At 71.4% G+C, this 55,094-nt stretch carries 55 protein-coding genes (2 of these 55 running past the window's edge); 25 read left to right on the top strand and 30 right to left on the bottom strand.

Annotated features, from left to right (window positions below; all coding sequences use genetic code 11):
* A protein-coding gene (locus ACFYXA_RS19325) for an acetyl/propionyl/methylcrotonyl-CoA carboxylase subunit alpha (RefSeq protein WP_389034240.1) crosses the window boundary here: on the bottom strand, positions 1–1,227 show its 5' portion. Its footprint begins 546 nt before the window's first position; only the first 1,227 of its 1,773 coding nucleotides appear in the window; the start codon lies at positions 1,225–1,227; its stop codon lies beyond the left edge, outside the window.
* Positions 1,228–1,595: 368 nt separating this feature from the next.
* Here ACFYXA_RS19325 and ACFYXA_RS19320 point away from each other — a divergent pair, with 368 nt between their 5' ends.
* Positions 1,596–2,201: a hypothetical protein gene (locus tag ACFYXA_RS19320; protein ID WP_389034237.1), complete on the top strand. Its 606-nt coding sequence runs from the start codon at positions 1,596–1,598 to the stop codon at positions 2,199–2,201.
* Here the strand turns inward: ACFYXA_RS19320 and ACFYXA_RS19315 are convergent.
* The 4 genes from ACFYXA_RS19315 to ACFYXA_RS19300 form a co-directional block, all read right to left on the bottom strand.
* Positions 2,173–2,790 (bottom strand): nucleoside triphosphate pyrophosphatase, encoded by a 618-nt coding sequence (locus ACFYXA_RS19315; protein WP_351097688.1) that lies wholly within the window; start codon positions 2,788–2,790, stop codon positions 2,173–2,175. The genes ACFYXA_RS19320 and ACFYXA_RS19315 overlap by 29 nt on opposite strands.
* 40 nt (positions 2,791–2,830) lie before the next feature.
* Positions 2,831–2,959 (bottom strand): morphogenic membrane protein MmpB, encoded by a 129-nt coding sequence (gene mmpB / locus ACFYXA_RS19310; protein ID WP_278044759.1) that lies wholly within the window; start codon positions 2,957–2,959, stop codon positions 2,831–2,833.
* Positions 2,960–3,068: 109 nt separating this feature from the next.
* Entirely contained in the window at positions 3,069–3,278 is a 210-nt protein-coding gene (locus tag ACFYXA_RS19305) for an acyl-CoA carboxylase epsilon subunit (RefSeq protein WP_352246832.1), read from the bottom strand.
* Positions 3,279–3,287: 9 nt separating this feature from the next.
* The gene (locus tag ACFYXA_RS19300; RefSeq protein ID WP_352246831.1) at positions 3,288–4,907 is read right to left on the bottom strand and encodes an acyl-CoA carboxylase subunit beta; all 1,620 of its coding nucleotides are present in this window, start codon (positions 4,905–4,907) and stop codon (positions 3,288–3,290) included.
* A 110-nt stretch (positions 4,908–5,017) separates the two neighbouring features.
* On the opposite strand from ACFYXA_RS19300, the gene ACFYXA_RS19295 reads away from it, so the two are divergent.
* Together ACFYXA_RS19295 and ACFYXA_RS19290 are read left to right on the top strand one after the other, a co-directional pair.
* Positions 5,018–5,878 carry a biotin--[acetyl-CoA-carboxylase] ligase gene (locus ACFYXA_RS19295; protein WP_389034231.1) on the top strand — a complete coding sequence of 287 codons (861 nt, stop codon included), beginning with the start codon at positions 5,018–5,020 and terminating at the stop codon, positions 5,876–5,878.
* A 387-nt stretch (positions 5,879–6,265) separates the two neighbouring features.
* Positions 6,266–7,432 (top strand): adenylate/guanylate cyclase domain-containing protein, encoded by a 1,167-nt coding sequence (locus ACFYXA_RS19290; protein ID WP_351097696.1) that lies wholly within the window; start codon positions 6,266–6,268, stop codon positions 7,430–7,432.
* A 6-nt stretch (positions 7,433–7,438) separates the two neighbouring features.
* Here the strand turns inward: ACFYXA_RS19290 and ACFYXA_RS19285 are convergent, their stop codons facing one another.
* Positions 7,439–8,164, bottom strand: a complete 726-nt coding sequence (locus ACFYXA_RS19285; protein WP_389034227.1) for a hypothetical protein — start codon at positions 8,162–8,164, stop codon at positions 7,439–7,441.
* 232 nt (positions 8,165–8,396) lie between these two features.
* On the opposite strand from ACFYXA_RS19285, the gene ACFYXA_RS19280 reads away from it, so the two are divergent.
* From ACFYXA_RS19280 to hutH, 3 genes are all read left to right on the top strand, one after another.
* A complete protein-coding gene (locus ACFYXA_RS19280) occupies positions 8,397–9,197 on the top strand; it encodes an enoyl-CoA hydratase/isomerase family protein (protein WP_130441426.1) in 801 nt (266 codons plus the stop codon).
* 144 nt (positions 9,198–9,341) lie between these two features.
* Complete coding sequence (locus tag ACFYXA_RS19275; protein WP_130441428.1) at positions 9,342–10,484, top strand: GGDEF domain-containing protein; 1,143 nt, start codon at positions 9,342–9,344, stop codon at positions 10,482–10,484.
* 124 nt (positions 10,485–10,608) lie between these two features.
* Positions 10,609–12,147 (top strand): histidine ammonia-lyase, encoded by a 1,539-nt coding sequence (gene hutH, locus ACFYXA_RS19270; RefSeq protein ID WP_351097892.1) that lies wholly within the window; start codon positions 10,609–10,611, stop codon positions 12,145–12,147.
* 68 nt (positions 12,148–12,215) lie between these two features.
* On the opposite strand, the gene ACFYXA_RS19265 is transcribed toward hutH, so the two are convergent.
* Together ACFYXA_RS19265 and ACFYXA_RS19260 are read right to left on the bottom strand one after the other, a co-directional pair.
* Positions 12,216–13,010 (bottom strand): hypothetical protein, encoded by a 795-nt coding sequence (locus ACFYXA_RS19265; protein ID WP_389034223.1) that lies wholly within the window; start codon positions 13,008–13,010, stop codon positions 12,216–12,218.
* Between the two features lie 53 nt (positions 13,011–13,063).
* Positions 13,064–13,450, bottom strand: coding sequence for an LPXTG cell wall anchor domain-containing protein (locus ACFYXA_RS19260; RefSeq protein WP_352246826.1), 387 nt, complete (start codon positions 13,448–13,450; stop codon positions 13,064–13,066).
* Positions 13,451–13,560: 110 nt separating this feature from the next.
* On the opposite strand from ACFYXA_RS19260, the gene ACFYXA_RS19255 reads away from it, so the two are divergent.
* The 3 genes from ACFYXA_RS19255 to ACFYXA_RS19245 all read left to right on the top strand — a co-directional run bounded on the left by ACFYXA_RS19255 (position 13,561) and on the right by ACFYXA_RS19245 (position 16,404).
* Positions 13,561–13,932, top strand: a complete 372-nt coding sequence (locus tag ACFYXA_RS19255; protein WP_352246825.1) for a hypothetical protein — start codon at positions 13,561–13,563, stop codon at positions 13,930–13,932.
* Between the two features lie 253 nt (positions 13,933–14,185).
* The gene (locus ACFYXA_RS19250) at positions 14,186–15,448 is read left to right on the top strand and encodes an Ig-like domain-containing protein (RefSeq protein WP_207228802.1); all 1,263 of its coding nucleotides are present in this window, start codon (positions 14,186–14,188) and stop codon (positions 15,446–15,448) included.
* Positions 15,449–15,618: 170 nt separating this feature from the next.
* The gene (locus ACFYXA_RS19245; protein WP_352246824.1) at positions 15,619–16,404 is read left to right on the top strand and encodes an antibiotic biosynthesis monooxygenase; all 786 of its coding nucleotides are present in this window, start codon (positions 15,619–15,621) and stop codon (positions 16,402–16,404) included.
* Positions 16,405–16,458: 54 nt separating this feature from the next.
* Here ACFYXA_RS19245 and ACFYXA_RS19240 read toward each other — a convergent pair whose 3' ends face one another.
* Positions 16,459–17,367 (bottom strand): helix-turn-helix domain-containing protein, encoded by a 909-nt coding sequence (locus ACFYXA_RS19240; RefSeq protein WP_389034216.1) that lies wholly within the window; start codon positions 17,365–17,367, stop codon positions 16,459–16,461.
* Between the two features lie 178 nt (positions 17,368–17,545).
* Between ACFYXA_RS19240 and ACFYXA_RS19235 the strand changes: the two genes are divergently transcribed.
* Positions 17,546–18,589: an NAD(P)-dependent alcohol dehydrogenase gene (locus ACFYXA_RS19235; RefSeq protein WP_389034213.1), complete on the top strand. Its 1,044-nt coding sequence runs from the start codon at positions 17,546–17,548 to the stop codon at positions 18,587–18,589.
* A 146-nt stretch (positions 18,590–18,735) separates the two neighbouring features.
* Positions 18,736–19,248, top strand: a complete 513-nt coding sequence (gene msrA, locus ACFYXA_RS19230; protein WP_130441441.1) for a peptide-methionine (S)-S-oxide reductase MsrA — start codon at positions 18,736–18,738, stop codon at positions 19,246–19,248.
* A gap of 67 nt (positions 19,249–19,315) precedes the next feature.
* Here msrA and ACFYXA_RS19225 read toward each other — a convergent pair whose 3' ends face one another.
* Positions 19,316–20,434: a hypothetical protein gene (locus tag ACFYXA_RS19225; protein ID WP_352246821.1), complete on the bottom strand. Its 1,119-nt coding sequence runs from the start codon at positions 20,432–20,434 to the stop codon at positions 19,316–19,318.
* Between the two features lie 86 nt (positions 20,435–20,520).
* Between ACFYXA_RS19225 and ACFYXA_RS19220 the strand changes: the two genes are divergently transcribed.
* Entirely contained in the window at positions 20,521–21,675 is a 1,155-nt protein-coding gene (locus ACFYXA_RS19220; RefSeq protein WP_352246819.1) for a cystathionine gamma-synthase, read from the top strand.
* Between the two features lie 14 nt (positions 21,676–21,689).
* On the opposite strand, the gene ACFYXA_RS19215 is transcribed toward ACFYXA_RS19220, so the two are convergent.
* From ACFYXA_RS19215 to ACFYXA_RS19205, 3 genes are all read right to left on the bottom strand, one after another.
* Positions 21,690–21,938 carry a hypothetical protein gene (locus ACFYXA_RS19215; RefSeq protein ID WP_351097719.1) on the bottom strand — a complete coding sequence of 83 codons (249 nt, stop codon included), beginning with the start codon at positions 21,936–21,938 and terminating at the stop codon, positions 21,690–21,692.
* A 46-nt stretch (positions 21,939–21,984) separates the two neighbouring features.
* Positions 21,985–22,485: a sigma factor-like helix-turn-helix DNA-binding protein gene (locus ACFYXA_RS19210; RefSeq protein WP_389034206.1), complete on the bottom strand. Its 501-nt coding sequence runs from the start codon at positions 22,483–22,485 to the stop codon at positions 21,985–21,987.
* A gap of 145 nt (positions 22,486–22,630) precedes the next feature.
* Entirely contained in the window at positions 22,631–23,131 is a 501-nt protein-coding gene (locus tag ACFYXA_RS19205) for a MarR family transcriptional regulator (protein WP_352246837.1), read from the bottom strand.
* A 170-nt stretch (positions 23,132–23,301) separates the two neighbouring features.
* Between ACFYXA_RS19205 and ilvA the strand changes: the two genes are divergently transcribed.
* The 3 genes from ilvA (at position 23,302) to ACFYXA_RS19190 (ending at position 26,538) form a co-directional block, all read left to right on the top strand.
* Positions 23,302–24,531 (top strand): threonine ammonia-lyase, encoded by a 1,230-nt coding sequence (gene ilvA / locus ACFYXA_RS19200; RefSeq protein WP_389034204.1) that lies wholly within the window; start codon positions 23,302–23,304, stop codon positions 24,529–24,531.
* Positions 24,532–24,697: 166 nt separating this feature from the next.
* Positions 24,698–25,684: an ATP-binding cassette domain-containing protein gene (locus ACFYXA_RS19195; protein WP_352246816.1), complete on the top strand. Its 987-nt coding sequence runs from the start codon at positions 24,698–24,700 to the stop codon at positions 25,682–25,684.
* Entirely contained in the window at positions 25,681–26,538 is an 858-nt protein-coding gene (locus ACFYXA_RS19190; protein ID WP_389034199.1) for an ABC transporter permease, read from the top strand. The genes ACFYXA_RS19195 and ACFYXA_RS19190 overlap by 4 nt, the downstream gene beginning before the upstream one ends.
* A 57-nt stretch (positions 26,539–26,595) precedes the next feature.
* On the opposite strand, the gene greA is transcribed toward ACFYXA_RS19190, so the two are convergent.
* Positions 26,596–27,096, bottom strand: a complete 501-nt coding sequence (gene greA, locus ACFYXA_RS19185) for a transcription elongation factor GreA (protein ID WP_352246814.1) — start codon at positions 27,094–27,096, stop codon at positions 26,596–26,598.
* A gap of 214 nt (positions 27,097–27,310) precedes the next feature.
* Positions 27,311–27,709, bottom strand: coding sequence for a DUF4307 domain-containing protein (locus ACFYXA_RS19180; RefSeq protein WP_130441457.1), 399 nt, complete (start codon positions 27,707–27,709; stop codon positions 27,311–27,313).
* Positions 27,710–27,878: 169 nt separating this feature from the next.
* Between ACFYXA_RS19180 and mca the strand changes: the two genes are divergently transcribed.
* From mca to ACFYXA_RS19165, 3 genes are all read left to right on the top strand, one after another.
* Positions 27,879–28,739, top strand: coding sequence for a mycothiol conjugate amidase Mca (gene mca / locus ACFYXA_RS19175; RefSeq protein WP_351339032.1), 861 nt, complete (start codon positions 27,879–27,881; stop codon positions 28,737–28,739).
* Complete coding sequence (locus ACFYXA_RS19170) at positions 28,732–28,989, top strand: hypothetical protein (RefSeq protein ID WP_352246813.1); 258 nt, start codon at positions 28,732–28,734, stop codon at positions 28,987–28,989. The genes mca and ACFYXA_RS19170 overlap by 8 nt, the downstream gene beginning before the upstream one ends.
* 151 nt (positions 28,990–29,140) lie before the next feature.
* A complete protein-coding gene (locus ACFYXA_RS19165; RefSeq protein WP_389034194.1) occupies positions 29,141–31,174 on the top strand; it encodes a thioredoxin domain-containing protein in 2,034 nt (677 codons plus the stop codon).
* 25 nt (positions 31,175–31,199) lie between these two features.
* On the opposite strand, the gene ACFYXA_RS19160 is transcribed toward ACFYXA_RS19165, so the two are convergent.
* The 4 genes from ACFYXA_RS19160 to ACFYXA_RS19145 form a co-directional block, all read right to left on the bottom strand.
* Entirely contained in the window at positions 31,200–31,931 is a 732-nt protein-coding gene (locus ACFYXA_RS19160) for a Mut7-C RNAse domain-containing protein (RefSeq protein WP_389034191.1), read from the bottom strand.
* An 80-nt stretch (positions 31,932–32,011) separates the two neighbouring features.
* Positions 32,012–32,650 carry a TetR/AcrR family transcriptional regulator gene (locus ACFYXA_RS19155; RefSeq protein ID WP_389034188.1) on the bottom strand — a complete coding sequence of 213 codons (639 nt, stop codon included), beginning with the start codon at positions 32,648–32,650 and terminating at the stop codon, positions 32,012–32,014.
* The gene (locus ACFYXA_RS19150) at positions 32,647–34,227 is read right to left on the bottom strand and encodes a DHA2 family efflux MFS transporter permease subunit (RefSeq protein WP_389034185.1); all 1,581 of its coding nucleotides are present in this window, start codon (positions 34,225–34,227) and stop codon (positions 32,647–32,649) included. The genes ACFYXA_RS19155 and ACFYXA_RS19150 overlap by 4 nt, the downstream gene beginning before the upstream one ends.
* A 134-nt stretch (positions 34,228–34,361) precedes the next feature.
* A complete protein-coding gene (locus tag ACFYXA_RS19145) occupies positions 34,362–35,075 on the bottom strand; it encodes a hemolysin III family protein (RefSeq protein WP_352246799.1) in 714 nt (237 codons plus the stop codon).
* 304 nt (positions 35,076–35,379) lie between these two features.
* Between ACFYXA_RS19145 and ACFYXA_RS19140 the strand changes: the two genes are divergently transcribed.
* Positions 35,380–37,203: a phosphoenolpyruvate carboxykinase (GTP) gene (locus ACFYXA_RS19140; RefSeq protein WP_389034182.1), complete on the top strand. Its 1,824-nt coding sequence runs from the start codon at positions 35,380–35,382 to the stop codon at positions 37,201–37,203.
* A 164-nt stretch (positions 37,204–37,367) separates the two neighbouring features.
* Here the strand turns inward: ACFYXA_RS19140 and ACFYXA_RS19135 are convergent, their stop codons facing one another.
* Complete coding sequence (locus ACFYXA_RS19135) at positions 37,368–37,793, bottom strand: GtrA family protein (RefSeq protein WP_389034179.1); 426 nt, start codon at positions 37,791–37,793, stop codon at positions 37,368–37,370.
* Positions 37,794–37,894: 101 nt separating this feature from the next.
* Between ACFYXA_RS19135 and ACFYXA_RS19130 the strand changes: the two genes are divergently transcribed.
* Positions 37,895–38,881 (top strand): glycosyltransferase family 2 protein, encoded by a 987-nt coding sequence (locus ACFYXA_RS19130; protein ID WP_389034176.1) that lies wholly within the window; start codon positions 37,895–37,897, stop codon positions 38,879–38,881.
* On the opposite strand, the gene ACFYXA_RS19125 is transcribed toward ACFYXA_RS19130, so the two are convergent.
* The 6 genes from ACFYXA_RS19125 to ACFYXA_RS19100 form a co-directional block, all read right to left on the bottom strand.
* Positions 38,806–40,104: a glycosyltransferase 87 family protein gene (locus tag ACFYXA_RS19125; RefSeq protein WP_389034173.1), complete on the bottom strand. Its 1,299-nt coding sequence runs from the start codon at positions 40,102–40,104 to the stop codon at positions 38,806–38,808. The two genes, ACFYXA_RS19130 and ACFYXA_RS19125, sit on opposite strands and share 76 nt — an antisense overlap.
* Before the next feature lie 600 nt (positions 40,105–40,704).
* A complete protein-coding gene (locus ACFYXA_RS19120; protein ID WP_389034170.1) occupies positions 40,705–41,145 on the bottom strand; it encodes a hypothetical protein in 441 nt (146 codons plus the stop codon).
* Between the two features lie 336 nt (positions 41,146–41,481).
* Positions 41,482–42,756: a glycosyltransferase gene (locus tag ACFYXA_RS19115; protein ID WP_352246793.1), complete on the bottom strand. Its 1,275-nt coding sequence runs from the start codon at positions 42,754–42,756 to the stop codon at positions 41,482–41,484.
* Complete coding sequence (locus ACFYXA_RS19110) at positions 42,753–43,352, bottom strand: tetratricopeptide repeat protein (protein WP_389035070.1); 600 nt, start codon at positions 43,350–43,352, stop codon at positions 42,753–42,755. The genes ACFYXA_RS19115 and ACFYXA_RS19110 overlap by 4 nt, the downstream gene beginning before the upstream one ends.
* Positions 43,353–43,610: 258 nt before the next feature.
* The gene (locus ACFYXA_RS19105; protein ID WP_389034166.1) at positions 43,611–44,033 is read right to left on the bottom strand and encodes a hypothetical protein; all 423 of its coding nucleotides are present in this window, start codon (positions 44,031–44,033) and stop codon (positions 43,611–43,613) included.
* A gap of 149 nt (positions 44,034–44,182) precedes the next feature.
* Complete coding sequence (locus ACFYXA_RS19100) at positions 44,183–45,394, bottom strand: pyridoxal phosphate-dependent aminotransferase (protein WP_130441481.1); 1,212 nt, start codon at positions 45,392–45,394, stop codon at positions 44,183–44,185.
* Positions 45,395–45,564: 170 nt separating this feature from the next.
* On the opposite strand from ACFYXA_RS19100, the gene ACFYXA_RS19095 reads away from it, so the two are divergent.
* Positions 45,565–46,146 carry a hypothetical protein gene (locus tag ACFYXA_RS19095; RefSeq protein ID WP_389034162.1) on the top strand — a complete coding sequence of 194 codons (582 nt, stop codon included), beginning with the start codon at positions 45,565–45,567 and terminating at the stop codon, positions 46,144–46,146.
* Positions 46,147–46,362: 216 nt separating this feature from the next.
* Positions 46,363–47,271: a serine protease gene (locus ACFYXA_RS19090; RefSeq protein ID WP_352246789.1), complete on the top strand. Its 909-nt coding sequence runs from the start codon at positions 46,363–46,365 to the stop codon at positions 47,269–47,271.
* 159 nt (positions 47,272–47,430) lie between these two features.
* Here the strand turns inward: ACFYXA_RS19090 and ACFYXA_RS19085 are convergent, their stop codons facing one another.
* Positions 47,431–48,696 (bottom strand): amino acid deaminase, encoded by a 1,266-nt coding sequence (locus ACFYXA_RS19085; RefSeq protein WP_389034158.1) that lies wholly within the window; start codon positions 48,694–48,696, stop codon positions 47,431–47,433.
* Between the two features lie 215 nt (positions 48,697–48,911).
* Between ACFYXA_RS19085 and ACFYXA_RS19080 the strand changes: the two genes are divergently transcribed.
* Positions 48,912–49,541, top strand: coding sequence for a hypothetical protein (locus ACFYXA_RS19080; protein ID WP_389034155.1), 630 nt, complete (start codon positions 48,912–48,914; stop codon positions 49,539–49,541).
* Between the two features lie 45 nt (positions 49,542–49,586).
* Here the strand turns inward: ACFYXA_RS19080 and ACFYXA_RS19075 are convergent, their stop codons facing one another.
* The gene (locus tag ACFYXA_RS19075; RefSeq protein ID WP_352246786.1) at positions 49,587–50,984 is read right to left on the bottom strand and encodes a M14 family metallopeptidase; all 1,398 of its coding nucleotides are present in this window, start codon (positions 50,982–50,984) and stop codon (positions 49,587–49,589) included.
* A 213-nt stretch (positions 50,985–51,197) separates the two neighbouring features.
* On the opposite strand from ACFYXA_RS19075, the gene ACFYXA_RS19070 reads away from it, so the two are divergent.
* Entirely contained in the window at positions 51,198–52,526 is a 1,329-nt protein-coding gene (locus ACFYXA_RS19070; RefSeq protein WP_389034150.1) for an Nramp family divalent metal transporter, read from the top strand.
* Between the two features lie 32 nt (positions 52,527–52,558).
* On the opposite strand, the gene ACFYXA_RS19065 is transcribed toward ACFYXA_RS19070, so the two are convergent.
* A complete protein-coding gene (locus tag ACFYXA_RS19065; RefSeq protein WP_389034147.1) occupies positions 52,559–53,437 on the bottom strand; it encodes a helix-turn-helix transcriptional regulator in 879 nt (292 codons plus the stop codon).
* 102 nt (positions 53,438–53,539) lie between these two features.
* Here ACFYXA_RS19065 and ACFYXA_RS19060 point away from each other — a divergent pair, with 102 nt between their 5' ends.
* Positions 53,540–54,235 carry an SDR family NAD(P)-dependent oxidoreductase gene (locus ACFYXA_RS19060; RefSeq protein ID WP_389034144.1) on the top strand — a complete coding sequence of 232 codons (696 nt, stop codon included), beginning with the start codon at positions 53,540–53,542 and terminating at the stop codon, positions 54,233–54,235.
* A gap of 82 nt (positions 54,236–54,317) precedes the next feature.
* Here the strand turns inward: ACFYXA_RS19060 and ACFYXA_RS19055 are convergent, their stop codons facing one another.
* A protein-coding gene (locus ACFYXA_RS19055; protein ID WP_389034141.1) for a hypothetical protein crosses the window boundary here: on the bottom strand, positions 54,318–55,094 show its 3' portion. The gene runs 483 nt beyond the window's last position; 777 of the gene's 1,260 nt are visible here — the last part of the coding sequence; its start codon lies off the right edge, out of view; the stop codon is at positions 54,318–54,320.

Genomic DNA, 55,094 nt, shown 5'->3' with positions numbered 1-55,094 from the left:
GACGCGGAACTCCTCCAGCGCGCGCGAGGCCCGCTCCAGCGCCTCCTTGCGGGTGCGGCCGGTCACGATCAGCTTCGCCAGCAGCGAGTCCCACGCCGGGCCGATCACACTGCCCGACTCCACGCCCGCGTCCAGACGCACCCCCGGACCCGACGGCGCGTCGAAGAGGGTGACCGTGCCCGGAGCCGGCAGGAAGCCCCGGCCCGGGTCCTCACCGTTGATCCGGAACTCGAAGGAGTGACCGCGCAGCACCGGGTCGCCGTAGCCGAGCTCCTCGCCGTCGGCGATCCGGAACATCTCCCGCACCAGGTCGATGCCGGCGACCTCCTCGGTGACCGGGTGCTCCACCTGCAGACGGGTGTTGACCTCCAGGAAGGAGATCGTGCCGTCCAGGCCGACGAGGAACTCCACCGTGCCGGCGCCGACGTAGCCGGCCTCCTTCAAGATGGCCTTCGAGGAGGAGTACAGCTCGGCGAGCTGCGCCTCGGACAGGAACGGCGCGGGCGCCTCCTCGACCAGCTTCTGGTGGCGGCGCTGCAGCGAGCAGTCCCGGGTGGAGACCACGACCACGTTGCCGTGCCGGTCGGCCAGGCACTGCGTCTCCACATGCCGCGGCTTGTCCAGGTAGCGCTCCACGAAGCACTCGCCCCGGCCGAACGCGGCGACCGCCTCACGCACCGCCGACTCATACAGCTCCGGCACTTCCTCCAGCGTCCGGGCGACCTTCAGACCGCGGCCGCCGCCGCCGAAGGCGGCCTTGATCGCGATCGGCAGGCCGTGCTCCTCGGCGAACGCCACGACCTCGTCCGCGCCCGAGACCGGATCCGGCGTGCCGGCCACCAGCGGCGCCCCGGCCCGCTGGGCGATATGACGGGCGGCCACCTTGTCACCCAGGTCACGGATGGCCTGCGGCGGCGGGCCGATCCAGATCAGACCCGCGTCCAGCACCGCCTGGGCGAAGTCGGCGTTCTCCGAGAGGAAGCCGTACCCCGGATGGACGGCGTCCGCACCCGACTCCCGCGCGGCGTTCAACACCTTGCCGATGTCCAGATAGCTGCTCGCCGGTGTGTCACCGCCCAGGGCGAACGCCTCATCCGCGGCGCGGACATGCAGAGCGTCCCGGTCCGGGTCCGCGTAGACGGCCACGCTCGCGATACCGGCATCCCGGCACGCCCGGGCCACGCGGACTGCGATTTCGCCACGGTTGGCGATGAGCACCTTGCGCACGATTGAGGCTCCCTCCTTGAAACAAGCCGAGTTTAGGGACAGCCGACACGCCTCTTCGACCCGTCCCCAGAGGTGAGCTTGCCCACACGGAGCGTGATGCGAGGCTCACTCGACCGCGAAATCCCTTGTAGTACCGCCGTACGCAGCACTCCTCCCGGAAACCCTAGCCCTCCATTGTGGCCAAGGTCTCTGTGAGCACGTGCTGCGGCCCACTCCGTTTCTTTGTGGAGTCCCTACGAATGGCCCAACGATTCTTTGCCGCCCGCGGAACCCTTGTCCCGCGGTTTACCCGTTAGTAGCGTTCGCGATGTCTCGAACGCACGTACTTGGAGTAACGAGGGCCCCGCGCGGGGCCGGGTCGAAAGTGGGTGGGGTCGGTGGTGCGCAGGCCGGTGGCTGCGGTGGTGACGCTGGTGCTGTTCGCCGAGGCGCTCGGCGTGGCGGCCCTGAACTGGTTCCTCGGCATCGTCGTCGACCGTCAGCACATGTCCCTCGCGGGGCTGGACCCTGACGTGATGTCGACCTCGTCGAAGATCGGCGGGATCGTCTTCGGCCTGTACTTCGTGCTGTGCGGGGTGGTCGCCCTGCTGGTGCTGGTCCGCGACCGCCCGCCGGCCGGCCTCGGCCGCGTCCTGCTGATCAGCGCCGCCGTGGTGCACGGCCTGCTGGGCGCCTTCAGCTGGGGCCTGGTGGGCCGGTCGGCGTTCGCCTTCATGATGGTCGTGCTCGCGCTGATCGTCCTGCTCCTGATGGGCTACGACCGCGAGGAGGGCCCGTCCGCCGCCGAACCGGCGCCCACCGCACCCTCGGACGCCGGCCCGCCGGGGGACGGCCCGACGGACGTCCCTCCGTCCGGGCACGGTCCGTCGAACGTCGGTTCGCCGGATGGCGGACCCAAGGGCGCCGGTCACCCGGGTACCGGCCCCTCCGGCGGCGGGCCCGCGGTCACCGCGCTGGTGACCACAGCTCCGTGATGCCCACGCCCAGCTCGGCCAGCAGTCGCCGGACGAGGGGCAGGCTGATGCCGATCACATTGCCGTGGTCGCCGTCGATGCCGTTGATGAAGGGCGCCGAGCGGCCGTCGAGCGTGAAGGCGCCGGCGACGTGGAGCGGCTCGCCCGAGGCGACGTAGGCGGCGATCTCCTCGTCCGTCGGCTCGCCGAAGTGGACCACCGTGGAGGCCACGGCCGAGGTGTACCGCCCGGCGGTGGTGTCGTAGACGCAGTGACCGGTCTGGAGCGTGCCCGCGCGGCCGCGCATCGCCTTCCAGCGGGCGGTGGCCTCCTCGGCGTCCGCGGGCTTGCCCAGCGCCTGGCCGTCCAGGTCGAGGACCGAGTCGCAGCCGATCACCAGCGCGCCCTTGACCTCGGGCTTCGCCGCCACCACGGAGGCCTTCGCCTCGGCCAGGGCGAGCGCCAGCTCGGCCGGGGTGGGGGCGGTGACGGCGTCCTCGTCCACCCCGCTCACGATCACCTCGGGAGCGAGTCCCGCCTGCCGCAACAGGCCCAGCCGGGCGGGGGACTGGGAGGCGAGGACGAGGCGGCGGCGCGGCTGATCGGTCATGCGGTCAAGCGTATCGGCCGGCGCCGGGCCCTCGGCCGCCTCACCCGAGGGCCAGCACCAGCAGCGCCACCAGCATGGCCACCGCGAGAAAGAGACCGAGCCGCCTCAGCGTCTCCTGCATGGCGCGGAGTTCGTCGGGCGGCTCGTTCTTCGGATCGGACCACAGCATTCCACTAGCGTGGGGCCTGGCCAGTGAGGGTGCCTGAGTACGGGTACTCAAATCGGCGCCCCGGGCACCCTCCCGTGCGCGGTTCCCCGCGCCCCTAAAAAATCTGCTTTCAGCGCGGCCAGTACGTGCGGGCCCAGGAAGCCTGGCCCGGTTGTGGGACGCGTCGGGTCGCTATCCGGGACGGGTCGGACCATGCGTCCCTGGGGGTGAGGTCCGCGCCGGACGGCTCGGCCGCTGCCGCCGCGGCGCGGGCGCGGACCACCGCCAGGGCGGCGGCCAGCTCCTCCGGGGTCGGATTGCCTCGAACGACCTTGATCACAGCGGCTCCTTAGAGGGGGATGTTGCCGTGCTTCTTCGGAGGCAGGGATTCCCGCTTGGTACGCAGTTGACGCAGCCCGCGCACGACGTGCCGGCGGGTGTCCGACGGCATGATCACCGCGTCGATGTAACCGCGTTCGGCCGCGACGTAGGGGTTGAGGAGGGCGTCCTCGTACTCCTGGATCAGCCGGGCCCGCGTCGCGTCGCCGTCCCCGGCGGCCTCCGCCTCCGCGATGGTGCGGCGGTGCAGGATGTTGACGGCGCCCTGCGCGCCCATCACGGCGATCTGGGCGGTCGGCCAGGCCAGGTTGAGGTCGGCGCCGAGGTGCTTGGAGCCCATGACGTCGTACGCCCCGCCGAAGGCCTTGCGGGTGATGACGGTGATCAGCGGGACGGTCGCCTCCGCGTACGCGTAGATCAGCTTGGCGCCGCGGCGGATGATGCCGTCGTGCTCCTGGTCGACGCCCGGCAGGAAGCCGGGGACGTCCACGAAGGTGAGCACCGGGATGTTGAACGCGTCGCAGGTGCGCACGAAACGCGCGGCCTTCTCGCTCGCCTTGATGTCGAGGCAACCCGCGAACTGCATCGGCTGGTTGGCGACGATGCCGACCGGATGGCCCTCCACCCGCCCGAAACCGGTGAGGATGTTCGGCGCGAACAGCGGCTGCGTCTCGAAGAACTCGGCGTCGTCCAGGACGTGTTCGATCACCGTGTGCATGTCGTACGGCTGGTTCGCGCTGTCCGGGACCAGCGAATCCAGCTCCAGGTCCTCGTCGTTGACGGAGAGGTCCGCCTCCTCCGGGAACGCCGGGGCCTCGCTGAGGTTGTTCGACGGCAGGTACGACAGCAGCTGCTTGACGTACTCGACGGCGTCCTTCTCGTCGCCCGCCATGTGATGGGCCACGCCCGACGTGGAGTTGTGGGTGCGGGCGCCGCCCAGCTCCTCGAAGCCGACGTCCTCGCCGGTGACCGTCTTGATGACGTCCGGCCCGGTGATGAACATGTGCGAGGTCTGGTCGACCATCACCGTGAAGTCGGTGATCGCCGGCGAGTACACCGCGCCGCCCGCGCACGGCCCGACGACCAGGCTGATCTGCGGGATGACGCCGCTCGCGTGGGTGTTGCGGCGGAAGATCTCGCCGTACGCGCCGAGCGAGGCCACGCCCTCCTGGATGCGGGCGCCGCCGGAGTCGTTGATGCCGATGACCGGGCAGCCGGTCTTCAGCGCGAAGTCCATGACCTTGACGATCTTCTGGCCGTAGACCTCGCCCAGGGCGCCGCCGAAGACGGTGAAGTCCTGGGAGAACACGGCCACCGGGCGGCCGTCGACGGTGCCGTAACCGGTGACGACGCCGTCCCCGTAGGGGCGGTTCTGGTCCAGCCCGAAGTTGGTGGAGCGGTGCCGGGCGAACTCGTCCAGCTCGATGAACGAACCCTCGTCCAGGAGGAGTTCGATGCGCTCACGGGCCGTCAGCTTGCCCTTGGCGTGCTGCTTCTCGACGGCGCGCTCGGAGCCGGCGTGCGTCGCTTCCTGGACGCGGCGCTGCAGGTCGGCGAGCTTGCCCGCGGTCGTGTGGATGTCGATCCCCGGGTTCCCGTGGATCTCTTGGCGCTCTTCCGGCTCGGACATCGGGATGCGGCTCCCTGCCTGCTCAAAAGGGGGGACGGTTACTCATCCGTAGAGTAGTGCTGGGTCAACCGATCGGCAGTGCGGCGTTTCACACACCTAGGGTGGCTTGCATGACGCCGCGAGATGCAGCAGACGCCAGCCGCTGGTCCGACCTCGACCGCCCGCCGCTCAACGCCGCCGCGCTGCGGCGCGGGCTCGTCCGGGAGGGGGGCCTGTGGACCGCGGTGGACGTGGTGCCGCGCACCGGTTCCACCAACTCCGACCTCGTCGCGCTCGCGGCCGCCGGGAAGGCGGACGAGGGGAGCGTGCTCGTCGCCGAGGAGCAGACCGCCGGCCGCGGCCGCCTGGACCGCCAGTGGTCCGCGCCGCCCCGCTCGGGCCTGTTCTTCTCCGTCCTGCTGCGCCCGGCGCGGATCCCGGTCGGCCGCTGGGGCTGGCTGCCCCTGCTGACGGGCGTCGCGGTCGCCACCGGACTGTCCCGCGCGGCCGGCGTGGACACGGCACTCAAGTGGCCGAACGACCTGCTGGTGACCGTCGGCGGCGAGGAACGCAAGGCCGGCGGCATCCTCGCCGAGCGCGCGGGCGAGGACGGCGTCGTCGTCGGCGTGGGGATCAACGTCACGCTCCGGGCCGGCGAACTGCCCGTGCCGCAGGCGGGCTCCCTGGTCCTCGCCGACGCGGTGAGCACCGACCGCGACACCCTGCTGCGGTCCGTGCTGCGCACCCTGGAGGACTGGTACACCCGCTGGCGCGCGGCCGACGGCGACCCGGCCCTCAGCGGCCTCCAGGAGGCGTACGCGGCGGGCTGCGCCACGCTGGGCCGCACGGTCCGCGCGGAACTCCCCGGCGACCGAGAGCTCACCGGCAAGGCGACGGCGATCGACGGCGACGGCAGACTGGTGATCACCACGAACACAGGCACCCGCGAACCGGTGGGAGCAGGAGACATCGTCCACCTGAGGCCGGCCTGAGACCAGCCCACCACGCGCGGCACCGGGGCTGACCGGCCCCACCCAAGGGCGCGGGCCTGTGACACGTGCGGCTCCGCCGCGCGGGCGCGACCGGCCGCAGGGTGACTGCACTGCACCCACCCAAGGGGCGCGACCGGCCGCAAGGTGACTGCACCCACCCAAAGGGGCGCGGGGAACTGCGCGACCAGCCCCGAACGACCCGCACCCGGCAACCAAGAGACACCCCCCACCCCGGTGGCCGAACAAGGACCACACCAACCCCGTACACAAGGGAAAGGCACCTCAACTCAAGGACCGGCGCAACCCAACGGAGTGAGCTAGCGCACAGCTGCCGTAGAGTTGAGGCCGGTCGATACCTGACCGCGGTAGATCGGAAGGGCAGCACGCGTGACCGTCGACGACACGGGCTCCGGCGAGGGCGAGGGCGTGGACGGCCGGGTTGACCCTCCTCCACTCTCGGCCTCGTCCGAGCGGGGGGACCCCCTGGCCCCCGAGCCGGGCGACGACCCGCTCGCCCTGCGCCTGGAGCAGCTCATCCTGGGCGCGGAGCGCCGCTACACCCCGTTCCAGGCGGCCCGCAGCGCCGGTGTCTCCATGGAGCTGGCGTCCCGCTTCTGGCGGGCGATGGGCTTCGCCGACATAGGGCAGGCCAAGGCCCTCACCGAGGCCGACGTCCTGGCCCTGCGCCGCCTCGCCGGTCTCGTGGAGGCGGGCCTGCTGAGCGAGGCCATGGCGGTGCAGGTCGCGCGGTCCACGGGCCAGACCACCGCCCGTCTGGCGGAGTGGCAGATCGATTCCTTCCTGGAGGGGCTCACCGAGCCGCCCGAGCCGGGGATGACCCGCACCGAGGTCACGTATCCGATCGTCGAGCTGCTCCTGCCCGAGCTGGAGGAGTTCCTCGTCTACGTCTGGCGCCGCCAGCTCGCCGCCTCGGCGGGCCGGGTCGTGCAGGCCGCCGACGACGAGGAGATGGTCGACCGGCGGCTCGCCGTCGGCTTCGCCGACCTCGTCGGGTTCACGCGGCTGACGCGGCGCATGGAGGAGGAGGAGCTCGGCGAGCTCGTCGAGGCCTTCGAGACGACCGCCGCCGACCTGGTGGCCGCTCGCGGCGGCCGGCTCATCAAGACCCTCGGCGACGAGGTCCTGTACGCCGCCGACGACGCGGGCACCGCCGCCGACATCGCGTTGCTGCTGGTGGAGACCATGAGCAACGACGAGACGATGCCCGAGCTGCGGGTCGGCATGGCGTTCGGAACGGTGACCACCCGGATGGGCGATGTGTTCGGGACGACCGTCAACCTTGCCTCGCGGCTGACGTCGATAGCGCCCCGGGACGCCGTCCTCGTCGACAGCGCCTTCGCCGAGGAGCTGATCCGCACCGGGGACGCGCCCGCGTCCGAGGCGCAGGCGGCCGAGGAGGCGGCGGCCGCCGAGAAGGAGGGCGAGGAGCCGCCCGTCTACCGGTTCGCCCTCCAGCCGATGTGGCAGCGGCCGGTGCGAGGGCTCGGCGTGGTCGAGCCCTGGCTGCTCACCCGGCGCGCCGTCGGGGAGTGACCCCGGCTACCGGTCCAGGAGCGGGTCCACGCAGAGGCCGATGACCGGTACGCACAGCCCGGGGCGGTCCGGCCGCTGCGGCTCGGGGGCCGCCGTGCCGGGCGCGGGTGCGGGCGTGGGCGGCTCCGGGTCGGCCGTCGACCGGGGCGGTTCCGGACGTTCCGCGGGCTCCCGCGCCTCTGGCGCTCCGGGTGTCTCCGGCGTCTCCGGGGCGGTGTCCGCTGCGGCCCCGGTCGGTCCGGTGCGCCTCGGGGCCGTCGTCGGAAGCGAGGACGCGTAGGGGGCGCCCCGGGTGAGGGCCGGGGCGGCTGAGCCGGTGGCGGCGGGGCTCGTGCCGGGGGCCGGGGGCGCGGACGGTGCGCCGCCCATGGGCGCGGGCGCCGTCGGGTGCGCCTCGGGGACGGAGGGGGTCGCCGTGGGCGGCGCGTCCGTCGACTCCGCGGTGGGCTCCAGGCGCGGTTCGGCCTCAGCCGTGCCGATGCCGGGCACGGGCGAGTCGGGCGTCAGCCGTACGAGGCTCAGCGCGCCGGCGGCGAGAGCGAGACCGCCGGCGACGAGCAGGACCTTGCGGGGCCGGGGGCGGCGGTGCCGGCCGCGGGCCCGCGGGGGCCAGATGCGGACGTGCTCCACCGGCTCCGCCGTCCTCTCCCCGGTTCCGGTGCCGGTCGCCGTCCGTCGTTCGTACGGTCTTCCGTACGTTCCGGTGTGCGTCTTCACCGGTGTCGTCGCCATCGCGTTGCCTCCCCCGTCTGTGCGCCCCCGATGCGCTGTGGCGCACGCACGTTATGCGCTCCCATGGGCGGTGTGGGGAGAGTCGGGCGGGATGTCACCCGAACGGGTAACCGGCCGTCGACGGGAGCGGGTGACGGGCGGCGCCGGGCGCGGCCGGCCCTTTCCCCGGCGGGGCGCGGCTGCGATGATCGGGCGAGCTGGAGTTGTTAACCCGCGTTAACCGGAGGGTGTCATGAGCGAGGAACGGTTCGGGGAGTTCGTGCTGGTGCGGCGGCACGAGGACGGGCATGTCGCGGAGCTGGCCCTCGACCGGCCGAAGGCCATGAACGCCGTGTCGAGCGAGATGGCCCGCTCCATCGGCGCGGCCTGCGCGGCGCTGGGCGGGGACCGGGACGTACGGGTGGTCGTGGTGACCTCGACGCACGAGCGGGCCTTCTGCGTCGGGGCCGACCTGAAGGAGCGGAACTCGCTGACCGACGCGGAGCTGGTACGGCAGCGGCCGGTGGCGCGGGGCGCGTACACCGGGGTGCTCGAGCTGCCCGTGCCGACGGTGGCGGCGGTGCACGGGTTCGCGCTGGGGGGCGGGTTCGAGCTGGCGCTGGCGTGCGACGTGATCGTGGCCGACCGTACGGCCGTGGTGGGGCTGCCGGAGGTGTCGGTCGGGGTGATCCCGGGAGGCGGGGGGACGCAGTTGCTGCCCCGGCGGGTGGGGGCGGCCCGCGCGGCCGAGCTGATCTTCACCGCGCGGCGGGTGGAGGCGGCCGAGGCGAGTGAGCTCGGGCTGGTGGACGTCCTGGTGGAGGCGGGGCGGGACCGCGAGGAGGCGCTGGCGCTGGCGGCCCGGATCGGGGCGAACTCGCCGGTGGGGCTGCGGGCGGCCAAGCGGGCACTGCGGCTGGGGCAGGGGCTGGACCTGCGGGCGGGGCTGGAGGTGGAGGACGCGGCGTGGCGCGCGGTGGCGTTCTCCGGTGACCGCGCGGAGGGGGTGGCGGCGTTCAACGAGAAGCGCACGCCGCGCTGGCCGGGGGAGTAGGCCTGTCCGGCGCCGACAAGCCACAGGGAAGCGAAGGTGGCTTGTCGGTGCCGAGCCCCGCGTCGGCGGCATGATCCGCCGGGCAGGCCCCGGCCACCGGGGCTGGGTGCGGCGTTTGGTAGGGAATGTCCCTAGCCTGGGGTGATGGGTGATGACGGACGGCTCGCGGCTGTGGTGGCGCTCGCTCAGGGGATGGCCGCCGCACGGTCGCCCAGGCAGTCGTGGCGGGCGGCGGCGCTCGGCGCGTGCCGGGCGCTGTCCGGCGGGTTCGCCGCCCTGTCGGTGTGGGAGCGGGACCTCGGACGGCTGCGCGTCCTCGTGAACGTGGGGGAGCTGGCCCCGGACGAGGAGGAGTTCCCGGAGGGCGAGGCCTACCCGGTGCACCAGTTCCCGGAGATCACCGAGTTCCTGCACGAGCGCTGGGTGTCCGGCGGCGAGCCCAACGCCTGGGTGGAGACGGCCGAGGGCGCCGCCGCCGGCCGGCCCGGGTACTGCCACCAGCGGGTCGCCGCCCTGCGCCGCCGGGGCCGGGGCTCCTGCGTCGTCGCGCCGATCGTGCTGCACGGCCTCGCCTGGGGCGAGCTGTACGTGGCCCGGCCGGCCGGAGCCCCCGCCTTCGAGCGCGCGGACGCCGACTTCGCCACCGTCCTGGCCGCCGTGGTCGCCGCCGGGATCGCGCAGACCGAGCGGCTGGAGGAGGCCCGCCGGCTCGCCTTCACCGACGCCCTCACCGGCCTGGCCAACCGCCGCGCGGTCGACGTACGGCTGGAGGAGGCCGTCGAGCGGCACCGGGCCGGCGGGGACGTCGTCAGCCTCGCGGTCTGCGACCTCAACGGGCTCAAGCGGGTCAACGACACCCTCGGGCACGCCGCCGGCGACCGCCTGCTGGAGCGGTTCGGCTCGGTGCTGTCGCTGTGCGGGGCGATGCTGCCCGGGGCGATCGCCGCGCGGCTCGGCGGGGACGAGTTCTGCCTGCTGGCGGTCGGTCCGTCCGCCGACGACGTGGTGAAGGTCGCGGGCGAGCTGTGCCGGCGGGCCGCCGAACTGGAGCTGGGGGAGGGCGTGGCCTGCGGCGTCGCCTCCACCGGCGACCCGATCGGCCCCGTGCGCTCCGCCCGCCGCCTGTTCCGGCTCGCGGACGCCGCCCAGTACCGGGCGAAGGCCGTCCGGGCCTCCCGTCCGGTCGTCGCGGGCCGGGAGGGGCCCGACGATCCCGTCGTACGCCTCGCCGACGAGCCGCCGCGCGGCCCGGCCGCCGAACGCCGCAGCTTCCGCGGGCGGCCGTGAGGCGGCCGTGAGGCGGCGGTGACGCGCCCGGTCGCCGCGGCCGGGCGCTGCGACCGGCGGCGAGGAGCGCGGCGACCGCCTGGTGACATCCTCGTCTTCACTGCGTACGCTCCTGAATATGGATATGCATACTGTGGTGGTGGGGACGTCCGGCGTCACCGCGTCCGACGTGCTCGCCGTGGCGCGGGGCGGCGCGCGGGTCGAGCTGTCCGAGGAGGCGGTCGCCGCCCTCGCCGCGGCGCGCGGGATCGTGGACGCCCTGGCGGCCAAGCCCGAGCCCGTCTACGGCGTCTCCACCGGATTCGGCGCCCTCGCCACCCGGCACATCAGCCAGGAGCTGCGCGCACAGCTCCAGCGCAACATCGTCCGCTCGCACGCCGCCGGCATGGGGCCGCGCGTGGAGCGCGAGGTGGTGCGGGCCCTGATGTTCCTGCGGCTCAAGACCGTCTGCTCCGGGCACACCGGCGTACGGCCCGAGGTCGCGCAGGCCATGGCCGACCTGCTGAACGCCGGCATCACCCCCGTCGTCCACGAGTACGGCTCCCTCGGCTGCTCCGGCGACCTCGCCCCGCTCTCGCACTGCGCCCTGACGCTCATGGGCGAGGGGGACGCCGAGGACGCGGACGGCGTCGTCCGCCCCGCCGGCGAACTCCTCGCCGCGCACGGCATCGCCCCCGTCGAGCTGCGCGAGAAGGAGGGGCTCGCCCTCCTCAACGGCACCGACGGCATGCTCGGCATGCTGATCATGGCTCTGGACGACCTGGACACCCTCTACAAGTCCGCCGACGTCACCGCCGCGCTCAGCCTGGAGGCCCTGCTCGGCACCGACAAGGTCCTCGCGCCCGAGCTGCACGCCATCCGCCCGCACCCGGGCCAGGGCGCCAGCGCCGCCAACATGCTGGCCGTGCTGAAGGGTTCGGAGCTCACCGGGCACCACCAGGACGACGCGCCCCGCGTCCAGGACGCCTACTCGGTGCGCTGCGCGCCCCAGGTCGCCGGCGCCGGACGCGACACCATGGCGCACGCCCGCCTGGTCGCCGAGCGGGAACTCGCCTCGGCCGTCGACAACCCCGTCGTGCTCCCGGACGGGCGCGTGGAGTCCAACGGCAACTTCCACGGCGCGCCCGTGGCCTACGTCCTCGACTTCCTCGCCATCGCCGCCGCCGACCTCGCCTCCATCGCCGAGCGCCGCACCGACCGGCTGCTGGACAAGAACCGCAGCCACGGCTTGCCGCCGTTCCTCGCCGACGACGCCGGCGTCGACTCCGGGCTGATGATCGCCCAGTACACGCAGGCCGCGCTGGTCAGCGAGATGAAGCGGCTCGCCGTACCGGCGTCCGCCGACTCCATCCCGTCCTCCGCGATGCAGGAGGACCATGTCTCCATGGGCTGGTCGGCCGCCCGCAAGCTGCGCACGGCCGTCGACAACCTCGCGCGCGTCATCGCCGTCGAGCTCTACGCCGCCACCCGCGCCGTCGAACTGCGCGAGGGACTCACCCCCGCCCCGGCCACGCGGGCGGTCGTCGAGGCGGTGCGCGCGGCGGGTGTCCAGGGCCCGGGCCCGGACCGGTTCCTCGCCCCCGACCTCGCGGCGGCGGACGCCTTCGTACGCGGCGGACGGCTCGTCGCGGCGGTGGAGACGGTCACGGGGCCGCTGCGGTAGCCGGCGCGGAAACGGCTCGGGGCCCTGCCGGGTGCGTCCGCCGGCAGGGCCCCGATGCGTGAGGGGAACTACTTGAGCTTGGCGATCTGCGCCTGGATCACCGGGGCCGGGACCTTGGACTCCCCGCCCTTCGACATCGCGCTGAAGTTGATCGCGTAGAACGTGGCGACGACGCCGCCCTTGCGCGCCACCTCCACGTTGAACTTGGCCGTGCCCTCGCCGTCCATGTCGGCCACGGCGGTGAACGCCGTGGACTCGTCGGCGGCGGCGGACGCCTTCCCGGCGGTGACCTTGGTGATCTTCTGCTTCTCGCCGTCGGCGGTGATGCCGAACCCGCCGGAGCAGGCGGCGATGCCGTCGGTGACCGCCTTGAACGCCTTCTGCGCGCCGTCGCCGTCGTAGGAGGAGAGACCCACGAAGGTCGTGGCGATGTTGAACGCGTCCTCGAGGCTGCTGACAGCGTCCTTCGAGGCGGAGGGGCTCGCCGCCTTGTCCTCGGCCACCGTGTTGCTCGCACCGGCGTCCGTCTCACCCGGCGGCAGCGCGGCCATGGCATAGGCGAGCGGCGCGCACTCCGCCTTGTCGACCTTCACGACGCTCTTGGACTTCGGCAGGGTGGCGTCCCCCGAGTCCACCTTGTAGCCCTTGATCTCACCCTGCGTCAGCAGGAGCTTCTCCAGCTCGGCCTTGCCCAGGGCCTTCGCGGCCGGCGCCGACGACGCGGGAGTGCTCGCGGCGGTCCCCGCGGCGCCCTTCGCGTCGTCCTTCTTCGAACCGTCGTCAGAACAGCCCGTGATGAGGGCGAGCGACAGCGCGCCCGCGACGGTCACGGCGCACAGCCGCGCCCCCGATGATCTCTTCATGGGCGGACTATGAACGTTGGGTCATGTAAGCGTCAAGTTGAACCAAAAGCGACTCAGAAGCCGAGCCGCTCCCGCCGCACCGAGTACGCCACGAAAGCCGCCCCCAGGGCGAGCAGGGCGGTCCCACCGATCACGTAGGGCGTGGTGTCGAAGCTGCCGGTGTCGGCGAGGCGGGCGCCGTCGGCGGTCGTGGCGACGTCCGAGGTCGCGTCGGATGCGGCGGCGTTGCCGGCGGCCGTGTCGGACGCGTTGGAGGCGTGGGACGCGGCCGACGTGCGGGACGTCGCCGAGACGGCCCGTGCCTGCGTGGTGACGTGTGTCGTCACTGCCGTTCTCGCCTGGTCGTCCGGCGTCGCGTTGGCGTTCGGGACGAACCACAGGGCGCCCAACAGGGTCCCCGCGGCGGTGGCGGTCAGCAACGGACGGCGAGCGGATGACACGGAATATCGATCCCCTTGTGGCGCTGGCGAATTGGCCGTGTGGGCCGATGCTAGTGAAAGGCGCGGGTCGCGGGAAAGTTGCGGGAGGGCGGAGCCGTACGCTCCGGTGCATGAACACTGAAGAGACGTCACGATATGTCCGGCTTCGTGTGGAACTCGTGCTGGAAATCGGCGATGCGGACGCGGTGACCGAGGCCGCACTGCGACGGGTCGCCGAGGATCCCGAGATGCCGCAGAGCGAGCGCGCGCACGCCGAGAGCACCGTGCGGGAGGACACCGCCGAGGCCCTCGCCTACCTCGTCGACCCCTTCGACCTGGTCGGCGACGTCCCCGGAGTGGAACTCCAACAGGCCTCCTGGTCCAGCGAACCCGTCGCCCACGACCCGGACGCGCCCGACTGGGACCTCGACGACGAGTTCGACGACGGCGCCGACGGCAAGGACGACGGCGGCGATGGCGGCGGCATTTCGCGCATCGGCTGAGCGTCTTGGGAAACTCGTGGCCCCGGGCGGCAACCGCCGCCCGGGGTTTCCTCGTCTCAAGGGACGCGCTGACCGACACCCGCACCACGAATGCCGGCGGACCTTCCGCCGCGAGGCGGCCCGCACCACCGAGTGGACGTGGTGTGGCCCACACATTCCGCGGAAGTGGAACGGGAAGAACCGGTCGTAGCGTTGAAGCCCTTGACGAGGACTCTCGACGGGGACTCACGGGGTTTAACGGGAATCGGCAACGATGGAGAAGCGTGTGATGACGAACAGTAGGCGGCGCAGGGGTCTGGCGACCGCGTCCGCACTGCTCGGCGGTGTTCTGGTGCTCTCTGCGTGTTCGAGCGGCGACAGCAGCGCCTCGGACGACAAGGGCAGTTCCTCGCAGGCGAAAGCCGACGAGGCGGCGGCCGAGAAGGCATCCGAGGCCCAGATCAAGATCACGCCTGCGGACGGCTCCAACAACGCCTCCATCAACAAGTCGGCGACCGTCACGGTGAGCAAGGGCACGCTCACCACGGTGACGATGACCGCCGCCGACGGCACCGCCGTGAAGGGCGAACTGTCCGCCGACAAGACCAGCTGGAAGCCGAGCGGGCAGCTGGAGCGTTCGACCACCTACAAGCTCGCGGCGACCGCGAAGGACTCCGACGGCCGCGAGGCCCACGAGAACGCGTCCTTCACCACGGTCTCCCCGGCCAACAGCTTCATAGCCAACTTCACGCCGGAGGACGGCTCCACCGTCGGCGTGGGCATGCCGGTGTCGATCAACTTCAACAAGGAGATCACCGACAAGGCCGCCGTCCAGAAGGGCATCACGGTCAACTCCACCGGCGGCCAGGAGATCGCCTGCCACTGGTTCAGCACCACCCGCATGGACTGCCGGCCGGACGAGTACTGGAAGGAGAACTCCACCGTCACGCTGAAGCTCGCGCTCGACGGCGTCCAGGGCGCCAAGGGCGTCTACGGCGTCCAGCAGAAGACGGTCACCTTCAAGATCGGCCGCAACCAGGTCACCTACGTCGACGCGAAGACCAAGCAGATGAAGGTCACGCGCAACGGCAAGACCGTGCGCACCATCCCGATCTCCGCCGGCTCGCCCGAGAACAAGACGTACGAGGGCCAGATGGTGATCTCCGAGAAGTTCAAGGAGACCCGGATGAACGGCGCGTCGGTCGGCTTCACCGACGACGACGGCAAGGGCGAGTACGACATCAAGGACGTGCCGCACGCCATGCGCCTGACCACCTCGGGCACCTTCGTGCACGGCAACTACTGGGGCGCGAAGTCCATCTTCGGCTCGGTGAACACGAGCCACGGCTGCGTCGGCCTCTCCGACGCCAAGGGCGCCAACGACAGCAGCACGCCCGGCGCTTGGTTCTACAACAACTCCATGGTCGGCGACGTCGTGGTCGTCCAGAACACCGGCGACAAGACGGTCTCCCCGGACAACGGCCTCAACGGCTGGAACATGGACTGGGCCCAGTGGAAGGCGGGTTCGGCCGCCTGAGCCGCCCGCGCCGATCCACGCCTCCCCGATGCCGTCCCCTTCCCGGGGGCGGCATCGGCGTCTGCGCGGCCGCCTCCCCCCGGCGCTCCGCCCGCCGCGTTCGTTGAGCGCTGAGCGAACGCCCCGCCGGAAGACGAGCCTCCAGCGGCCGTTCGTGCTTGCGTGGGCCCATGACGGCAGCAGAGACAGCCAGCAAGGTCATCGAGTACATCCGGTACCGCATTCCCGAGGAACACTCCGCCGACTTCCTCGCCGCCTACCACCGCGCCGCCCCCCTCCTCGCGGCCTCCCCCCACTGCCTCGACTACGAACTCACGCGCTGCGAGGAGGACTTCGCCCACTTCGTGCTGCGCATCACCTGGACGTCCACGGCGGACCACCTCGAAGGCTTCCGCACCTCGGACCTGTTCCCCGCCTTCCTCGCCGAGATCCGCCCGTACGTCGGGCACATCGAGGAGATGCGGCACTACAAGCCCACCTCGGTGCGCGGCCGGGGCTCCGCCGAACCCACCCTGTACGCGTGGGCGGGCGGCACGGAGGCCTTCACCCGCCTGACGGAGGCCTTCTACGCCAAGGTGCTCGACGACGACCTCCTCGCCCCCGTCTTCGCGGGCCTGGCCCCCGAGCACGCCGAGCACGTCGCCCTCTGGCTGGCGGAGGTCTTCGGCGGCCCGCAGACCTACTCCGCGACGCAGGGCGGCCACAGTCACATGGTCGCCAAGCACTTCGGCCGGGACATCACCGAGCCCCAGCGGCGCCGCTGGGTGAACCTGATCCAGGACGCGGCGGACGAGGCGGGTCTCCCCACGGACGCGGAGTTCCGCTCGGCGTTCCTGGCGTACGTCGAGTGGGGCACGCGCCTGGCCGTGTACTTCTCGGGGCCGGACGCCAAACCGCCGGCCGAGCAGCCGGTGCCGAAGTGGGGCTGGGGCGCGGCCCCGCCGTACCAGGGCTGACGCGCCTGAGCCCGAGGCCCCGCCGGCGCGGGGCGCCTCGCTCCGGACGGCCCCTCAGGCCCCGGTCCCGGCCCGCGGCGCAGCCGCGTCGGCGCCCCAGCTGGCCAGCAGCCGAAGCGCGTCCGCCGAGGGCGAGCCCGGCTCCGCGTGATACGTCACCAGCGACTGCTCCCCGTCCCCCATCAGCCTGAACCCCTCGAAGTTCAGGGACAGTTCGCCCACCAGCGGATGCCGGAACCGCTTCACGCCGAAGTTCTTGTCCTTGACGTCGTGGGTCGCCCACAGCCGCCGGAAGTCCTCGCTCTTCACCGACAACTCGCCCACCAGCGCGGACAGTCGAGGATCGTCCGGGTGGCACCCGGCGTCCATGCGCAAGGCGCACACGATGTCGATCGCCTTCTGCTCCCAGTCGACGAACAGCTCCCGGTAGGCGGGCCGCAGGAACACCAGCCGGGCCCAGTTCCGCTCCACGGCCGGGAGTTCGCCCCAGTCGCCGAAGACGGCCGCCGCCATCCGGTTCCACGCGAGGATCTGCGTGTGCCGCCCCACCACGTACGCGGGCACCCCGTCCATCCGGTCCAGCAACTGCCACAGCGACGCCCGCACCTGCTGGCTGCGCGCCGCCGGCTTCTTCTTGTGCTGCTTGGGCTTGGCGAGATGCGTGAGGTGGGCGTGCTCGGCGTCGGACAGCCGCAGCGCGCGGGCGATGGAGCCCAGCACCTCCGCGGACACGTTCCGCCCGTTGCCCTGCTCCAGCCGCGTGTAGTACGCCACCGACATCCCGGCCAGCTGCGCCAGCTCCTCGCGCCGCAGCCCCGGCACCCGGCGGCGCCCGAAGTCGGGCAGCCCGACGTCCTCGGGCTTCAGCCGGGCGCGCCGGGTGCGCAGGAACTCGCTGAGCTCGGCCCGCCGGTCCAGCCGCCCGCCGGGCTCCTGTGCGGCGGCTTCGCTCTGTTCGTCCATACGCCCAGTATTCACGGTCGTACGCCCCCGATCCTGACCCCGCCAGTGGTACGCACAGCGAACATAGGCACAGCTGAGGCCTGGGTGAGCCGCGCCCCCTCGGGCAGGCTGGACGCCGTGCCCGGCCGAACGACAGGCCGGACGCCGTATCCCGAACCACTGCTAGGAGATCCCCGGCATGACCACCGTCGCCGCCTACGCGGCCCCCTCCGCCAAGGCTCCGCTGGAGCGCACGACGATCGAGCGCCGCGCGGTCGGCGAGTTCGACGTCCTGATCGACATCAAGTTCGCCGGCATCTGCCACTCCGACATCCACCAGGCGCGGGAAGGCTGGGGCGAGGCCATCTTCCCGATGGTCCCCGGCCACGAGATAGCCGGCGTGGTCTCCGAGGTCGGCCCCGGCGTGACGAAGTTCGCCGTCGGCGACCGGGTCGGCGTGGGCTGCATGGTCGACTCCTGCCGCGAGTGCGAGAACTGCAAGGCCGGCCTGGAGCAGTACTGCACCGGCGGCGGCATGGTCGGCACGTACAACGCCGTCGGCAAGGACGGCGAGCCCACCTACGGCGGCTACTCGCAGAAGATCGTCGTCGACGAGAACTACGTCGTCCGCGTCCCCGACGGCCTCGCGCTCGACGTGGCCGCCCCGCTGCTCTGCGCCGGCATCACCACGTACTCGCCGCTCAAGCACTGGAACGCCGGCCCCGGCAAGAAGGTCGCCGTGCTCGGCATGGGCGGCCTCGGCCACATGGGCGTCAAGATCGCGCACGCGCTCGGCGCCGAGGTGACGGTGCTCTCCCAGTCGCTGCGCAAGAAGGACGACGGCCTGCGGCTCGGCGCCGACCACTACTACGCCACCAGCGACCCGGAGACCTTCAAGAAGCTGGCCGGCACCTTCGACGTCATCCTCTCCACCGTCTCCGCCCCGCTGAACCTGGACGCCTACCTGTCCCTGCTGCGGACCGACGGCGCCTTCGTGAACGTCGGCGCCCCCGAGGAGCCCGTCGCGCTGAATCTGTTCTCGGTGATCGGCGGTCGCAAGACCCTCGCCGGCTCGGGCATCGGCGGCATCCAGGAGACCCAGGAGATGCTCGACTTCTGCGCCGCGCACGGCTTCGGCGCGGAGATCGAGCTGATCAGCGCCTCCGAGATCAACGACGCCTACGAGCGCGTCCTCGCCAGCGACGTCCGCTACCGCTTCGTCATCGACACGGCCACCATCTGATCCGGCCCCGCCCGCGGACCGCATCGAGCCCCGGCCCCGCGCCGGGGCTCGGCGCGTGCGCCCGGACCACGGAATCGCCGGGAGGCCGCGTGTGTTGTCCACGGTGAGCCCGGAGAACCGGGCCGAACGACGTGGGAGGAGCCGTGATGGCTGTGCAGACGCAGAGGGCCGTGCTTGCGGGCGGATGCTTCTGGGGCATGGAGGAACTGATCCGCCGGCTCCCGGGGGTGACGGCCACGCGGGTCGGCTACACCGGAGGCGACGTGCCGAACGCGACGTACCGCAACCACGGCACGCACGCGGAGGCCATCGAGATCCTCTTCGACCCCGAGAAGACCGACTACCGCGCGCTCCTGGAGTTCTTCTTCCAGATCCACGACCCGAGCACGAAGAACCGCCAGGGCAACGACATCGGCCTCAGCTACCGCTCGGCGATCTACTACGTCGACGACGAGCAGAAGCGGATCGCCGAGGACACCATCGCGGACGTCGACGCCTCCGGACTGTGGCCCGGCAAGGTCGTCACCGAGGTGGAGCCGGTCGGCCCGTTCTGGGAGGCCGAACCCGAGCACCAGGACTACCTCCAGCGCTACCCCGACGGGTACACCTGCCACTTCCCGCGCCCGGGATGGCGGCTCCCCGCCCGCACGGAGGGCTGACCCCCGGGGCCGGACCGCCGGGTCCGGCCGCGAGGCGCGACCGTGAGGCCGCCCGGCCGGCGCCCGCTCAGTGCGGCAGCGACGCCGGGCTGCCGCCGTTCGCCTCGTAGCCCGCCACCGCCAGGGCCCGGTACACGGCGAACTCCGCCGCCGGGTCCGCGGACAGCGTCCACGGCAGCGCGCCCACATGGCCGTCGACGTGTATCAGCTGGTTCATGGCCTCCGACCAGCGCTCGGAACGCACCAGGAAGAACACCAGCAGATGGCGCACATGCGCCGCCATCGGGTCGTCGGGGCGGGCCGACTGCACGGCGAACAGCGCGCCGTGGACCGCCTTGCGCACCACCTCGCTCTGGTAGAAGCCGCTCACCAGGTTCACCTCGGGCAGGTGCTCGAACACCGCGAACAAGGGCATCGCGGCGAGCAGCGAACCTCCGGGCGCCCGGGCCGCGGCCGCCTCCGCGAAGGACGTCGCCTCCTCGCGCGAACCGTGCCACTTCTCGCACCAGTAGTGCAGGGCGGCGAGATGCGCCCCCATGTGCGCGGGCGCGCGGTCCAGGATCTTCAGCCAGAGCCGCTCGAACTCCGGCTGCGAGTAGTCCAGCCCCCGCGCCACCGACAGCTCGACGATGTACGGGATCGGGTCTCCGGGGGCCAGCAACGCCGCCTGGCCGCAGGCGTCCTGAGCCTCCTCCATGATGATCCGGAAGTCGTCCGTGCCCGGCGTCGACGTCCGCCACGCCTGCTGCACCAGGAACTCGGCGTGCACCGCCGCGCCGCCCGCGTCCTTGGGCTCCTCGGTCCGCCACACCCGCAGCCACTGCCCGCCCGGGGTCTCCGAGACGCCGCCCGGCCGCTGCTGCAGCTCCAGCGCCGCGGCGCCCGCGAAGGCCTGCACGCGCTGCCAGCGCAGCTCGCCCTCCGTCTCGGTCCCCGCCAGCAACTGCTGCGCCGCCCGGTAGTCCTGCGTGCGCTGCACCACGGCCAGGACGTCCAGCAGGTCCTGGTCGGGGCCGGGCATGCGGATGTCGAGCTCCTCCTCGCGGACGAAGCCGTAGTTCGCCGGGTCCGCGGCGTCCGGGTGGCCCGCCGGGACCAGCTCTATCCCGCCCCGCCGGCGCCGAAGGAACGGGAGCAGGACGAAGCCGAGCACGACCAGCGCCATCAGGACCCAGAGAATCTCCATGTCTCAAGGGTTCCAGAAGCCTCCGACAATTGGCCAACCCGGTCGGGGCGAGCACCCGCCGCCTCGGCGCATTACTCTCGGGACCCATGAGCGACAGGCACATCAGTCAGCACTTCGAGACCCTCGCGATCCACGCGGGCAACACCGCCGATCCCCTGACCGGCGCGGTCGTCCCGCCGATCTACCAGGTCTCGACCTACAAGCAGGACGGCGTCGGCGGTCTGCGCGGCGGCTACGAGTACAGCCGCAGCGCCAACCCGACCAGGACCGCCCTGGAAGAGAACCTCGCCGCCCTGGAGGGCGGCGTCCGGGGTCTCGCGTTCGCTTCCGGACTGGCGGCCGAGGACTGCCTGTTGCGTACGCTGCTGCGGCCCGGCGACCACGTGGTCATCCCCAACGACGCCTACGGCGGCACGTTCCGGCTGTTCGCGAAGGTCGTCTCCGGGTGGGGCGTGGAGTGGTCGGTGGCCGACACCAGCGACCCGGCCGCCGTGCGCGCCGCGATCACCCCGAAGACGAAGGCCGTGTGGGTGGAGACACCCTCCAACCCGCTGCTCGGCATCACCGACATCGCCGCCCTCGCGCAGGTCGCGCGGGACGCGGGCGCGCGGCTCGTCGTCGACAACACCTTCGCCACCCCCTACCTCCAGCAGCCGCTGGCGCTCGGCGCGGACGTCGTCGTCCACTCGCTGACCAAGTACATGGGCGGGCACTCCGACGTCGTGGGCGGCGCGCTGATCGTGAGCGACCGGGAGCTCGGCGAGCAACTGGCGTTCCACCAGAACGCGATGGGCGCGGTCGCCGGGCCCTTCGACTCCTGGCTGGTGCTGCGCGGCACGAAGACGCTGTCGGTGCGCATGGACCGGCACAGCGAGAACGCCACCAAGATCGCCGACATGCTGACCCGGCACGCGCGCGTGACGCGCGTCCTCTACCCGGGGCTGCCGGACCACCCCGGCCACGAGGTCGCCGCCAAGCAGATGCGGGCCTTCGGCGGCATGGTGTCGTTCCGGGTCGAGGGCGGCGAGGAGGCGGCCGTCGAGGTCTGCAACCGCGCCAAGGTGTTCACGCTCGGCGAGTCCCTCGGCGGCGTGGAGTCCCTGATCGAGCACCCCGGGCGCATGACGCACGCGTCCGCGGCCGGCTCGGCCCTGGAGGTCCCGGCCGACCTCGTGCGCCTGTCCGTGGGCATCGAGAACGTCGACGACCTCCTGGACGACCTCCAGCAGGCCCTCGGCTAAGGGCTGCCGCAGCCTTACCAGTTCGTCAAGGGTGGGGTCGTCTCCGACGGCGGCTCCACCCAGGGCTGGACCGTGACCGCCCAGACGGTGAACGCCAGGGCCACGGCCAGCAGCGTCAGCCACAGCAGCCGCCGGGCGAGCGCGCGGCGGCGCAGCAGGCGGTCGCCGCGGCGTACGGCGTCCTCGTGGAGCCCCGGAGGCACGCGCGTCACCGTCCGCTCCATGATCCGCCGTACGGCGGCCTCCCGTTCCGGCCGGTTCACCCGAGCCTCCCCGGGGCCGGCCCGGCGGCGTCCGCGTCCGGCGTCCTCACAGCGTCGCCGTCCTGGCTGCCGCCCCGGCTGCCGCCGGGTTGGCGGCGGGCGGGCGCGGAGGGTGCAGCAGGGTCGCCGTCGCCCGGTCGCACAAGGCGTGGACGCGCTCCTGCGGGAGGCCGAGGAGAGCCGCGACCTGTTCCTCCCCGACGCCCTCGTACAGCCGCAGCACCAGGATCAGCCGTTCCTGGGGCGTGAGCAGGGCCAGCGCTCCGGTGGGGCGCGGGCCGCCGTGGCGGTGCCAGGCGCTGCGGGCGAAGCGGGTGGCCAGGTACTGGCGGGCCCGGTCGTACGGGTCGTCCCCGCGCAGCCGGTCCCAGCACGCGTACGTGTGCGCGAGGGCCAGCGTCAGCAGGCGCCGCGCGCGCGGGTTGTCGTCCGGCGCCTCCGCCGTGAGCAGGGTGGCGGTGTGCAGCAGCCGTCCGCCCGCGCCGGCGACGAACGCCTGGAACTGCCTGGCCCGGCGGGCCGCCCGCGCTTCGTCACGTGCTCTCACCGCGCCTCCCGCCCGTCGGCGACCCCGTGGGAACGGGCCCCGGCGGTGTGCGTACGGGGACCCGGTCTCATATAGGGCCCGGGGCGGGGTTTCGGTCAAGAGCCACGCACGCGCGGGATCCCCTCCAGGGGACCTCGGGGGAGGCTCAGGAGGCGGGCGCCGGCTCCGCGCCGGGGAGCCCCTGAGCGGCCATCCGCGCGGAGAGCGCGCCGTTGAAGCGCGTCAGGAGCGTGCAGAAGGACTCGCGCTCCTCCGGCTCCCAGTCCTGGGTCAGTTCCGCCATCAACCTGCGTCTGGAGGAGCGCACTTCCTCCAGACGCGACATCCCGCGCGGGGACAGCTGCAGCACCACGGCCCGGCCGTCCTCCGGGTGCGAGGTCCGCTTGACCAGCCCGGTGTCGACGAGGGGAGCCACCTGCCGGGTGACGGTCGAGGAGTCGATGCCCATGCTCGCCGCGAGCGCCTTGACGCCCATCGGGCCTTCGTTGTCGAGACGGTTCAGCAGCAGGTACGCGGCGCGGTCCATGGAGTTGCGCACCTGTCCGACGCCGCCGAGCCGGGTCTGTTCGGCACGGCGCGCGAACACCGCGACCTCGTGCTGCAGCGTGTCGAGAAGACCGGTGTCACCGACGGTCGTCATGTCCATCGACATTTCAGGTGTTGTGGGCATGGCCGGGGGCTCGCTTCATGAAAAGGGGTGCTGGGTTGGGGGACAGGGTACGCGGCCGGAAGGCGGGCCGTACCGGCGCTGAGGAAACCGGTCTCGGTGGTTGGTCACAGCGGTTGTTCCCTCTTGTGAACTGCGATGCTGGAGTCATGAGCTACGGCACGGCTGACTCCTTGCGGCCCGTCACCCTCGACGATGTGCGCGGCGCGCAGAAGATGCTCACGGGCGTGGCGCGCACGACCGCGATGGAGGGCAGCCGGCACCTGTCCCAGCTCGTCGGTGCGCCGGTGCACCTGAAGTGCGAGAACCTCCAGCGGACGGGGTCGTTCAAGCTGCGCGGCGCGTATGTGCGCATAGCGGGTCTGCTGCCGGAGGAGCGGGCCGCCGGGGTGGTGGCCGCGAGCGCCGGCAACCACGCGCAGGGCGTGGCCCTGGCGTCGTCGCTGCTGGGCGTGCGGTCGACGGTGTTCATGCCGCAGGGGGCCCCGCTGCCGAAGGTCAGCGCGACGCGGGAGTACGGCGCCGAGGTGCGGCTGCACGGCCAGGTCGTCGACGAGACGCTGGCGGCGGCGCAGGAGTACGCGGCCGAGACCGGCGCGGTGTTCATCCACCCCTTCGACCACGCGGACGTCATCGCCGGGCAGGGCACGGTCGGCCTGGAGATCCTGGAGCAGTGCCCGCAGGTCCGCACGATCGTCGTCGGGATCGGCGGCGGGGGACTGGCGGCGGGCATCGCGGTCGCGGTGAAGGCGATGCGGCCGGACGTGCGGCTGGTGGGTGTGCAGGCGGAGGGCGCGGCGGCGTATCCGCCCTCGCTGGCGGCCGGGCGTCCGGTGTCGTTGAGCAATCCGGCGACGATGGCCGACGGCATCAAGGTGGGCCGCCCCGGGGACGTGCCGTTCGGGATCGTCGGCGATCTCGTGGACGAGGTGCGCACGGTCTCGGAGGGCGAGCTGTCCGCGGCGCTGCTGCTCTGTCTGGAGCGGGCCAAGCTGGTCGTCGAGCCGGCCGGGGCGAGCCCGGTCGCGGCGCTGCTGAGCGATCCCGGCGCGTTCGAGGGCCCGGTCGTCGCGGTGCTGTCCGGCGGCAACGTCGACCCGGTGCTGATGCAGCGCGTCCTGCGGCACGGCATGGCCGCGCAGGGCCGCTACCTGGCCGTTCGCCTGCGTCTGACCGACCGGCCGGGGGCTCTGGCCTCACTGCTGGGGGCGTTGTCAGTGGTGGACGCTAACGTCCTGGACGTGAGCCATGTGCGAACCGATCCCCGGCTCGGGCTCTCGGAGGCGGAGGTCGAGCTGCATCTGGAGACGAAGGGGCCGGCGCACTGCGTCGAGGTCGGTCGGGCTTTGCGCGAAGCGGGCTACACGGTCATCGACTGACCGGTCGCCGACGAGTTGATCACCGCTCCTTCACTCGTTCGGGTAAGTCCATTGAGAGACGCGATACATCGCGTTATGGTGTGTGTCACATGGCCCGCCCGACCGATCGCCCCCCGACGACATCCCTACGACGATCCCCGACGACGCGGAGACTCAGGAGACTCATATGCCAGGCGCCATCCATGCCGAAGGACTGGTGAAGACCTTCGGTGACGTCAAGGCTCTGGACGGCGTCGATCTCGACGTCCCGGAGGGCACGGTCCTCGGCCTGCTCGGGCCGAACGGTGCGGGCAAGACGACCACGGTCCGCTGCCTGACCACACTCCTGCGCCCGGACAGCGGCCGCGCCGTGGTCGCCGGGCTGGACGTGCTCAAACACCCCGACGCGGTCCGGCGCTCGATCGGCCTGTCCGGCCAGTTCGCCGCGGTCGACGAATACCTCACCGGCCGCGAGAACCTCCAGATGGTCGGCCAGCTCTACCAGATGCGGACCGCGGACGCGAAGGCCCGGGCCGCGGAGCTGCTCGACCAGTTCGACCTGGCCGACGCCGCCGACCGCACTACCAAGACCTACTCCGGAGGCATGCGCCGCCGCCTCGACCTGGCCGCCGCGCTGGTCGTCTCACCGCCCGTGATGTTCATGGACGAGCCGACGACCGGCCTCGACCCGCGCAACCGCCAGCTCCTGTGGGACGTGATCAAGCGCCTCGTCTCCGACGGCACCACACTGCTGCTGACCACGCAGTACCTGGAGGAGGCCGACCACCTCGCGCACGACATCGCGGTCGTCGACCACGGCAAGGTGATCGCCCGCGGCACCTCCGACGAGCTCAAGGCCCGCACCGGCGGCGAGCGCGTGGAGGTCGTGGTCCACGACCGTGAGCACATCCCCACCGCCGCCGAGGTGCTGGCCGGCTTCGGCAAGGGCGAGACCGCCGTCGAGGAGCACACCCGCAAGCTCACCGTGCCCGTCACCGGCGGCGCGAAGCTCCTCGCCGAGGTGATCCGCGAACTGGACGCCCGCGGCATCGAGATGGACGACGTCGGACTGCGCCGCCCCACCCTCGACGACGTGTTCCTGTCCCTGACCGGACATGTCGCCGAGTCGAAGAACGGCGAGACGGGTCACCACGCCAAGGAGGAAGCGAAATGAGCGCCGCCGTCCAAGCCGCCCCCGCCACGGCATCGAACCGCCCGCGAGGGCAGGCCGTCCGGGACTCACTGGTCGTTGCAAAACGCAACTTGATCAGAATGTCCAGAATTCCGGAGATGGTCATCTTCGGGCTCATTCAGCCCATCATGTTCGTGGTGCTGTTCACTTACGTCTTCGGCGGGTCCATGCAGATCGGCGGCAGCACCAGCGCCACCGACTACAAGAACTTCCTCATGGCGGGGATCTTCGCCCAGACGGTCACCTTCGCCACCGCCGGAGCCGGCGCGGGCATCGCCGACGACATGCACAAGGGCCTCATCGACCGCTTCCGCTCCCTGCCCATGGCGCGCGGCGCGGTCCTCACCGGCCGCACCCTCGCCGACCTGGTGCAGACGGCGCTCACCCTGCTCGTCCTCGCCGTCGTCGCCCTCCTGGTCGGCTGGCGCCCCGGCTCCGACGGCAGCACGAACGCCGGCCGGGTCCTGGCCGCCTTCGGGCTGCTGCTCCTGCTCGGTTACGCGTTCACCTGGATCGGCGCCCTGATCGGCCTCACCGTGCGCACCCCCGAGGCGGCCACCTCCGGCGGGCTGATCTGGCTCTTCCCGGTCACCTTCATCTCGAACGCGTTCGTGGACACCAGCAACATGACGCCCTGGCTGCGGCATATCGCCGAGTGGAACCCCTTCAGCGCCACCGTCCAGGCCTGCCGGGTCCTCTTCGCCAACCCGGGCCAGTCACCGTCCGACGCCTGGCCCATGCAGCACCCGGTCTGGGCCTCGCTGATCTACTCGGTCCTGATCGTCGTCGTGTTCCGCACCCTGGCGGTGCGCAAGTACCGCTCGGCCACCGCATGAGCGATGCCCCCCGGCGCCACAGGGGCGCCGGGGGGCATCGGGCAGAGATCAGAGATGTCAGCCGTTGTAGGGCTCGGCCTTGAGGATGCGCACGGAGGCGGTCTTGCCGTTCGGCAGCTCGTACTCCGCGTCCTCGCCGACCTTGTGACCGATCACGCCGGACCCCAGCGGGGACTGCGGCGAGTAGGTCTCGATGTCGGCGCTCGCGTACTCGCGCGAGGCCAGCAGGAAGTCAAGGGTGTCGTCCTCGTCACCGTCGAAGGCGATCGTCACGACCATGCCGGGGGCCACCGCACCGTCCGCGGACGCCGGAGCCTCGCCGACCTTCGCGTTCTCCAGGAGCTGGGTCAGCTGGCGCACTCGGAGCTCCTGCTTGCCCTGCTCCTCCTTGGCCGCGTGGTACCCGCCGTTCTCGCGCAGGTCGCCCTCCTCGCGCGCGGCGGCGATCTTGGCGGCGATCTCCGTGCGCGCAGGACCAGTAAGGTACTCAAGCTCGTCCTTGAGCTTGTTGTACGCCTCCTGGGTCAGCCAGGTGACGTTCTCGCTGGTCTGGGTCACAGGGTGCTCCTCGTCGGTACTGGGAAATACAAAGCTCGCCCTGCCCGGAAGCATGTTCCTCCAGGGATGGGCGAAACCACGAGCCTAACAATTCAGGGGCCGAAGGGGGAGGACATAAGCCACCAGAATTACGTCGGCCCAGGTCACCGTGTACGTATTGCGGAAGAAAGACAGGCGCCCCGGCGGGCGGAGGGCCGCCGTCGGGACCGTGGGGTCAGTCCGCGTGACAGCCGAGCAGCTCCGCCGTCGTGCCCTGCGCCGTCGTACGCAGCGTGACCACGCGGTCGATACGGGTGTCCGAGCCGGAGAACCGGAAGTCCGCGCGGCCCACCTCGGCGCCGTTCTCGGCCTGCGAGCGGACCGTGCAGTAGCCGCTCGTGCCGGCGTCCTTGCGGACCTCCAGATGCGCCTGCACCGAGTTCGCGGTGGCCTTGAAGCTGATCACCTCGGCGCTGATCTTGTTCTGGCCCACGTAGTGGTAGGCGAAGTAGCCGAGCAGGGCGAGCAGCGCCGCGCCCAGCACGGCGCCGACGAGCTTGAGGGTGCGGTCGGCGCGCTCGTCGGAGGAGCGGCCGTAACGACCCTGGGGCGGTCGCGTGGTCGCCGTACTCATGATCGTCCTCTCCGCCGGGGCGGGACGAACGTCCCGAAATCGGCACCGGAGTCCCGCTCCGGAATTATCGAGCCCCCGATTCGGTCACTATAGAAGCCGCCGACCGCACCCCGGCCCACGGGGGCGCCGACTTTTCGAGGATTGAGTCTTGACTGACCAGCTGCGACTGATGGCCGTCCACGCGCACCCCGACGACGAGTCGAGCAAGGGCGCGGCCACCATGGCGAAGTACGTGTCCGAGGGGGTGGACGTGCTGGTCGTGACCTGCACGGGAGGGGAGCGCGGCTCCATCCTCAACCCCAAGCTCCAGGGCGACACGTACATCGAGGAGCACATCCACGAGGTGCGCAAGAAGGAGATGGACGAGGCCCGCGAGATCCTCGGGGTCAAGCAGGAGTGGCTCGGCTTCGTCGACTCCGGCCTGCCCGAGGGCGACCCGCTGCCCCCGCTGCCCGAGGGCTGCTTCGCCCTGGAGGACGTGGACCGGGCGGCCGGCGAGCTGGTGCGGCAGATCCGCTCCTTCCGTCCGCAGGTGATCACCACCTACGACGAGAACGGCGGCTACCCGCACCCCGACCACATCATGACCCACAAGATCTCGATGGTCGCCTTCGAGGGCGCCGAGGACACCGTGAAGTACCCGGAGGACGAGTACGGCCCGGCGTACCGCCCGCTGAAGCTCTACTACAACCAGGGCTTCAACCGCCCCCGCACCGAGGCGCTGCACCACGCGATGCTCGACCGCGGGCTGGAGTCCCCCTACGGGGAGTGGCTCAAGCGCTGGGACGAGTTCGGGCGTAAGGAGCGCACCCTCACCACGCACGTCCCGTGCGCGGACTTCTTCGAGATCCGCGACAAGGCGCTGATCGCGCACGCCACGCAGATCGACCCCGACGGCGGCTGGTTCCGGGTGCCGATGGAGATCCAGAAGGAGGTCTGGCCCACGGAGGAGTACGAGCTCGCGAAGTCGCGGGTGGACACCTCCCTCCCCGAGGACGACCTGTTTGCGGGCATCCGCGACAATGCCTGACATGAGCGCAAGCGTGAGCCTGGCAGTGATGCAGTTCGCCACCCTCGCCAAGGAGGTGGACAAGGACAAGGTCACCCCCGGCGTCCTCGGTTTCATCGTCTTCGCGGTGATGGCCGTGGCCGTGTGGGGCCTGATGAAGTCCATGAGCAAGCACATGGGCAAGGTCGACTTCGAGGAGAAGCCCGAGGACCGGACCGCGGCCTCCTCCGGCGACGGCCCCCAGGGCAAGGCGTCCCCGGCGAACGGCTGACCCGCCCGCAGGGGCGCGAGGGCCCCTGACAGCCGCCCCACGCACACCGTGCCCCGTGGGGCGGCCCCGGCACGCCCCCGCGCCGTGCCACGGCCGCCCCGGACGAACGCCTGACGCACGCGGGGCGGGGTACTGCGGCAGGATGGACGTCATGGCGAACCGACTGGCCCACGAGACCTCCCCCTATCTCCTCCAGCACGCCGACAACCCGGTCGACTGGTGGCCCTGGTCGGCGGAGGCGTTCGAGGAGGCACGCAGGCGGGGTGTGCCGGTGCTGCTCAGCGTGGGGTACTCCAGCTGCCACTGGTGCCATGTGATGGCGCACGAGTCGTTCGAGGACCAGGCGACCGCCGACTACCTCAACGAGCACTTCCTCAGCGTCAAGGTCGACCGCGAGGAGCGCCCCGACGTCGACGCCGTGTACATGGAGGCCGTGCAGGCCGCCACCGGGCAGGGCGGCTGGCCGATGACGGTGTTCCTCACGCCGGACGCCGAGCCCTTCTACTTCGGCACCTACTTCCCGCCCGCGCCCCGGCACGGGATGCCGTCCTTCCGGCAGGTGCTGGAAGGGGTGCGGCACGCCTGGACCGACCGGCGCGAGGAGGTCGCCGAGGTCGCCGGGAAGATCGTGCGGGACCTGGCGGGCCGGGAGATCGCCTACGGCGACGACGTCGCCCCGGGCGAGCAGGAGCTGTCGCAGGCGCTGCTCGGCCTGACCCGGGAGTACGACCCGCAGCGCGGCGGGTTCGGCGGGGCGCCCAAGTTCCCGCCGTCCATGGTGATCGAGTTCCTGTTGCGCCACCACGCCCGCACCGGCGCCGAGGGCGCGCTCCAGATGGCCCGGGACACCTGCGAACGCATGGCCCGCGGCGGGATCTACGACCAGCTCGGCGGCGGTTTCGCGCGCTACTCCGTGGACCGGGACTGGACCGTGCCGCACTTCGAGAAGATGCTGTACGACAACGCGCTGCTGTGCCGGGTGTACGCGCACCTGTGGCGGGCCACCGGCTCGGAGCTCGCGCGCCGGGTCGCGCTGGAGACCGCCGACTTCATGGTGCGCGAACTGCGCACCGCCGAGGGCGGGTTCGCCTCCGCGCTGGACGCCGACAGCGACGACGGGACCGGCCGGCACGTCGAGGGCGCGTACTACGTCTGGACGCCCGAGCAGCTCGCGGAGGTCCTCGGCGCCGAGGACGCGCAGGCGGCCGCCCAGTACTTCGGCGTCACCGAGTCGGGCACCTTCGAGGAGGGCGCCTCCGTCCTGCAACTCCCGCAGCAGGACGGTGTGTTCGACGCCGAGAAGATCGCGTCGATCAAGGAGCGGCTGGCGGCTGCGCGGGCGGCGCGGCCCGCTCCCGGCCGGGACGACAAGGTCGTCGCCGCCTGGAACGGGCTCGCAGTCGCCGCGCTGGCCGAGACCGGCGCGTACTTCGACCGCCCCGACCTCGTCGACGCGGCCGTCGCCGCCGCCGACCTCCTCGTACGGCTGCACCTCGACGACCGGGCCCGGCTGGCCCGTACCAGCAAGGACGGGCACGTCGGCGCGAACGCGGGCGTGCTGGAGGACTACGCCGACGTGGCGGAGGGCTTCCTCGCGCTGGCCTCCGTGACGGGGGAGGGCGTGTGGCTGGAGTTCGCGGGCTTCCTGCTCGACCAGGTGCTGATCCGTTTCGTGGACCCCGAGTCGGGAGCGCTGTACGACACCGCCGCGGACGCCGAGCGGCTCATCCGGCGGCCGCAGGACCCGACCGACAACGCGGTGCCCTCCGGGTGGTCGGCGGCCGCGGGCGCGCTGCTGTCGTACGCGGCGCACACCGGCTCCGAGCCCCATCGCACCGCCGCCGAGCGGGCGTTGGGGGTCGTCAAGGCGCTCGGGCCGCGGGTGCCGCGGTTCATCGGGTGGGGGCTGGCCGTGGCGGAGGCGCTGCTCGACGGGCCGCGTGAGGTGGCCGTGGTCGGCCGGGCCGGGGGCGATCCCGCCGCCGACGAGCTGCACCGCACCGCGCTGCTCGGCACCGCGCCCGGAGCGGTGGTCGCCCGGGGCGCGCTGGGCAGCGAGGAGTTCCCGCTGCTCGCGGACCGGGTGCTGGTGGAGGGCGCGGCGACGGCGTACGTCTGCCGGGGCTTCGTGTGCGAGCTGCCGACGACGGACGCGGACGCCCTGCGGGACAGGCTCACGCCGTGAGCAGTGTCGTGGCCGGCGTCCGCGCTCAGTCGGTGGGCGCGAACTCCGCCATCGCTCGTTCCACGATGGTCTCCAGCTGTTCGTGGTGCGCGCCCTTCCAGTAGGCGCGGCCGCACTCCCGGCACTGGGCGAACACGTCGTAGGAGCGGTGCGTGCCGTGCTCCAGCTGGTCGGCGACCTCGTCCTTGGTGGCCTGTCTCAGCAGACCGTTGCAGGCGGTGCAGCGCGTCCAGGGGCGCAGCTCGGGGGCGAACCGGGCCAGGACGTCCCGGAGTTGGTCGTCGGGGCGGGTGCTGTAGACGTATCCGCCGGCCCACAGTTCGCGGCGGCGCAGCAGGCCCCGGTCGCGGCTGAGCATGACCCGGCGCTCGGCGGCGGAGCGGGCGGCGAGGGCCGGGTCGCCGATGTCCGTCGACTCGTACGCGGTGTCCACGCCGAGCAGGCGCATCCGGCGGGCGAGGGTGCCGAGGTGGACGTCGAGGAGGAAGCGCAGGGGCGCGCCGGGCACCCGCTGGGGCCGGGCGACGGGGCGGACGCTCACCGACTCGCCGTGCGCCGGGATGTGCGAGAACGGCGCCTCACGGCCGTCGACGACGAGGGCGCCGACCTCGGTCAGCGGGACGCCGAGGGACTCCACGACGTGGCCGAGGGTGGAGACGCCGTCGACGGCGAGGGGGTGGACGCCGGTCCGCCGGGCGTGCGGGACGAACAGGGCCAGTTCGGGGGCGACTTCGACGTGGATCTCGGATGTGCTCACCCGGCCAGGATGGCACGGGGAGGGCCGGGGCTCGCCGGGGTTTTCCCGGGCCTCCCCCCGGCCCCTCCCGGAGGCCTTTCTCAGGGGCCTTCCCCGGGCAGGCCCTGCTGGAGGACCCGCAGTGAGCGGTCGACGAGGTCGGCGAAGTCGTCCCGGTGGCCGTTCTCCGCCCAGTACAGCGAGGTCTCCATCAGGCCGCCGAGGAGGGACATCGCGTACACCCGCACCTCCAGGCTGTCGGGGTCGCGGCCGGTGCGTTCGGCGATGGCGGTGCACAGCATGCGGCCGGTGGCCGACATGCTCTCCATCATCCGGGAGCGCACGGCGGGGACCTCGACCATCAGCCGGGTGCGCAGCCGTGCCACCTCGCGGTCCTCCTCGACGCCGGTGCGGACGGCCTCCCGCAGCATGTGCCGGATGCTGTCCGCCCACGGCTCGTCGGCGGGCCGGCCGCGGAGCTCCTCCAGCAGGACGGCGTCGTACTCGTCGGTGAGGACGATGTCCTCCTTGGCCGGGAAGTAGCGGAAGACGGTCGACGGCGACACCTCCGCCCGCTCGGCGATCTGCTCGATCGTGGTGGCGTCGTACCCCTGCTCCTCGACGAGGGCGTAGGTCGCGGCGCGGATCGCCTCACGGGTCTTGATCTTCTTGCGCTCACGCAGTCCCGGCCGGGGCCGGTCGCCGGGGGAGGTGGTCTGTACGGCCGTCATGCAGGTCATTGTCGAACATCACCCGGCGCCAGGACCACGCCCGAGGGCCCGGGCGGCCCGTCGGCGTCCCGCGCCGCGGGCCGGGGCGTGCTCGGCAGCAGCGCGGCGGCGAGCAGGGCGGCGACGATCGCCGCGATGCCGCACACCGCGAGGGCGACGTCCATGCCGTGGACGTACGCGGTGTTCGCGGAGGCGGTCAGCTCGGCGAGGCCCGTGCGCTCGGCGAGCAGGTGGGCGGCGACCACGGATCCCCCGGCGGCGTCGGCGGCCTCCGTGGGCAGTCCGGTGACGTCGAGGCGGCCGCGGTAGGCGCTCGCCAGGAGGCTGCCGAGCAGGGCGATGCCGATCGCGCCGCCCACCTGGCGCAGCGTCAGCAGCAACCCGGAGCCGCTTCCGGCCCGATCCGACGGCAGGGTGCCGAGGGCGCCCGACATCGCGGGCACGAGGGAGAAGCCGAAGCCGAACCCGGCGACCGACAGCCACAGCGCGGTGAAGCCGTAGCCGGAGTCCACCGTCGTACGGCTGCCCAGGAGCGCGGCGAAGGCCAGCACCGCCAGACCGGCGCTCACCACGGTCCGCGCCCCGAGGCGGGCGACGAACGGCTGCGCGGCCCGGGCAGCCACGACCAGCCCGCCCATCATCGGCAGCAGACGCACCCCGGTGCCGAGGGCGTCGTGGCCGAGGACTGCCTGGAGGTAGGGCGGCAGCACGAACAGCAGCCCGGACAGGACGAAGACCACCAGGGTCGCCGCGAGCGTGTTGAACAGGAACCCGCGGCGGGCGAGCAGCTCCAGGTCGAGCAGGGGCCGGGGCGTCCGGCGTTCGCGCAGCACCAGGGCGGCGATCAGGGCGACCGCCGCGCCCAGCATGGCGAGGACGAGCGGATCGGCCCAGCCGCGGCCGGGCGCCTCGATGATCGCGTAGACGAGCGCGCCGAGCCCTGCCGCGGTGAGCGCGGTGGAGACGGCGTCGACCTTGGGCGAGGACGGGTCGCGGGTCTCCGGCAGCAGCAGGAGGCAGGAGGCGATGCCGAGCGCGGCCATCGGGACGTTGACGAGGAAGACCGAGCCCCACCAGAAGTGGTCGAGCAGCCAGCCGCCGACGATGGGGCCGAGCGGCAGGCCGAGAGTCGAACCGGCGGAGACGATGCCGACGGCCTTGGCGCGCTCCTCGGGTGCGAACAGCGAGGGCAGGACCGACAGGGCGAGCGGGGTGACCAGCGCCGCTCCGACGCCCATCACCGCGCGGGCGGCGATGACCGCGCTCACGTTCTCGGTGAGCGCTCCCGCCAGCGAGCCGGCCAGGAAGACGCCGAGTCCGGTGATCAGCATCCGCCGCCGGCCGAACCGGTCGCCGAGCAGCCCGGCGGGGAGCATCAGCGCCGCGAAGACGACTACGTAGGCGTCCGCCATCCATTGCTGTTCGCCGGTGCTCGCGCCCAGGTCGGCGGCCATGGTGGGCAGCGCCACGTTGAGGATCGTGATGTCGAAGCCGAGCGTGAGCATGCTCGCGACCAGGGCCCCGAGGGCCCACCAGCGTCGGGGGTCCGGGCGGGAAGGCCCGGCCGGTAATGTGACAGCGTCCATGAAATGAGAGTAACTCTCAAAAGGTGGGAGCTGTCAATGTTCGTGTGTCGGTGACGGGTCGGGCAACGCGGAAGGGCCACGGCTCGCAAGCCGTGGCCCTCTTCGTTCCGGGGTGGGAGTGCTCTTCGCGCGTTCTACGTGTGCTGGTACGCCACCAGGGAGATGCCCACGTAGTGGACGACGAACGCGGCCAGTGTCAGGGAGTGGAAGACCTCGTGGAAGCCGAACCAGCGGGGTGACGGGTTGGGGCGCTTGATGCCGTAGATCACGCCGCCGGCGCTGTAGAGCAGGCCGCCGACGACCACCAGGACCAGGACGGCGATGCCGCCGGTGCGCATGAAGTCCGGGAGGAAGAACACGGCCGCCCAGCCCATCGCGATGTAGCAGGGGGTGTAGAGCCAGCGCGGGGCGCCGACCCAGAACACCCTGAACACGATCCCCGCGGCGGCGGCGGCCCAGATGCCCCACAGCAGCCACTGCCCCTTGGCGCCGGGCAGGAGCAGCATCGTCAGCGGGGTGTAGGTGCCCGCGATGATCAGGAAGATGTTCGCGTGGTCGAGGCGGCGCAGGATGCCGTCCATGCGCGGAGACCAGTCGCCCCGGTGGTACAGGGCGCTCACGCCGAACAGCAGGCAGGCGGTCAGTGCGTAGATGCCGCAGGCGATGCGGCCTCTGGTGGAGTCGGCCAGGGCGGTGAGCACGAGCCCGGCGATGAGCGCGGCCGGGAACATTCCGAGGTGCAGCCAGCCGCGCAGCTTGGGCTTGACCGGGTGCGGCAGGGAGAGCGCCACGGGACCGCTGCCGGCGGCCGGCTGGTCCGTGGGCGCGTCGGGGGCGGACGCAGTCATACCCGGCATCGTACCTAGGACCGTACCTACGGAACCGTAAGTTGCGGATCCACGCGACGAGACGGGAGGCCGCCGGTGGCCATCATCTCATGCCGGACCGCAGGTGGGAGAGGGGATCGGCCGGTACACGTGGCGAGCCTCACGCTGCTCATCTGTGACGTCCCCTGGACAGATGCGCTCATACGGCGGATGATCAAATGAGTGCGGTCGGCACCGGATGAGCGCTCAGCAGGCAGCTGCGAAGCATCCGGGCCGCGGCCCCCACGGGGCAGACAAGGACAAAATCCCTCACCTAGGAGCGATCGTGGCGCGCGACATCGCGGCTCCCCCCGTCATCCCCACCCAGCACCAGGAACTGATCTCGTGGGTCAACGAGATCGCCGAACTGACGCAGCCGGACAACGTGGTCTGGTGTGACGGATCCGAGGCCGAGTACGAGCGGCTCTGCGAAGAGCTGGTCGCGAAGGGCACCTTCAAGAAACTCGACCCGGTCAAGCGCCCGCATTCCTACTACGCGGCCTCCGACCCGACCGACGTCGCGCGTGTGGAGGACCGCACCTACATCTGCTCCGAGAAGGAGGAGGACGCGGGCCCGACCAACCACTGGAAGGCCCCCGCCGAGATGCGGGAGATCTTCAGCGGCGAGAAGGGCATATTCCGCGGCTCCATGCGCGGCCGGACGATGTACGTCGTCCCGTTCTGCATGGGCCCCCTCGGCTCGGACCTCTCCGCCATCGGCGTCGAGATCACCGACTCCGCCTACGTCGCCGTCTCCATGCGCACCATGACCCGCATGGGACAGCCCGTCCTCGACGAGCTCGGCTCCGACGGCTTCTTCGTGCGTGCCGTGCACACGCTCGGAGCGCCGCTCGCGGAGGGCGAGCAGGACGTGCCCTGGCCGTGCAACAGCACCAAGTACATCTCGCACTTCCCCGAGAGCCGCGAGATCTGGTCCTACGGCTCCGGCTACGGCGGCAACGCCCTGCTCGGCAAGAAGTGCTACGCCCTGCGCATCGCCTCCGTCATGGCCCGCGACGAGGGCTGGCTCGCCGAGCACATGCTCGTGCTCAAGCTGACCCCGCCGCAGGGCGAGGCCAAGTACGTCGCCGCCGCCTTCCCGAGCGCCTGCGGCAAGACCAACCTCGCCATGCTGGAGCCCACCATCTCCGGCTGGACCGTGGAGACCATCGGCGACGACATCGCCTGGATGCGCTTCGGCGAGGACGGCCGCCTGTACGCCATCAACCCCGAGGCCGGCTTCTTCGGCGTCGCCCCCGGCACCGGTGAGCACACCAACGCCAACGCGATGAAGACGCTCTGGGGCAACGCGGTCTTCACCAACGTGGCGCTGACGGACGACGACGACATCTGGTGGGAGGGCATGACGGAGGAGACCCCGGCCCACCTCACCGACTGGAAGGGCAACGACTGGACGCCGGAGTCCGGCGTCCCGGCCGCCCACCCCAACGCCCGCTTCACGGTCCCCGCCGCCCAGTGCCCGATCATCGCGCCCGAGTGGGAGGACCCCAAGGGCGTGCCGATCTCGGCGATCCTCTTCGGCGGCCGGCGCGCCACCGCCGTACCGCTGGTCACGGAGTCCTTCGACTGGAACCACGGCGTCTTCCTCGGCGCCAACGTGGCCTCCGAGAAGACCGCCGCGGCCGAGGGCAAGGTCGGCGAGCTGCGCCGCGACCCCTTCGCGATGCTGCCGTTCTGCGGCTACAACATGGGCGACTACATGGGCCACTGGATCGACGTCGCCAAGGGCAAGGACCAGTCCAGGCTGCCGAAGATCTACTACGTCAACTGGTTCCGCAAGAACGACGCGGGCAAGTTCGTCTGGCCCGGCTTCGGTGAGAACAGCCGCGTGCTGAAGTGGATCGTCGAGCGCCTCGACGGCAAGGCCGAGGGCGTCGAGACCCCCATCGGCGTGCTGCCGGCCAAGGGCGCGCTGGACACCGACGGCCTCGAACTGGGCGACTCCGACCTCGACTTCCTGCTCACCGTCGACAAGGAGGTCTGGCGCGAGGAGGCCGCCCTGATCCCCGAGCACCTCAACACCTTCGGCGACCACACGCCCAAGGAGCTGTGGGACGAATACCGCGCGCTGGTGGAGCGCCTGGGCTGAGCCAAGCCCCCCAAGACGCCGCGGCCGGCTCCGATCGTGCCCTGACCAGCAACATCGTCACGGTCGGCCGCGGTGAGAGCACCACAGGAACGAGGTCCCGCACAACGGCGTGCGGGACCTCGTCCGTGTGTCGGCGCCCTTGCCGGCGCCGGGCCTTCGCCCGTTCATGCCTCCGCGAACACCCACCGCCGCAGCAGCGTGAAGCGAAGGACCGTCGCGGCGCCGTTGGCCACGATCAGTGCGCCGATCTCCACGTACGGCGCGTCCGGCAGGTTCCGGTGCACCAGGGCGAGGGCGCCGCTGCTGAGCGCGAGCCCGGCGAGAAAGGCCGCCAGCCCCTGGAGCTGATGCCGGGTGGCTCCCTCCGCGCCGCGCACCCCGAAGGTGAACCGGCGGTTGGCGGCGGTGTTCGCCACCGCGGTGACCAGCAGTGCGACCAGGTTGGCGAACTGGGCTTCGAGCGCCGACCGGAGCACCGCGAAAAGGCCGAGATGGGCCGCGGTGGACAGCACTCCGATGACCGCGAAGACCGGGAGCTGTCGTGCGATCCCAGCGGTGCGAGGTGCGTGTGTCTGGACGCGTTGAGCCATGCCCACACTGTACGATAAGTGAACAAATATGACTTAATGTGAGCGAATCGGGCGCGTTCCCCCGCCTCCGCCCGCTCCAGAGGATGCACAGGGATCGCCGAATGATCGAGTCGTCGGTTGAGCTGTCGGTCGTGATTCCGATGTTCAACGAGGAAGAGGCACTGCCGGCGCTGGCGAAGCGGCTGCGGCCGGTGCTGGACGGGACCGGGGAGGCGTACGAGGTCGTCGCGGTGGATGACGGCTCCACGGACGGGACGGCCGAACAACTCGCGCGCCTGCGGACCGGTTGGCCGCAGCTGCGGGTGGTGCGGCTGCGGCGCAACAGCGGACACCAGGCCGCGTTGACCGCCGGTTTGCACCACTCCCGCGGCCACTACGCCACGAGTCTCGACGCCGACCTCCAGGACCCGCCCGAGAAGATCACCGAGATGCTCGCCCTGGCCCGCTCCCGGCGGCTGGACGTCGTCTACGGCGTACGGGCCAACCGCTCCAGCGACACCCCCTTCAAGCGGCGTACCGCCGCCGCGTACTACTGGCTGATGCGCCGTATGGTCGGCGCCCATGTCTGCGCCCAGGCCGGCGACTTCCGCCTGCTGTCCCGCAACGCCCTCGACGCCCTCAAAGCCCTGCCCGACCAACCGCAGGTGTACCGGCTCCTCATGCCCTGGTTCGGCTTCCCCAGCGGAGAGGTGACCTACCGCCGCGATCCACGCGTCGCCGGTCAGACGAAGTACCCCCTGCGCAAGATGATCCTGCTGGCGGTCGACAGCATCATCAGTTTCTCCGTCGCCCCGCTTCGGCTGGCCGTCTGGCTCGGCGCCCTCGCCTTCTGCGTCTGCCTCGCCATGCTCGTGTACACGCTGTCCGTGTACGCGGCGGGCGACACCACCCCCGGCTGGGCCTCTCTGATCATCGCGGTGCTCTTCATCGGCGCCGTCCAGCTGATCTGCCTGGGAGTGGTCGGCGAGTACATCGGCCGCATCTACACCGCCGTGCAGCAACGCCCGACCTACTACGTCGCTGACGACGCCGACGGCGCCGGCGACCCCGGCGGCAGGGTTCCCTCGGCGGCGGGGGCATGTCCGTAGGACGCCGTCCGCGGACCGCGGAGCTCGTGGGCGGTCGTCCGCACCATGGCCGACAGCGCCAGCAGCATCAGCGCACTGTGCGCGGGCATGGACAGATAGGGAGCCAGCTCGGCGGAGTTGCACTTCAGGTAGCTGCCGAACGAGGCGAGCTGCACCAGTACCGGCACGTACCAAAGCTGCCGGGGTAGCGCGAACGCGGCCAGCACGGTGAGCACGTCCGCGACGTAGAAGTACCGCTCGTGCATCGAGGGCAGCAGGAACGGCACCACGATCGAGGAGCAGGCGGCCAGCAGGACGACCCGGGTGTCGGTGAGTCCCGGCACGGCGGGGCCGGAGACCGGCAGGCCACGTCGGCCGCGCCGCAGGGACCACACGGTCAACGCGGTCAGCAGTGAGACGAGCGTCCCCGCGACCAGCACCCCCACGCCGCGCACGAGGTTCGTGTCACCGGGCGCCGACACGAACTCGTAGACGGACGGCGCGTTGACGGACAGCAGACGGTACGTGCCCGTCTGCCGGGCGTAGACCGTCAGCAGTCGCCACGGGTCGGCGCCGAGGACGAGGGCCGGAACGTCGAGAAGGAGGTACGCCGCGGGAACCGCGAGCAGACTCCGCCACGGCATCCGTCCGACCAGCACCAGGACGAGCAGGAAGGGGAAGAGGAAGGCGGCCTGGAACTTGAACGCCAGCGCGACCCCGAAGAACGTGCACGCCCACCATGGCCGGTGGCGCAGCACATAGTGGATCCCGCCCACCAGGAAGGCCGCGTAGAGGGCGTCGCACTGTCCCCACCACCCGCTGTTGGTGACGACGGTGGGAAGGAAGAGCACCACCGTGGCCGCGCCGAAGGCGGCCCAGGGCTGGGCGGGCCGGAGCCGGGACACGATCCGGAAGGTGTAGTACGCCAGCGCCAGGTCGAACAGGATCGAGATCCACTTGATGCCCGCCAGCTCCGGCAGCGGCAGATAGGTGAGAGCGGTCAGCAGATAGAGGTAGGGGACGTTGTAGTCCGAGAAGCCGGGGTCCGCGAGGGCGTGGAACCCGCCGTGGCTCGCGATATGCCGGTACCAGGGGTCGAGAAAGGTCAGGTAGTCCAGCGATTCACCGGGCATCAGGAAAGCGCGGGCCGCAAGGGCCGTCATCACCGCGGTGTAGGCGGTGAGCGCCAGCACCGTCGGATCGACCGTGCGCCGGCGGGGGGCCTCGGCGGCGGTATCGGGCATTGCGGGCTCCGTTCAGGTCGCGCTCCATCACGCCACCGGGAGGCGCGCCGAACAGTATGCCGGAAATGCCCGAATGTCATGGCGGGTGCCACGAGTGCTGATGAATCGAGTCGCCGAACGGGCCGGGCGGCGTCTGTCCGGGTCATGCGTCGAGGGCTGCACCGCGAATCGCAGAAGGCTTTTGAGTGGCTCCTGAGGAGGTCGGCCATTCGGTCAATGTCACCCTTTTGGCGGTGTTTCGAATGGGTGCCAAAGGTGCGCTCGCCGCTCGGGTGATCCTTGTCCACGGAGCGGGTGGTCACATAATCATTCTTTCATGGAGGGGGAATACCTGCCTCGTCTGTGTCCGTAGGGATGAGACACGCAAGCGAAATGGAGCGCACTGAGTGCGTGCTTGCTGTCGGAGCCCTCTTGATGGTGAGGAAGGTTCTCTTGAACCGCAGAACGATCCGAAAGTCGCGCCTGAGATCCGTCACCACGGTGTCGGTGGGCGCGGTAGCCGTGGCGCTCAGCGTCGTCCCGAGCGCGATGGCTGTCGCCGAAGAGATGCACAAACCCACCCCCCGCGTCGTCGTGGAGCAGCTGGGCACGTACGACGTGTCAGAGACGGCCATCGCCGACGCGCTCCGCAGGGCCGGCTCCGCGGGGCAGGCGGCGGTGCGTGCGGGCGGCGACAGGGACTACGGCACCGGCCACCACCGTGGCAACGGCAAGAACGACCACGACCGTGGCCCCCAGGGCCCTCGCGGTCCTCAGGGCAAGCCGGGCAAGCAGGGGCCCCAGGGTGCTCAGGGTGCTCAGGGCGCGCAGGGTGCTCAGGGCGCTCAGGGTGCTCAGGGTGCTCAGGGTGCTCAAGGAGCCCAGGGAGCCCAGGGCGCGCAGGGAGCTCAAGGTGCGCAGGGCGCCCAGGGTGCTCAGGGCGCCGGTGCTCAGGGCGCCCAGGGTGCCCAGGGTGCGCAGGGTGCTCAGGGCGCGCAGGGAGCTCAGGGAGCCCAGGGTGCTCAGGGTGCTCAGGGCGCTCAGGGTGCTCAGGGAGCCCAAGGTGCGCAGGGCGCCCAGGGCGGGCTTGACGGCGTCACTATCCGCGTCAACGCCGTCGCCGACACCATGACGGCGACTGCGTCGTGCCTCGCCGGCGAGACGGTGGTCGGCGGCGGATACACCTCCACTGCGGGAAACGTTCGGGACAGCTTCCCGAGCGGTGGCCCGCCGCCCACCGGGTGGACAGTCACCACCACCGCCAACCAGACGATCACGGCTTTCGTGCTCTGCGCGACGTGACACCGTCGACCCTTGTGTGAGGGTGCCCCGAGGCTTCGGCTTCGGGGCACCCCCGCATTCTGTCCCGAAACAGGTCTCCGGCAGCGGGTCTTGAACCTAGACAAGCAGTGGGCCGCCGCAGCGCTCCGTGCCGTCCTTCACCGCGATGAGATTGGCGATCACGTACGGGATGTTCTTCTCGGAGTGCCACTCGGACGGGAAGCAGGTGGCCAGCCGCGAACTCTGGAACCGGGCCTCAAGATCGGGCACGTAGGTGCGGTACTGGTCGTCCGTGTAGTACCAGAACGAGTTCTCGTTGTAGTACGCGACATGACTGGGGTCCTGGTGCGCGCCGCGGCCGTCGGAGCTGGGCGTCGTGGTGAGGAGCATGCCGCCGGGGGCCAGCAGCCGGTACAGCTCGTTGATCAGCGGCACCTTCGCGGGCACGTGTTCGAGGAAGTTCACCGCCCGCACCAGACCGACGGAGTCGTCGGGCAGGTCCAGCCTGTCGGGCAGAGCGGCGACGATGTCGACCCCCTCGCCCGGAAGTCTGTCGACTCCCGTGTACCCGGGGGGCTTGCGGCGGGCCGCGCCGAGGTCCAGCGCGAGGAGCCCCTTGCGGTACGTCCAGGCGAGGGCGTTGGCCTCGATGTACTTGTCGTACAGAGCGACCGTCTCCCGCTGGATGAACGCGTTGATCTCCGGGTCGCGCTGGGTGTTCGCGGGGTGCATCCGCTGGAGGTACAGACAGCGGGGGATGTGGTGGAAGTCGCCCACGTGGAACAGACGGCACATCAGGTCCTGGTCGTCCAGCACCGTGCGTGTGGCGTCGTAGCCGCCGGCCTTGTCGTAGGCCTCCTTGCGGAACGCGCGGACGTGGTTGGGCGCGTACCAGATGTAGGCGACGTTGTGCGGGGTCGGCGCCATGGACCGGACCTGCAGCAGCTTGCGGCCGTCGACGCGTACGTCCTCGTAGTGCCAGCCGTGCGCTTCGTTGAAGCGGCTGTCGTCCCGCTTGCCGTCCTCGGTGATCTGCGCGGTGTTGCTGTAGACGAAGACGGCGTCGGGATGGGCGTCGAAGGCCTCGCCGAGTTCCGCCAGGCACGCCTTCGCCAGCAGGTCGTCGTGGTCGAGTTCCACGAGGATCTCGCCCCGGGCCAGTTCACAGGCCCTGCGCTTGGCCGCTCCGACGCCGAGGGCATCGTCGGCGATCTCGATCCGGACCCGGTCGTCGGGGTGCTCCGGCCGCCAGCGGGCCCCGTTGTTGAGCAGGACGATCCATTCCCAGTCCGGGCAGGTCTGCGCCTGCAGGGTCGCCAGGCACTCGTCGAGGAACCGGGGCCGGTGGCTGGGGGTGAAGACGGAGAACCTGGGAGTGGCGGTCGTCGTCATCTCGTGCTCCCTGCTGGGCTCGATCGGGGTGAGGGGTTCAGGAAATCCCGGAAGGATTCCGGCACTTCGGAACGGAGCGACGGATCTGCGGCGACCGCACTGCGGAACTCGTCCGCGGCTACCTGGTCGCGGTTTTTCATCGCCCAGATCTCCCCGAGGTGCAGATGCACCGTGGCCGCCTGGGGATTGACGCCAAGGGCACGTTCCAGAAGCCCCATGGCACGGTCGGGGTCGCTCGACTTCAGCAGAATCCCCTCGTTGAAGAGAGCTGACAGGAACGCCGGGTCGATCTTCAGGGATTTCTCGTAGGCCGCGAGGGCATCGGCCGTCCGGCCGTCCTCGTGGGCGATGACTCCCAGGTTGTACCAGGCGAACTTGTTCTGCGGGTCCAGTCTCAGCACGCGCCGGTAGGCGCGGGCGGCCCCTTCGGGATCGTGGTTCTCCTGTTGCAGAATTCCGGCCTGCAAAATGGAATCGGCATCCTGGACCGGCCGGTTGACTGCCGACCGGGCCGCCTCGGATTCCGGAGTCATTGCGGAATTCAGTGCCCACGACATCACTCCGGTGGAAACTGCGGCCGCACCGGAGAGCACCACCAACAATCGCCTACGTTTCACTGTGTCACATCTCGTGGAAGAGTGAGGGGCCGATGGTGTACGGACGTCCGAACCACCGTCACATTTCCACCGACGTTACGAGGCTGTTCAGTTGGCGCCGTCGTTTGGCAGGAGCTTGGGGCGCGCGGTCCACCCGAATGCACGCAGAAGGCCGGGTGCGCTGATGGCGCCCGGTCCGCGCGTCGCTGCGGGTGCACGCGGACCGGGGCCGATGAGGGGACCCCTGGGCGGGGTCGGTCAGCCGGCGGTGGCCAGTCGCCCGTCCGCCAGCGCGGCGGAGTGGGCGTCCATGCGCTCCGCCGTGAGGATCGCGGCCGCCGTGTCGGCCCGTGAGGCGGCGACGACGAGGGCGCGCCCCGCGAGGGTGTGCGCCCGCCGGTGCAGGGCCGCCGCCCGGGGCGCGGCCGCCCCGGACGTCGTGGAGCGGGCCGGAGCCCGGCCGCCGCGCAGCCGGGCCACCTGCTGGGCGAGCCGGTCCGCCGCGGTGTCCAGGTCGGCGGACGGCGTCAGCGCGCGCAGTTCGTCGGTGACGGCGAGCAGGGCCGCGAGATGCCCCGAGAGCTGGATGTCCAGCTCCTCCTCGCGGGACCGGTGCGGAAAGCTGGGGTTGGGCCCGTCCGCCGTGCTGTGGACCGACTTGGTGCGGATCGGTTCGTACATGGGAGGGCCTCCTGAGTGTTTCCAGGAAGCCATCCTAGCTTGGATTGCGTCTAAAGTTGAGTCGAGGGTGAAATTGGTTCGGTTCGCCGCCGGCCGTGTTCCGGATCGGTGCCGGCCGTGTCCGGTGTCAGTGCCGGCCGTGTCCGGTGTCAGTGCTGGCTGTAGCCGTCCAGGAAGCGGCCGATCCGGCCGACCGCGTCCCGCAGGTCCGTCACCGTCGGCAGGGTCACCACCCGGAAGTGGTCCGGCTCGGGCCAGTTGAAGCCCGTGCCCTGGACCACCATGATCTTCTCGCGGCGCAGCAGGTCCAGCACCATCCGCCGGTCGTCCTTGATCTTGAACACCGTCGGGTCCAGGCGCGGGAAGAGGTACAGCGCGCCCTTCGGGCGTACGCACGTCACGCCCGGGATCTGCGTCAGCAGCTCGTAGGCGGTGTCCATCTGCTCCCGCAGCCGCCCGCCGGGCAGCACCAGGTCGTCGATGGTCTGGCGGCCGCTGAGGGCGGCCACCACGCCGTGCTGTCCCGGCATGTTCGCGCACAGACGCATGTTCGCCAGGATCGTCAGGCCCTCGATGTAGGAGTCGGCGTGGGCGCGCGGGCCGGAGATCGACATCCAGCCCACCCGGTAGCCGGCCACCCGGTACGCCTTCGACATGCCGTTGAAGGTGAGGGTGAGCAGGTCGGGGGCGATCGCGGCGGTCGGGGTGTGCGTGGCGCCGTCGTAGAGGATCTTGTCGTAGATCTCGTCCGAGCAGACGAGGAGGTTGTGGCGGCGGGCGATGTCCGTGAGCCCGCGGATCATCGCCTCGTCGTACACCGCGCCCGTGGGGTTGTTCGGGTTGATGATGACGATCGCCTTGGTGCGGTCGGTGACCTTGCGCTCGATGTCGGCGAGGTCCGGCATCCAGTCGGACTGCTCGTCGCAGCGGTAGTGCACGGCCGTGCCGCCGGAGAGGGAGACGGCGGCGGTCCACAGCGGGTAGTCCGGCGCGGGGACGAGCACCTCGTCGCCGTCGTCCAGCAGGCCCTGCATCGCCATCACGATCAGCTCGGAGACGCCGTTGCCGATGAAGACGTGCTCGACGTCCGTCTCTATGCCGAGGGTCTGGTTGTGCATGACGACCGCGCGGCGGGCGGCCAGCAGGCCCTTGGCGTCGCCGTAGCCGTGCGCCGAGGAGACGTTGCGGAGGATGTCCTCCAGGATCTCCGGCGGGCAGTCGAAGCCGAAGGCGGCGGGGTTGCCGGTGTTCAGCTTCAGGATGCGGTGCCCGGCCGCTTCCAGGCGCATCGCCTCTTCGAGAACCGGCCCCCGGATCTCGTAACAGACGTTGGCGAGTTTCGTCGACTGGATCACCTGCATGTCTGGGAGCTTACGGCTCGGTAACGGCTCGCGGGGGGTGTTTTCCGCCACGTGGGACGAGTGCTTTGGGCGGGTATCGCCGCTCGCTGTCCCAAGGGCCCCACTGGTCTCTAGAATTCGCGGCCATGTCCAGGCCTGGTGAAAAACGAACCCCCCGGGTTGCGCCGAACGTGTACCTCCCGAGCGGGGCGGACGCGCCGGCGTACGACGCGTACGCGGATCCGGCCGCCGCCCACGGCTGGCAGAACGCGTACGACGAGACGGCCGAGCTGCCCCGCGTCGGCCCGTCGGCCGGTGTCGTCGGCCCGTCGGCCGGGCGGGCCGGCCGGCGGCGCGAGGCCCGCCGGGCCGGAGGGCGCCGCTCACGGCGAGTGGCGCTCGCGGCGGGCGCCGCGGGGCTGGTGTCCGCGGGGGCCGTGGTCGCGGCGCTGGGCTTGTCCTCAAGCCCTGAGGGCGGGCGGCGGACGGGCCCGGAGGGCACCCGCTCGGCGACGGACGGCTCCGCCGGTCCGGTGAAGCCCGCTTCCCCCTTTACGGCGGAGAGCGCTCCCGGCGATCCCGGTGTGCCGGCTCCTGTTTCCCCGGACACTCCCTCTGCCTCGGCCGCCGTCTCGGAGGCCTCCGCGGTCGCGTCCTCGGCCGCGACCGCCACGAGTCCGGCGCCCACCGCCTCGGCGTCCGCGTCGGTGACGCCGTCCGAGCGGACGAAGGGGAAAGGGCGCGGTCAGGGGACGGCCAAGGGCCACCGCTAGGGCGTGGGTCGAAAGCGGCGTCGTCCGCCGGGGACCGGACGGGGCTTTCCGGACACGCCCCGGGCCGGACAGGGCACGGGCCGACCGGCCGGGGGCCTCCCGTGGCTGAAAGCCACTGCTTGTTCTCCCCCTCCCTCGCACTGACAATGCGCATGACAAACCAGTGGGCGGCCGGAAGATCTCCGGTCGCCCTGTCATGCAGAGGGGACCCCCCACATGAGAAAGCCTCTCGTCGCCGCGTTCTTCGCCCTGGCGATCGCCGGGGCCGGCGCGGCGCCCGCGACCGCGGCGCCCGCCTCCACGGCCACCGCCCCCGCCGCGGCCGCCGTGAGCGCGGCGCAGACCCCGGCGAGCACCGCGGCGAAGCCGGCCGCCGCCTCGCCGACCCTGAAGGCCGTCAACTTCGCCGGGACCGTCGCGCTCAGCAACTGCTCCGGTTCCGTCGTGCGCTTCCCCAACTCCCTGGACACCGCCCCCGCGCTGGTCCTCACCAACGGCCACTGCCTGGAGACCGGCTTCCCGGAGCCCGGCGAGGTGCTCGTCAACCGGACGTCCACCCGTTCCTTCGGCCTGCTCAACTCCGCCGGCACGCGTGTCGCCACCCTGCGCGCCAGCAAGATCGCCTACGGCACGATGACCGACACCGACGCCGCGATCTACCAGCTGACCAGCACCTACGCGACGATCCGCAACACGTACGGCATCAGCGCGCTCACCGTCCAGGACACCCACCCGACGGCCGGCACCGCCATCACCGTCGCCTCCGGCTACTGGAAGCGGCTCTACAGCTGCAACATCGACGGGTTCGTGTACCGGATGAAGGAGGGCGACTGGACCTGGAAGGACTCGGTCCGCTACACCTCCGCCTGCCAGACCATCGGCGGCACCTCCGGCTCCCCGGTGATCGACCAGGCCACCGGCAAGGTCGTCGCGGTGAACAACACCGGCAACGAGGACGGCGGGCGCTGCACCGAGAACAACCCCTGTGAGGTCGACGCGAACGGCAACGTCACCGTCCGCAAGGGCACCAACTACGCCCAGGAGACGTACCTGTTCGCCGCCTGCTTCACCAGCGGCAACCAGCTCAACCTGAGCGCGGCCGGCTGCACCGTGCCCAAGCCGTAGCCGTAGCCGTAGCCGTAGCCGTAGCCGCAGGCGAAGCCACAGCCGTAGGCCACGCCGGGGGGCGATCCGTCACACGGGGCTGCGACGGATCGCCCGGCCCGCGAGGACGTCCGTGCGACGGCCGTCCTCGACGACGAAACGGCCGTCGATCACCGCTCCTCAGAAGAAGGTGCGGACGTAGTCGACGACCGTGCCGTCCGCCTCGGCCAGCGGGATCACCGGCCACTTGTCGAAGGTCGTGCACGGGTGGGACAGGCCGAGGCCCACCCAGTCGCCGACCTCGACGTCCGCCTCGGGCCGGGTGCGCAGCCAGGCGTGCTGGTCGGACAGCGCGGTGACACGGACGCCGGTCGCGGGGCGTTCCACGCCGTCCCGGCGGATCAGCCGGGCGACGGGGAGGTCCATGTCGTGGGCCGCGTCCCGCTTGCCGCCGTTCACGAACGCCTGCTCCGGAGAGGGCCGGGAGACCACCTGCGTCCACAGCAGGAACGCCGGTTCCAGTGCGCCCTCATCGGGGACCCGGTTGAACGGGGTGAGCTCGCGGTAGTGACCGTCGTCGTGCGAGACGTACGCGCCCGAACGCAGCAATTTCAGTGCCGGAGCGGAGAGTTCGGGGATCTCCGCGAAGACCTCGGCGACCACGTCGAACCACTCGCTGCCGCCCGCGCTGATCACGATCTCGTCCAGGCCCGGGAAGCGTCCCGCCTCGTCGAAACCCACGGCGAGGGCGACCAGTCGCCGCAGCCAGGCCCGCACGCGCTCCGGGGACGCGTCCGGCACCGAGGCCTCGTAGCCGGCGACACCGACCAGCCGCAGGGTCGTCGTGGCCGCGACCGCGTCCGCGACCGCCGCGCACTCCGCCTCCGTCCGCACACCGGTGCGGGCGCCCTCCCCGGCGGCCAGTTCGACCACGACGTCCAGGGGGCGCCGCGCACCGCGCAGCGCCGCGTCCATCAGCTCGACGCCGCGCACGGAGTCGACGTAGCAGACGAGACGGAAGGCGTCGTCCGCGTCGAGCTGGGCGGAGAGCCAGCGCAGCGCCGCCGCGTCCACGACCTCGTTGGCGAGGAACACCCGCTGGAAGCCGAACTCCCTTGCCACGCGCACCTGGTGGGGGACGGCGAGGGTGATGCCCCAGGCGCCGTGGTCGAGCTGCCGCTGGAAGAGCCGGGGCGCCATCGTCGTCTTGCCGTGCGGGGCGAAGGTGAGGCCGTGACGGGTCGCGTAGGTCTCCATCAGGCGCAGGTTGTGCTCCAGGCGCTCGGCGGACAGCACCAGGACGGGGGTGGTGAAGCCGTCGGTGAAGAGGTTGCGGCGCTGGGCGGCGAGTTCACCGAAGGTGAGTCCGTCGGCGTCCGGAGGAAGGCCCTTGAAGCGGTGGTCGACTCGTTCCCCGGCGAGACGGGCGAGCGCTTCACTGCTCATCGAGGGCCTCCTGGTCTGCCTTGTCGCGACGGCCTCACGTTAGTCGGTCATGCCGTCCGCTCCTGTCCGACGTCCGGGCCGCGCGAGGCCCTCCCCGGGCCGACAGGTCGCCCCCGTCTGACCGCTTGGAGCCCCGACCGTCGGAAGTAGGCGTCTGATAACGAAGTTCGGGGCGGGCTGTGTCCGGCACAGGATCGTCGACCATACTGCCCGGTGTGGAGCAGCGCATAGGTTCGAGCAGCCAGCCCCTGGAGGGCGCCGGATTCGACCCGGCATTCATCCCCGGGCTCACGTCGCCCGCGACCGGCGAGCCGGAGGACCGGAAGCCGGGGGACGCGAAGGCGGGGACCGCCGAGGCGGCGAAGTCCGACGCGGCGAAGTCCGGGGCGCCTGAGGCGACCGAGGCGCCCGAGGCCGAGAAGGCCGACGCCGACGCGAGCGCCGACGGGACCGGAGACGAGTCCGCCGAGGAGGAGCAGGGCGCGCCCGACGGCCCCGTCTTCGAGGCCTCCGACCGGCGGGCACGGATCGTCGCCGACGCCAGGGGCGTCCGGCTCCGCCTCGACGAGGAGGAGTGCGAGTTCCGCTGGGACGAGATCGGCGCAGTGGAGACGGAGACGCCCCGCTTCGGCAAGCGGTACACCGTCACCGTCCACACCCCTGACCGCCGCTGGTACCCGATCGAGATCGAGGCGACGGCCAGGGACCGCTTCAAGGAGTGGGACGACCGTCTCGACGAGGTGCTGGACGCCTACTTCGAGGACGAGCCCCCCGCGGAGCCGGCAGCCTCCGACGAGCCGGTGGAACCGGCGGAAGCGTCAGAGCCGGCGGCTGCCGACAAGTGAGCCCACGGGTGCGCGGGAAGCCGCGCACCCGCGTCCGCCGCGGCGCTAAGCGCAGTACTGCGCCGCCTTGCCGATGGACCGGTACATGCAGTCCGCGTTCTCCAGCAGTTGCAGCACCGCGTCCCTGTTCCGCGCTGTCTCCCGCTCGATGACCTCGTCGGGCGGGTAGAAGCCGCCGCCGCCCGCCGAGCCCGGGTACATCTCGAAGGTGTACGCGAAGATCTTGTGGGCGCCCCAGAGGTAGTCGTCGATCGAGCCGTCCGTGATGTACAGGTCGCTCGACTGCTCGGGTGTGTAGCCGTTGCTGGCGGCCATCGAACGGCCCACCGTGGCGAAGGCGTTGCGGTCGTCCGCCGTCATCCCGGTGGTGGTGTCGGAGTAGGTGAAGCCGAAGGGCCACAGCACCAGTTCGCTGTAGGTGTGGAAGTCGATGCCGGCCTTGATCTGCTGCACGCCGCCGACGACCCGGCCGCGCACGAAGTCGGAGACCACCTTCACCTCGGGTGCCGACTCGGCTGCCGGGCCCCGGTAGGTCTCGGAGGATGTCGAGCCGGAGGAGCCGCCGCAGCAGCCCCAGCGGAAGGCCCAGTTGCGGTTGAGGTCCGTACCGACGTTCGAGGAACCGGAGTTGGGCTGGCGGTTCTTGCGCCAGGAGCGGTAGGAGCCGGTGGCGACGTCGTACTCGCCGCCGTCCGGGTTGACGTCCGGGACGATCCAGATCTCCCGGCTGTTCACCATGTTCGTGATGCGCGCGTCGGTGCCGTAGCCGGCGCCCAGCTCGCGGATCAGGTAGAGCGCCATCTCGACGGTGAGGTGCTCACGGGCGTGCTGGTGGTGGGTGAACAGCACCTCCGGCTCGGCCTCGTCGGCGCCGACGTTGTCGCTGATCTTGACGGCGACGATGTCCCGGCCCTGGTACGACTTCCCGATCACCCGCTTGCTGATGATGCCCGGGTGGGCCGCGATCCGCTGGTCGATCTCCGCGTTCATCTCGGCGTAGTTGTGGTAGCGGGAGTCGGCGGAGGGGAAGTCGTACAGCCGCGCCCCGCCCTCGGCGGCGCGGTCCGGCGCGGAGCCCAGGAGCGCGACCTCGTAGCCCTGGGCGCGCAGCTTGCGGATTTGGTCGGCGCGGCCGGAGACGACGACGGTCTCCTCGTCGGCCTCGTCCACGCTCACGCCGGAGGCGGCGATCGCGGTGCGGGTCTGCGGGGTGCTGTGGGGGACGTGGATCTCGTACTGGCGGACGTCGTCGGCGGCGGGCGCGGTCCTGGGGGCGCTGCGCGCGGCGGCGTCGGTGGCGGTCGCCGAGAGGGGCGCGGCGAGGGCGAGGGCCAGCAGGGCGGCGAGGGCGGCGGTCCGTCCGCCGCGGGGACTCCGGCCGTCCGGTGCGCCGGGCCGGCCGGCTGCGTGTCGTGCGCCTGAGCCGCGTGTGCGAAGTCGCATGAAGTCTCCTCGGTTCTCCAGGAGTCCGGGGTCGCCGGACGTGTGGGGAGTGGAGCGGGGGTGGTCCTGCGTGCGACGTGCTGCTGCTGTGCGCTTGCTGTGCGTTTGCCGTGAAAGGCGTGCGGGGGTGTCGCTCATCGTCGATGCATGTCATGGTCAGGTCAATAGCGCGCCCTCTTGCGACCGGGCCGGCTTTGCTGTTCCTTGACCTTCATGGTGGACACCACGGGAAACCCCACGCACTCCGAGGCATCATCCGGCACCGACCTCACCACCTCCCCCCGCAAGTCCAGTTGGCGCCACATCGGCCCCGGCATCGTCGTCGCCGCGACCGGCGTCGGCGCCGGCGACCTGGTCGCCACCCTCATCGCGGGCAGCAACTTCGGCTACACCCTGCTGTGGGCGGCCGTCGCCGGCTGTCTTGTGAAGATCTCCCTCGCGGAGGCGGCCGGCCGCTGGCATCTCTCCACCGGGCGCACCCTCTTCGACGGCTGGGCGAGCCTCGGCCGCTGGACGACGTGGTTCTTCGTCGTCTACGTCGTCGTCTGGGGCTTCGTGTACGGGGCGGCGGCGATGTCGTCCAGCGCGCTGCCGCTGCAGGCGCTGTTCCCCGGCGTGATGGACCTGCGATGGTGGGCCGTCGCCTGCGGACTGGTCGGCCTGGTCTTCGTCTGGTTCAACAAGTACGCCGTCTTCGAGAAGGTCATGACGGTCCTGGTCGGCGTCATGTTCGCGGTGACGGTCTACCTGGCCGTCCGTGTCACCCCCAACCTCCCGGACGCCCTCGCCGGCCTGCTGCCGGTCCTGCCCGACGAGAAGGACTCCGTCCTCAACACCCTCGGCCTGATCGGCGGCGTGGGCGGCACCATCACGCTCGCCGCGTACGGCTACTGGGTCAACGCCAAGGGCTGGACCGACACCGGGTGGATGAAGGTGATGCGCCTGGACAACCGGGTCGCGTACGCCACCACCGGGGTCTTCGTCATCGCGATGCTCTTCGTCGGGGCCGAGCTGCTGCACTCGGCGAACGTGGCCATCGCGAGCGGCGACAAGGGGCTGATCCAGCTCGGCGACATCCTGGAGGAGGAGTACGGCTCGGCCACCGCCACGTTCTTCCTCATCGGCTTCTTCGCCACCTCCTTCACCTCCCTCATCGGCGTCTGGCACGGCGTGAGCCTGATGTTCGCCGACTTCGTGGCCCGCTACCGCCGGGGCGACAGCGCGACGGGCGCGGAGGTCGCCTCCGGCGAGCGGGAGAGCTCGTGGCCGTTCCGGCTGTACCTGCTGTGGCTGACGTTCCCGCCGATCGTGCTCCTCTTCCAGGGCCAGCCGTTCCGGCTGATCATCCTGTACGGGGTGCTGGGCGCGGCCTTCCTGCCGTTCCTCGCCGTGACGCTGATCTGGCTGCTCAACTCGGCCCGTACGCCCCGCGAATGGCGCAACGGGCCGCTGAGCAACGTGATGCTCGCGGCGGCGGGTCTGCTGTTCCTGGTGCTGTGCGTGAAGCAGGTCTGGGACCAGCCGTGGGCCGAGTTCTTCTGAGCCTCGCCCTCCTCGAGCGGGCGCCGATCACGCTACGGCCTGGAGTACAGGCCGGGCCCCGGAGGCGAGGAGCCGTCGGCGCGGACGCCGTTCGTGACCCGCAGGAACTCCAGCTTCTCCGCGTCGGCGGAACCCGCGGCCACCGTGTAGACGACGAGGCGGACGTCGCAGCCCGGGACGGTGAGCACGTCGCAGTCGCATGTCACCTCGCCGACCTGGGGGTGGACGACGGTCTTGCGGGCCGAGACGTGCGGACCGACCGCACCCTCGTCCCACAGCCGGGTGAACTCCGCACTGGTGGAGTTCAGTTCCTCGACCAGGTCCATCAGCCCACGGTCGCGGGGGTAGTCGACGAGCGCCGTGCGCAGATCGGCCACGAGGGCGGGGCCGAGGGCGTCGCCGTCCTGGAGCACGGGCCAGGCCGCGAGCCCTGAGGGGCCTGTGGCGAAGACCGCCCGCACCAGGTTGCGCTCGGCGTGTGTCCGTACGCTGGGGTCGCCCAGCAGCGCTGCCCATGCGGGAGTCCAGGACAGCAAGGTCCAGTCGGCACTGAACACGCCCACGGGGAACTCCCCCAGGCGGGCCAGCATCCGCTGGACCCCCGCCGGCACATGCGTGGAGATCGTCCCTTCCGGGGGAGGGAGGAGGCCGGCCAACCGGTAGGCGTGATCGCGCTCCACGGGTTGCAGCTGCAGGGCCCTGGCCAGGCTCGCGACGACCTGCGCCGAAGGGCTCGTGGCGCGCCCCTGCTCCAGCCGCACCACATAGTCGACCGACAGCCCTGCGAGCTCGGCCAGTTCCTCGCGTCGCAACCCCACCGCACGGCGTCCGGGCCGCGAAGTCCGCCCGACGTCGAGGGGAGAGAGCCGGTCGCGCCAGCGGCGCAAAGCCGTGCCGAGGGTTTCGTCCACTCGGCCATTGTCTCCGCCGGACAGCCGATGTGCCTGGTACCGGCGGTCCTACCGTCGCCCAGGGCACTGGTTGTCCTCTCGTCGCGGGCCGAGAGTGAACGCATGACGACGACATTCATCACAGGAGCCAACAAGTCCCTCGGGTACGAGACTGCCCGCCGCCTGATCGAGGCCGGTCACACCGTCCTCGTCGGCGCTCGTGATCCGGAGCGTGGCCGGGCGGCCGCCGACGCGCTCGGCGCCCGGTTCGTCCAGATCGATGTGACGGACGAGGCGTCGGTGGCTGCGGCCGCCGCCGACGTCGAGGCTCGCGAGGGCTTCGTCGACGTCCTGATCAACAACGCCGGCGTCCTGGGCACACACCGCCCCGCCGACGAGATCACGGCCGCTGACGCCCGTGAGGTGTTCGAGGTCAACGTCGTAGGGATCGTCCGGGTGACGCACGCGTTCCTGCCTCTGCTGCGCAAGTCCGCGAACCCGGTCATCGTCAACGTGTCCAGTGGCATGGGGTCGTTCGCGACCACCCATGACCCGGGGCGCGCCGAGGGCCGAGCCGTCGCGCCGCTCTACACGGCGTCGAAGGCCGCTGTGACCATGCTGACCACGCAGTACGCGAAGTCCTGGCCGGACGTGAAGGTGAACGCGGCCGACCCGGGCTACACCGCGACCGACTTCAACGGGCACAGCGGCCCGCAGACGGTGACCGAGGGGACCGACGCGATCGTCGAACTCGCCACCCTCGGGGCGGACGGACCGACCGGAACCTTCCGTGACCGTCACGGTGCGATGCCCTGGTGATCCGCCACCTCCTCGACCTGGCCCTGCGGGCAGGCGACCGCCGGCCGACCGTGGTCAGAAGCCGGCCGGCGGACGGGGCTGATCAGCTGCCGAGCGACTCCCAGTGCGGCGCGAGGGCGATGTCCCTCAACTCGCGCATGCTGAGCACCGGTTCCGGCCGGGTCGCCCCCGTCTTCAGGCCGGCCGCGTTGTAGGCGCTGACCACGACCCGCTTGCCGTCCTTGCGCATGGTGTCGACGGTCCACATGACGACCCCCTCGCGCCCCTTCTCGTCCGGCTGCTGACGGGTCTTCACCCGGGTGCCGTCGGGGAGGGTCTCGGCCCCCTGGTACAGCGCGTCGGCGGCGTCCAGCATGTTCGGCTGCACGTTGATCTCGACGTAGCCGCGGCCCTTGCCGTCATCGACGACGACAAAGCCGTACTCCGGCTCCTGCCCGCCGCGCGAGACGACCTGCACGTCCTTCGGCAGCCGCGCGGTGAGGATGCCGAGGATCCTCTGGAGGCCCACGCTCTGGCCCGCGCTCGGCGAAGCGGCCGTCGCCGGGGACGGCTCGGGCAGGACGTCGATGATCCGGCGCCACTCCTTCGCCGCGGCGAGCCGCTTCAACCCCGCCGTGTCCAGCGGCGGTTCGGGACGGCTGACCGGCTTGCCCTTCTCGGCGGGGGAGTTCCACTCGGACACGTTCACCCGCTGCCCGGTCGGCGTGATCAGCTCCGCGCCCCACGCCTTGGTGTCCGCGCGCCGGTCGGGGTACTCGTACCCCTGGTACACGGTGATCGCGGACCCGTCGGGAAGCTTGCCGGTCTCGCAGCTGTCCAGCCCGGACGGCGCACCCTCACCCGTCTCGGGGCAGGGCTG

Origin of the sequence: Streptomyces sp. NPDC002566, assembly GCF_042889585.1 — a bacterium.
Lineage (GTDB): Bacteria > Actinomycetota > Actinomycetes > Streptomycetales > Streptomycetaceae > Streptomyces.
The sequence above is the reverse complement of the archived record's forward strand: the minus strand, read 5'-3'. Positions and strand labels throughout refer to the sequence as shown.

Coding starts and splice junctions, on each gene's coding strand:
- ACFYXA_RS19285 (WP_389034227.1), bottom strand. CDS start 8,164: ATGGCGACGACACCGGTGAAGACGCACACCGGAACGTACGGAAGACCG.
- ACFYXA_RS19190 (WP_389034199.1), top strand. CDS start 25,681: ATGAGCGCCGCCGTCCAAGCCGCCCCCGCCACGGCATCGAACCGCCCG.
- ACFYXA_RS19300 (WP_352246831.1), bottom strand. CDS start 4,907: ATGTCCGAGCCGGAAGAGCGCCAAGAGATCCACGGGAACCCGGGGATC.
- ACFYXA_RS19295 (WP_389034231.1), top strand. CDS start 5,018: ATGACGCCGCGAGATGCAGCAGACGCCAGCCGCTGGTCCGACCTCGAC.
- ACFYXA_RS19155 (WP_389034188.1), bottom strand. CDS start 32,650: ATGACCTGCATGACGGCCGTACAGACCACCTCCCCCGGCGACCGGCCC.
- ACFYXA_RS19150 (WP_389034185.1), bottom strand. CDS start 34,227: ATGGACGCTGTCACATTACCGGCCGGGCCTTCCCGCCCGGACCCCCGA.
- ACFYXA_RS19090 (WP_352246789.1), top strand. CDS start 46,363: ATGAGAAAGCCTCTCGTCGCCGCGTTCTTCGCCCTGGCGATCGCCGGG.
- ACFYXA_RS19250 (WP_207228802.1), top strand. CDS start 14,186: ATGGAGAAGCGTGTGATGACGAACAGTAGGCGGCGCAGGGGTCTGGCG.
- ACFYXA_RS19070 (WP_389034150.1), top strand. CDS start 51,198: ATGGTGGACACCACGGGAAACCCCACGCACTCCGAGGCATCATCCGGC.
- mmpB (WP_278044759.1), bottom strand. CDS start 2,959: ATGCTGTGGTCCGATCCGAAGAACGAGCCGCCCGACGAACTCCGCGCC.
- ACFYXA_RS19265 (WP_389034223.1), bottom strand. CDS start 13,010: ATGAAGAGATCATCGGGGGCGCGGCTGTGCGCCGTGACCGTCGCGGGC.
- ilvA (WP_389034204.1), top strand. CDS start 23,302: ATGAGCTACGGCACGGCTGACTCCTTGCGGCCCGTCACCCTCGACGAT.
- ACFYXA_RS19195 (WP_352246816.1), top strand. CDS start 24,698: ATGCCAGGCGCCATCCATGCCGAAGGACTGGTGAAGACCTTCGGTGAC.
- ACFYXA_RS19105 (WP_389034166.1), bottom strand. CDS start 44,033: ATGTACGAACCGATCCGCACCAAGTCGGTCCACAGCACGGCGGACGGG.
- ACFYXA_RS19170 (WP_352246813.1), top strand. CDS start 28,732: ATGCCTGACATGAGCGCAAGCGTGAGCCTGGCAGTGATGCAGTTCGCC.
- ACFYXA_RS19240 (WP_389034216.1), bottom strand. CDS start 17,367: ATGGACGAACAGAGCGAAGCCGCCGCACAGGAGCCCGGCGGGCGGCTG.
- ACFYXA_RS19220 (WP_352246819.1), top strand. CDS start 20,521: ATGAGCGACAGGCACATCAGTCAGCACTTCGAGACCCTCGCGATCCAC.
- ACFYXA_RS19275 (WP_130441428.1), top strand. CDS start 9,342: ATGGGTGATGACGGACGGCTCGCGGCTGTGGTGGCGCTCGCTCAGGGG.
- ACFYXA_RS19060 (WP_389034144.1), top strand. CDS start 53,540: ATGACGACGACATTCATCACAGGAGCCAACAAGTCCCTCGGGTACGAG.
- ACFYXA_RS19225 (WP_352246821.1), bottom strand. CDS start 20,434: ATGGAGATTCTCTGGGTCCTGATGGCGCTGGTCGTGCTCGGCTTCGTC.
- ACFYXA_RS19180 (WP_130441457.1), bottom strand. CDS start 27,709: ATGAGTACGGCGACCACGCGACCGCCCCAGGGTCGTTACGGCCGCTCC.
- ACFYXA_RS19235 (WP_389034213.1), top strand. CDS start 17,546: ATGACCACCGTCGCCGCCTACGCGGCCCCCTCCGCCAAGGCTCCGCTG.
- ACFYXA_RS19245 (WP_352246824.1), top strand. CDS start 15,619: ATGACGGCAGCAGAGACAGCCAGCAAGGTCATCGAGTACATCCGGTAC.
- ACFYXA_RS19280 (WP_130441426.1), top strand. CDS start 8,397: ATGAGCGAGGAACGGTTCGGGGAGTTCGTGCTGGTGCGGCGGCACGAG.
- ACFYXA_RS19085 (WP_389034158.1), bottom strand. CDS start 48,696: ATGAGCAGTGAAGCGCTCGCCCGTCTCGCCGGGGAACGAGTCGACCAC.
- ACFYXA_RS19315 (WP_351097688.1), bottom strand. CDS start 2,790: ATGACCGATCAGCCGCGCCGCCGCCTCGTCCTCGCCTCCCAGTCCCCC.
- ACFYXA_RS19125 (WP_389034173.1), bottom strand. CDS start 40,104: ATGCCCGATACCGCCGCCGAGGCCCCCCGCCGGCGCACGGTCGATCCG.
- ACFYXA_RS19205 (WP_352246837.1), bottom strand. CDS start 23,131: ATGGACATGACGACCGTCGGTGACACCGGTCTTCTCGACACGCTGCAG.
- hutH (WP_351097892.1), top strand. CDS start 10,609: ATGCATACTGTGGTGGTGGGGACGTCCGGCGTCACCGCGTCCGACGTG.
- ACFYXA_RS19115 (WP_352246793.1), bottom strand. CDS start 42,756: ATGACGACGACCGCCACTCCCAGGTTCTCCGTCTTCACCCCCAGCCAC.
- mca (WP_351339032.1), top strand. CDS start 27,879: ATGGCCGTCCACGCGCACCCCGACGACGAGTCGAGCAAGGGCGCGGCC.
- ACFYXA_RS19255 (WP_352246825.1), top strand. CDS start 13,561: ATGAACACTGAAGAGACGTCACGATATGTCCGGCTTCGTGTGGAACTC.
- ACFYXA_RS19145 (WP_352246799.1), bottom strand. CDS start 35,075: ATGACTGCGTCCGCCCCCGACGCGCCCACGGACCAGCCGGCCGCCGGC.
- ACFYXA_RS19075 (WP_352246786.1), bottom strand. CDS start 50,984: ATGCGACTTCGCACACGCGGCTCAGGCGCACGACACGCAGCCGGCCGG.
- ACFYXA_RS19135 (WP_389034179.1), bottom strand. CDS start 37,793: ATGGCTCAACGCGTCCAGACACACGCACCTCGCACCGCTGGGATCGCA.
- ACFYXA_RS19165 (WP_389034194.1), top strand. CDS start 29,141: ATGGCGAACCGACTGGCCCACGAGACCTCCCCCTATCTCCTCCAGCAC.
- ACFYXA_RS19100 (WP_130441481.1), bottom strand. CDS start 45,394: ATGCAGGTGATCCAGTCGACGAAACTCGCCAACGTCTGTTACGAGATC.
- ACFYXA_RS19130 (WP_389034176.1), top strand. CDS start 37,895: ATGATCGAGTCGTCGGTTGAGCTGTCGGTCGTGATTCCGATGTTCAAC.
- msrA (WP_130441441.1), top strand. CDS start 18,736: ATGGCTGTGCAGACGCAGAGGGCCGTGCTTGCGGGCGGATGCTTCTGG.